General features: G+C 68.1%; 42 protein-coding genes (2 of these 42 running past the window's edge). 22 read left to right on the plus strand and 20 right to left on the minus strand.

Annotated elements, in window-relative coordinates; translation table 11 throughout:
* The 9 genes from ACG10_RS21000 to ACG10_RS21040 form a co-directional block, all read left to right on the plus strand.
* Positions 1 to 1,255, plus strand: the 3' portion of a protein-coding gene (locus tag ACG10_RS21000; protein ID WP_089169704.1) for a glycoside hydrolase family 13 protein. It extends 395 nt beyond the left edge of the window; the window shows 1,255 of its 1,650 coding nt (coding positions 396–1,650); its start codon lies beyond the left edge, outside the window; the stop codon is at positions 1,253 to 1,255.
* Between the two features lie 196 nt (positions 1,256 to 1,451).
* Complete coding sequence (locus tag ACG10_RS21005; RefSeq protein ID WP_089169705.1) at positions 1,452 to 2,450, plus strand: LacI family DNA-binding transcriptional regulator; 999 nt, start codon at positions 1,452 to 1,454, stop codon at positions 2,448 to 2,450.
* Between the two features lie 233 nt (positions 2,451 to 2,683).
* Entirely contained in the window at positions 2,684 to 3,655 is a 972-nt protein-coding gene (locus tag ACG10_RS21010; protein WP_157731498.1) for a tripartite tricarboxylate transporter substrate binding protein, read from the plus strand.
* A 214-nt stretch (positions 3,656 to 3,869) separates the two neighbouring features.
* Positions 3,870 to 4,841 (plus strand): tripartite tricarboxylate transporter substrate binding protein, encoded by a 972-nt coding sequence (locus ACG10_RS21015; protein WP_157731499.1) that lies wholly within the window; start codon positions 3,870 to 3,872, stop codon positions 4,839 to 4,841.
* A 168-nt stretch (positions 4,842 to 5,009) separates the two neighbouring features.
* A complete protein-coding gene (locus ACG10_RS21020; protein WP_198318985.1) occupies positions 5,010 to 7,265 on the plus strand; it encodes a sigma-54-dependent transcriptional regulator in 2,256 nt (751 codons plus the stop codon).
* Between the two features lie 36 nt (positions 7,266 to 7,301).
* A complete protein-coding gene (locus ACG10_RS21025; RefSeq protein WP_089169709.1) occupies positions 7,302 to 8,522 on the plus strand; it encodes a DUF917 domain-containing protein in 1,221 nt (406 codons plus the stop codon).
* Positions 8,519 to 9,241, plus strand: coding sequence for an aspartate/glutamate racemase family protein (locus ACG10_RS21030; RefSeq protein WP_089169710.1), 723 nt, complete (start codon positions 8,519 to 8,521; stop codon positions 9,239 to 9,241). Before ACG10_RS21025 ends, ACG10_RS21030 begins: the two co-directional genes overlap by 4 nt.
* A 314-nt stretch (positions 9,242 to 9,555) precedes the next feature.
* Positions 9,556 to 10,944 carry a C69 family dipeptidase gene (locus tag ACG10_RS21035; protein WP_089169711.1) on the plus strand — a complete coding sequence of 463 codons (1,389 nt, stop codon included), beginning with the start codon at positions 9,556 to 9,558 and terminating at the stop codon, positions 10,942 to 10,944.
* 164 nt (positions 10,945 to 11,108) lie between these two features.
* The gene (locus ACG10_RS21040) at positions 11,109 to 11,801 is read left to right on the plus strand and encodes a DUF3313 domain-containing protein (protein WP_089169712.1); all 693 of its coding nucleotides are present in this window, start codon (positions 11,109 to 11,111) and stop codon (positions 11,799 to 11,801) included.
* A gap of 68 nt (positions 11,802 to 11,869) precedes the next feature.
* Here ACG10_RS21040 and ACG10_RS21045 read toward each other — a convergent pair whose 3' ends face one another.
* The gene (locus ACG10_RS21045; RefSeq protein WP_089169713.1) at positions 11,870 to 12,232 is read right to left on the minus strand and encodes a DUF5064 family protein; all 363 of its coding nucleotides are present in this window, start codon (positions 12,230 to 12,232) and stop codon (positions 11,870 to 11,872) included.
* Positions 12,233 to 12,492: 260 nt separating this feature from the next.
* Between ACG10_RS21045 and ACG10_RS21050 the strand changes: the two genes are divergently transcribed.
* From ACG10_RS21050 to ACG10_RS21095, 10 genes are all read left to right on the plus strand, one after another.
* Complete coding sequence (locus tag ACG10_RS21050; protein WP_232487154.1) at positions 12,493 to 14,820, plus strand: DUF3141 domain-containing protein; 2,328 nt, start codon at positions 12,493 to 12,495, stop codon at positions 14,818 to 14,820.
* A 23-nt stretch (positions 14,821 to 14,843) separates the two neighbouring features.
* Positions 14,844 to 15,800 (plus strand): phosphate acetyltransferase, encoded by a 957-nt coding sequence (locus tag ACG10_RS21055; protein ID WP_039807160.1) that lies wholly within the window; start codon positions 14,844 to 14,846, stop codon positions 15,798 to 15,800.
* Between the two features lie 3 nt (positions 15,801 to 15,803).
* A complete protein-coding gene (locus ACG10_RS21060) occupies positions 15,804 to 16,988 on the plus strand; it encodes an acetate/propionate family kinase (RefSeq protein WP_089169714.1) in 1,185 nt (394 codons plus the stop codon).
* Positions 16,989 to 17,007: 19 nt separating this feature from the next.
* Positions 17,008 to 17,790 (plus strand): enoyl-ACP reductase FabI, encoded by a 783-nt coding sequence (gene fabI / locus ACG10_RS21065; RefSeq protein ID WP_089169715.1) that lies wholly within the window; start codon positions 17,008 to 17,010, stop codon positions 17,788 to 17,790.
* 246 nt (positions 17,791 to 18,036) lie between these two features.
* Complete coding sequence (locus ACG10_RS21070; RefSeq protein WP_198319094.1) at positions 18,037 to 19,158, plus strand: efflux RND transporter periplasmic adaptor subunit; 1,122 nt, start codon at positions 18,037 to 18,039, stop codon at positions 19,156 to 19,158.
* 13 nt (positions 19,159 to 19,171) lie between these two features.
* Complete coding sequence (locus ACG10_RS21075; protein WP_089169717.1) at positions 19,172 to 22,381, plus strand: efflux RND transporter permease subunit; 3,210 nt, start codon at positions 19,172 to 19,174, stop codon at positions 22,379 to 22,381.
* A gap of 1 nt (position 22,382) precedes the next feature.
* Positions 22,383 to 22,997, plus strand: a complete 615-nt coding sequence (locus tag ACG10_RS21080) for a paraquat-inducible protein A (protein ID WP_089169718.1) — start codon at positions 22,383 to 22,385, stop codon at positions 22,995 to 22,997.
* Complete coding sequence (locus tag ACG10_RS21085) at positions 22,994 to 23,620, plus strand: paraquat-inducible protein A (protein WP_039807172.1); 627 nt, start codon at positions 22,994 to 22,996, stop codon at positions 23,618 to 23,620. The genes ACG10_RS21080 and ACG10_RS21085 overlap by 4 nt, the downstream gene beginning before the upstream one ends.
* A complete protein-coding gene (locus tag ACG10_RS21090; RefSeq protein ID WP_089169719.1) occupies positions 23,613 to 25,235 on the plus strand; it encodes a PqiB family protein in 1,623 nt (540 codons plus the stop codon). The genes ACG10_RS21085 and ACG10_RS21090 overlap by 8 nt, the downstream gene beginning before the upstream one ends.
* Positions 25,232 to 25,831 carry a PqiC family protein gene (locus tag ACG10_RS21095; RefSeq protein ID WP_089169720.1) on the plus strand — a complete coding sequence of 200 codons (600 nt, stop codon included), beginning with the start codon at positions 25,232 to 25,234 and terminating at the stop codon, positions 25,829 to 25,831. The genes ACG10_RS21090 and ACG10_RS21095 overlap by 4 nt, the downstream gene beginning before the upstream one ends.
* 24 nt (positions 25,832 to 25,855) lie before the next feature.
* On the opposite strand, the gene ACG10_RS21100 is transcribed toward ACG10_RS21095, so the two are convergent.
* Together ACG10_RS21100 and ACG10_RS24785 are read right to left on the minus strand one after the other, a co-directional pair.
* Positions 25,856 to 26,959 carry an AI-2E family transporter gene (locus tag ACG10_RS21100; protein ID WP_089169721.1) on the minus strand — a complete coding sequence of 368 codons (1,104 nt, stop codon included), beginning with the start codon at positions 26,957 to 26,959 and terminating at the stop codon, positions 25,856 to 25,858.
* A 795-nt stretch (positions 26,960 to 27,754) separates the two neighbouring features.
* Positions 27,755 to 27,877, minus strand: a complete 123-nt coding sequence (locus ACG10_RS24785) for a hypothetical protein (RefSeq protein WP_269768802.1) — start codon at positions 27,875 to 27,877, stop codon at positions 27,755 to 27,757.
* Between the two features lie 103 nt (positions 27,878 to 27,980).
* Here ACG10_RS24785 and ACG10_RS21105 point away from each other — a divergent pair, with 103 nt between their 5' ends.
* Together ACG10_RS21105 and ACG10_RS21110 are read left to right on the plus strand one after the other, a co-directional pair.
* A complete protein-coding gene (locus ACG10_RS21105; protein WP_089169722.1) occupies positions 27,981 to 29,726 on the plus strand; it encodes a fatty acyl-AMP ligase in 1,746 nt (581 codons plus the stop codon).
* 349 nt (positions 29,727 to 30,075) lie between these two features.
* Positions 30,076 to 31,347 carry a PDDEXK-like family protein gene (locus ACG10_RS21110; RefSeq protein ID WP_089169723.1) on the plus strand — a complete coding sequence of 424 codons (1,272 nt, stop codon included), beginning with the start codon at positions 30,076 to 30,078 and terminating at the stop codon, positions 31,345 to 31,347.
* Positions 31,348 to 31,624: 277 nt separating this feature from the next.
* On the opposite strand, the gene glmS is transcribed toward ACG10_RS21110, so the two are convergent.
* From glmS to ACG10_RS21185, 14 genes are all read right to left on the minus strand, one after another.
* Positions 31,625 to 33,460 (minus strand): glutamine--fructose-6-phosphate transaminase (isomerizing), encoded by a 1,836-nt coding sequence (gene glmS, locus ACG10_RS21115; protein WP_089169724.1) that lies wholly within the window; start codon positions 33,458 to 33,460, stop codon positions 31,625 to 31,627.
* 11 nt (positions 33,461 to 33,471) lie between these two features.
* A complete protein-coding gene (locus ACG10_RS21120) occupies positions 33,472 to 34,239 on the minus strand; it encodes a DeoR/GlpR family DNA-binding transcription regulator (protein WP_089169725.1) in 768 nt (255 codons plus the stop codon).
* Positions 34,240 to 34,411: 172 nt separating this feature from the next.
* Positions 34,412 to 35,776 (minus strand): bifunctional UDP-N-acetylglucosamine diphosphorylase/glucosamine-1-phosphate N-acetyltransferase GlmU, encoded by a 1,365-nt coding sequence (glmU, locus tag ACG10_RS21125; protein WP_089169726.1) that lies wholly within the window; start codon positions 35,774 to 35,776, stop codon positions 34,412 to 34,414.
* A gap of 169 nt (positions 35,777 to 35,945) precedes the next feature.
* Positions 35,946 to 37,730, minus strand: coding sequence for a VWA domain-containing protein (locus ACG10_RS21130; RefSeq protein WP_089169727.1), 1,785 nt, complete (start codon positions 37,728 to 37,730; stop codon positions 35,946 to 35,948).
* A 24-nt stretch (positions 37,731 to 37,754) separates the two neighbouring features.
* Positions 37,755 to 38,249, minus strand: a complete 495-nt coding sequence (locus ACG10_RS21135) for an ATP-binding protein (RefSeq protein WP_089169728.1) — start codon at positions 38,247 to 38,249, stop codon at positions 37,755 to 37,757.
* Positions 38,250 to 38,252: 3 nt separating this feature from the next.
* On the minus strand, positions 38,253 to 38,972 hold the full coding sequence (locus ACG10_RS21140) for a hypothetical protein (RefSeq protein ID WP_227028772.1): 720 nt from the start codon (positions 38,970 to 38,972) through the stop codon (positions 38,253 to 38,255).
* A gap of 21 nt (positions 38,973 to 38,993) precedes the next feature.
* Positions 38,994 to 40,532, minus strand: coding sequence for a formylglycine-generating enzyme family protein (locus ACG10_RS21145; RefSeq protein ID WP_198319096.1), 1,539 nt, complete (start codon positions 40,530 to 40,532; stop codon positions 38,994 to 38,996).
* Between the two features lie 28 nt (positions 40,533 to 40,560).
* Positions 40,561 to 41,784 carry an ABC transporter permease gene (locus ACG10_RS21150; protein ID WP_089169729.1) on the minus strand — a complete coding sequence of 408 codons (1,224 nt, stop codon included), beginning with the start codon at positions 41,782 to 41,784 and terminating at the stop codon, positions 40,561 to 40,563.
* A complete protein-coding gene (locus tag ACG10_RS21155; protein WP_198318986.1) occupies positions 41,774 to 42,487 on the minus strand; it encodes an ABC transporter ATP-binding protein in 714 nt (237 codons plus the stop codon). Before ACG10_RS21155 ends, ACG10_RS21150 begins: the two co-directional genes overlap by 11 nt.
* A gap of 736 nt (positions 42,488 to 43,223) precedes the next feature.
* Positions 43,224 to 45,203: a vWA domain-containing protein gene (locus tag ACG10_RS21165; RefSeq protein ID WP_039807217.1), complete on the minus strand. Its 1,980-nt coding sequence runs from the start codon at positions 45,201 to 45,203 to the stop codon at positions 43,224 to 43,226.
* A 23-nt stretch (positions 45,204 to 45,226) separates the two neighbouring features.
* Entirely contained in the window at positions 45,227 to 46,273 is a 1,047-nt protein-coding gene (locus ACG10_RS21170; protein ID WP_089169731.1) for a hypothetical protein, read from the minus strand.
* A gap of 3 nt (positions 46,274 to 46,276) precedes the next feature.
* Positions 46,277 to 48,994 carry a putative virulence factor gene (locus tag ACG10_RS21175; protein ID WP_089169732.1) on the minus strand — a complete coding sequence of 906 codons (2,718 nt, stop codon included), beginning with the start codon at positions 48,992 to 48,994 and terminating at the stop codon, positions 46,277 to 46,279.
* The gene (locus tag ACG10_RS21180) at positions 48,991 to 51,969 is read right to left on the minus strand and encodes a virulence factor SrfB (protein ID WP_089169733.1); all 2,979 of its coding nucleotides are present in this window, start codon (positions 51,967 to 51,969) and stop codon (positions 48,991 to 48,993) included. The genes ACG10_RS21175 and ACG10_RS21180 overlap by 4 nt, the downstream gene beginning before the upstream one ends.
* A 16-nt stretch (positions 51,970 to 51,985) precedes the next feature.
* On the minus strand, positions 51,986 to 53,461 hold the full coding sequence (locus ACG10_RS21185; protein WP_089169734.1) for an SrfA family protein: 1,476 nt from the start codon (positions 53,459 to 53,461) through the stop codon (positions 51,986 to 51,988).
* 341 nt (positions 53,462 to 53,802) lie between these two features.
* Here ACG10_RS21185 and ACG10_RS21190 point away from each other — a divergent pair, with 341 nt between their 5' ends.
* The gene (locus tag ACG10_RS21190; protein ID WP_089169969.1) at positions 53,803 to 55,116 is read left to right on the plus strand and encodes an IS4 family transposase; all 1,314 of its coding nucleotides are present in this window, start codon (positions 53,803 to 53,805) and stop codon (positions 55,114 to 55,116) included.
* 166 nt (positions 55,117 to 55,282) lie between these two features.
* On the opposite strand, the gene ACG10_RS21195 is transcribed toward ACG10_RS21190, so the two are convergent.
* The 3 genes from ACG10_RS21195 to atpG all read right to left on the minus strand — a co-directional run.
* Positions 55,283 to 55,711, minus strand: coding sequence for a F0F1 ATP synthase subunit epsilon (locus ACG10_RS21195; protein ID WP_039807232.1), 429 nt, complete (start codon positions 55,709 to 55,711; stop codon positions 55,283 to 55,285).
* Positions 55,712 to 55,789: 78 nt separating this feature from the next.
* Positions 55,790 to 57,166, minus strand: coding sequence for a F0F1 ATP synthase subunit beta (gene atpD / locus ACG10_RS21200; RefSeq protein ID WP_039807235.1), 1,377 nt, complete (start codon positions 57,164 to 57,166; stop codon positions 55,790 to 55,792).
* 31 nt (positions 57,167 to 57,197) lie between these two features.
* On the minus strand, positions 57,198 to 57,671 hold the 3' portion of the coding sequence (gene atpG / locus ACG10_RS21205; protein ID WP_039807237.1) for a F0F1 ATP synthase subunit gamma. It continues 390 nt past the right edge of the window; 474 of the gene's 864 nt are visible here — the last part of the coding sequence; its start codon lies beyond the right edge, outside the window; the stop codon is at positions 57,198 to 57,200.

Consider the following 57,671-nt stretch of genomic DNA (forward strand, 5'->3'; position numbering starts at 1 on the left):
CACTGATGGCTCCGCGCCGGATGAACAGCGCTCGAACTTCGGTGGCAGCGCTTGGGAATTCGACACGACGACCGGCGAGTACTACTTCCATCTGTTCTCGAAGCGCCAGCCGGACCTGAACTGGGCCAATCCGCAGGTGCAGCAGGAAGTGCACCGGATGATGAACTGGTGGCTGGACAAGGGCATCGGCGGATTCCGCATGGACGTCATCGACCTGATCGGCAAGGACGTCGATCGCGGCATCACGAGCAACGGCCCGCGCCTGCACCAGTTGCTGCAGGAGATGAACGCCACGACCTTCGGCGCACGCGACGTGCTGACGGTCGGCGAGACCTGGGGCGTGACGCCGGAGATCGCCAAGCTGTATTCGGAGCCTGCCCGCCGCGAATTGTCGATGGTGTTCCAGTTCGAGCACATCACCCTGACCTGGGACCGGCAGGACGGCAAATGGACGCCGCGCGCCTTCGACCTGCGCGAATTCAAGGGGGTCATCGGCAAGTGGCAGAAAGCCCTCGCCGACACCGGCTGGAACTCGCTGTTCTGGAACAACCATGACCTGCCGCGCGCGGTGTCGAGCTACGGCGATCCCGGCCGCTACCGGGTCGAGTCGGCGAAGATGCTTGCAACCGCGCTGCATTTCTTGAAGGGCACGCCCTACATCTATCAGGGCGAGGAAATCGGCATGACCAACGTGCGCTTTGAGTCGGTCGAGGATTACCAGGATGCCGAATCGCTGGGCCTATACCGCGAGCGCATTGCGACGGGCGTGTCACATGAGGCGATGATGGAAGGCATCTACGCCAACAGCCGTGGCAACGCACGTACGCCAATGCACTGGGATGCGAGCGAGCATGCCGGCTTTTCGCACGGCAAGCCGTGGATGAAGATCAATCCCAATTATCGCGAGATCAATGTCGCCGCCGCGCTCGATGATCCGGGCTCGATCTTCCATCACTACCGCACGCTGATCCGGCTGCGCAAGGAGTACCCGGTGATCGTCTACGGCGACTACCGGCCGCTTCTGGACGCGCATCCGCAGGTCTTCGCCTACGAGCGCCAGCTTAGCGACCAGCGCATCGTGGTCATCAACAACTTTTCCGGGCAGCTGGTCGAGCTTGAGCTGCCGGCCGATCTGCGCGACCTCGCGGGCGAAAGCCTGGTGAGTAACTACGGGCCCCGCAACGTGCTTGGGCAGCACCTGACACTGCAGCCCTACGAGTCCTTTGCCATCGCGCTGGACACACAGACGACTTGACGCCCGTCTTGGCAGCATCCATGACGCGGACCGCTGCGGGGTGTCCAGCGGAACCCGTTCGGTGCCGAAGCCGGCCAGCGCCGGTTCCTCAGCTCTGAGCGATCTCATTGCGCCATCTGTGCCGCCTGCCATCGTGTTGTCATGCTTTCACCGGGCATGACATCATGCCCGGCCATACAGGCAATGGCACCCGCGCATGGCTTCGGTCAAAGATGTCGCACGGTTGGCGGGGGTCTCCCCGATGACCGTGTCCCGAGCGATCAACACCCCGGAAAAGCTCAACCCGGAAACCCTGGCGAAAGTCCGCCAGGCCATCGAAGCCCTGAACTACGTGCCCAGTCTTTCCGCCCGCAAGATCCGCGGCGGCCATTCCAGCGGCAAGACCATCGGCGTCTTCGCGCTCGACACGGCGACCACCCCCTTCGCCGTGGAAATGCTGCTCTCGGTGGAACGCACCGCCCGGGAACACGGCTGGAACGTGTTCATCCTCAACGTGTTCGAAATCCCGCTGAACCCGCAAACCATCGACCTGATGCTGTCGCACCGGCCGGACGGCATCGTGTTCAGCGCCATGCAGCTGCGCGAACTGGAGATTCCCCCGGCGCTGCGCAGCAAGCCGCTGGTGCTGAGCGGCTGCATGAGCACCGAGCCCGGCGTGGCCTGCTACGTGCCCGACGACGAGGACGGCCAGTACCAGGCCGTGCGTCAGGCGCTGCAACGCGGCTATCGCCGCCCGCTGTGCATCAACCTGCCGCGCCACAGCCTGGCCTGGAAGCTGCGCCAGCAGGGCCTGTCGCGCGCCCTCGCGGAGGCCGGCATCGCCCCGCAGAGCGTCCGCCAGTACGACCTGTCGACCGACGACGCCTACGGGGAAACCATCGCCGAGCTGGAGCGCCAGCTGAGCGAGTCGCACGGCAAACCGGCTTTCGACCTGCTGGTCTGTGGCAACGACCGCATCGCCCTGGTCGCCTACCAGTACCTGCTCAGCCGCGGCCTGCGCATCCCGGCCGACGTGGCGGTGCTCGGCTACGACAACATGGTGGGCGTCGCCGAACTGTTCTATCCGCCGCTGAGCACCGTGCAGCTCCCCTACTACGAGCTGGGCCGCCGCGCCGCGCTGCACCTGATCGAGGAGCGCGACGAGCCCTTCATCCACTGGGTTCCCTGCCCCGTCGTGGATCGCCAGTCCTGGTGAGCCGTGCCGCCGTAGCGGCACGCTGGCTGCGGATCGGTACGCCCAAGGCTCGCGCCAGGCCGGCAGCGCCTGGTTTCGCAATATGGACACAAGCCTGTCCGCCGCCCTTGCCGCTCTCCGAGAGTGTGATATTTTTTTGACATCATTGTTTTGACACGCCTTGCATGCCCGGCATTCCTTCCCCTGCCGCCCTGCCCCCCATGCCCTCACGGAACGAAAAGAAGGCAACTCCCATGAAAAGAAGAACATTCCTGCTCGCCACCCTGGCCGCCCCTGCCAGCCTCGCTCTCCAGGACACAGCCCAGGCCGCTAGCTATCCCAGCAAACCGATCGAGCTGGTGGTGCCGAACATCGCCACCGGCAGCACCGACATGGTCGCCCGGACGTTCGCCAGGCACGCCGAGAAGCGGCTCGGCAAGCCGCTGGTGATCGTGCGGATCACCGGAGCGGGCGGCTACAACGGCTCGCGCGCGGTGCACGAGGATCAGTCCAAGGGCTACAAGGTGCTGCTGACCCACCAGGGCCTCGTCGCCAACTACCTGACCAAGGTGGCGCCCTACTCCTACGACGGCTTCAAGGTCGGCCCGGTGGTCGCCGAAGACGCCACCGTGGGCCTCTACGTGTCCGGCAGGTCGAAGATCAAGTCGATCAACGACCTGCTCGCCAAGGCCAGGGCCGAGCCGGGCAAGGTCAAGGCCGCCACCGAATACGGCACCTACAACCACTTCATGTTCCTCAAGCTGCAGAAGGAACAGGGCGTGAAGTTCCAGATGGTGGAAATCCCCGGCGACGCCGGCAGGATTCCCGCGCTGCTCGGCGGCAGCGTCGACGTCATCGCCAAGATCTATTCGGGCACCGAGGACTACCTCAAGTCGGGCGACTTCGTGCTGCTCGGCGAGCCGAACGGCACGCGCGCGCCGAACGCCCCGCACGTGCCGACCTACAAGGAGCAGGGCGTCGACTTCACCTTCCCGCCTTACCTGTTCACCCTATTCTTCAACCGGGACACCCCCGACGACGTCGTGGAGCAGTGGGCGGAGGTCGCCCGGGAAGTGACCTCGGACCCGGCCTACCGGAAAGAGATCGCGGCGCTGGGCATGGCCGTCGCCTACAGGTCGCCGCAGGAAAACACCGCCGCCTATGCCGCCATCCAGAAGACCATGGCGGAACTGGCGAGCGGAGCGGAGTCCTTCGCCCGGCAGTGACAGCCGGGTCCCCGAAGCGACCGGAAGCGCCCGAACCGGCCCCCCAACCAATCCGCCACAGGAGGCATCCGAAACGTCCCCTGATCCCGGCCGGGCCTTTCGCGGCTCGAGGCTCGGCCGGTTCATCGTCATCCGCCGGCACCGGCCCGAAGCCGGGACGGCCATGACACCTGCAATCCCGCGCACCGACATCAATAACAAGAAGGTGAATCACGTGAAAAAAACCACACTCCTGCGTGCCACCCTGGCAGCCGTCGTCGGCCTTGCCCTCCAGGGCGCGGCCCAGGCCGCCGACTATCCGAGCAGACCGGTCGAGCTGGTGGTGCCGGCCGCCGCCACCGGTGCCTCCGACCTGAGCGCCCGGGTCTTCGCCAAGTACGCCGAAAAGCTGCTCGGCAAGCCGGTGGTGGTGGTCAGGATCAATGGCGAAGGCGGCTACAAGGGCTCGCGCTCGGTCCACGAGGACCCGTCCAAGGGCTACAGGGTGCTCTATACCCACCAGGGCCTCGTCGCCAACTACCTGACCCGGATGGCCCCCTATTCCTACGACGGCTTCAAGATCGGTCCCTCGGTTGTCGAAGACGCCACCCTGGGGCTCTACGTGTCCGGCAAATCGGGGATCACGTCGATCGGCGACCTGCTCGCCAGGGCCAGGGCCAAGCCGGGCAAGCTCAAGGCCGCCACCGAATACGGCACCATCAGCCATTTCATGTTCCTCAAGCTGCAGAAGGAGCAGGACGTGACGTTCAGGCTGATGGACACCGGCGGGGACGCCGCCCGGCTCGCCGCGCTGATCGGCGGCACCGTCGACGTCATGGCCAAGGTCTATTCGGGCACCCAGGAATACCTCCAGTCGGGCGACTTCGTGCTGCTCGGCGAGCCGACCGGCACGCGCGCGCCGAACGCCCCGCATGTGCCGACCTACCGGGAACAGGGGGTAGACTTCACCTTCCCGCCCTACCTGTGGACCCTGTTCTTCAGCCAGAACACGCCCCAGGCCGTCGTCGACACCTGGACCGGGATCGCCCGCGAAGTGACCGCGAATCCGGCCTACCGGAAGGAGATCGAGGCGCTCGGCATGGCCTGGACCTACAGGTCGCCAGAGGAAAGCACCGCCGCCTATGCCGACACCCAGAAGGCCTGGGCGGCACTGGCGGCCGGGACGGCGGCCGTCGCCCGGCAGTGAGGCCCGGCGGATGTCCGCCGCCGATCGACGGCGGCGGACATCCGCGCCGCGACGCCGGCATTGGGCCACAATCCAGCTACAGGGCGCCTGACGCAATCTGGACGCATGCTCCAGATCGGTGCAAGCTGCCCCACCCCGCCCAGCCTGCCTCGCCAAGGAATGGTGCTGATGCTCGACTCTGCTTCATTCGGCACACCGACGGAAATCGTCGGCGAATCGGCCCGCTTCCGCAGCCTGCTGAGCCTGGTCGAGCGCATCGCCCCCACCACGCACACCCTGCTGATCTGCGGCCCCACCGGCTCGGGCAAGGAAGTGGTGGCGCGACGGGTACACGCGCAGGGCCTGCATCCCGGGCAGCCCTTCGTCGACGTCAACTGCGGAGCGATTCCGGAAAACCTCATCGAGTCGGAACTGTTCGGCCATGCCCGTGGCGCCTTCACCGGGGCGACCAGCCAGCGCCCCGGCTACTTCCAGCAGGTCGGTCGCGGCACGCTGTTTCTCGACGAGATCGGCGAGCTGCCGCTGGCCCTGCAGACCCGCCTGCTGCGGGTGCTGGAGACCCGCAGCTTCCGCCCGATCGGCGCCAGCGAGTCGCTGCGCTTCGAGGGCCGGGTGGTCGCCGCCACCCACCGCGACCTGCAGGCCATGGTCCGCGAAGGCCGCTTCCGCGAGGATCTCTACCACCGCCTGACGGTGTTCGTACTCGAGGTGCCCGGCCTCGACCAGCGCCGCGAGGACATCCCGGCGCTGGTGACGCACTTCGCCGCCCGCCAGCCACGGCCGCTGTCGTTCTCCGAGGTGGCGCTCGAGCGGCTGCGCCAGGCGCCCTGGCCGGGCCATGTGCGCCAGCTGCGCAACCTGATCGACCGGCTGGGCGTGCTGGCCCTCTCCGAGCGGATCGGCCTCGCCGAACTGGAGCCCTTCCTGGCGCCGTCCCAGAACGCTTCCGCCGAACAGGACGAGCTGGCCGACGCCCTGCTGGCGCTGGAAGGCGACAACAAGCTGCAGGCGGCCGAGAACCTGCTGATCGACCGGGCGCTGCAGCGCAGCGGCGGCAACAAGAGCGCGGCCGCCCAGCTGCTGGGCGTCAGCCGCAAGGTCGTCGAGCGGCGCCTGAAGTCCCGCGAGAGCCGCGGCCAGGATGCCGAACTCCTGCTCGAGGAAGGCCGCCGGCGGGTCGAGGCGGCGGAATTCCGCGAGGCGATCCCGCCACTGCGCCGCTGTCTCGACCAGTTGAGCCGGCGCGACGGGGCACACGTCCTGCAGTTCGAGGCCTACCGCCTGCTCGGCGTCAGCCTGCGCAGCGTGAACGGCTGGTTGTGCGCCGAGGCCTGCGCCTGCTACGAAGCGGCCCTGCAGGCGGGAGAGGGCCTGGGCTACGGCAGCGAGCTGGCCTCCATGCAGTTCGGCATCTGGGTCACCCAGCTGATGACCCTGGAGCTGGGCAGGGCCCGCGCCACGGCGCAGGACATGCTGCAGCGCGCCCGCGACCTCGGCAGTCCGGCCGCCCTCGACGAGGCCCACGTGGCCATGGCCAACACCCTGTTCTGGCTGGGCGACTGCGAGGAAGCCCTGGCCTGCCTGGCCCGCGGCGGACTGCTGCAGGGCGGCGAGGACGAGGCGCGCAGCGGCCTGCAGGGCTTCGACCTGGTCGCCCTGGCGCTGACCTTCGAGGGCCTGGCGGCCTTCCAGCTGGGCGCCTTCGCCCGGGCGCGCCAGGCCATGCAGCGCCTGCTGCTGCGCTGCGGGGAGGACAACCCGCATCCCTTCAACCGGGCCCTGGCCCTGCAGGGCGCCGTCTGGCTGGCCTGCCTGTTCGAGGACCGGGAGCGCCTCGGGCCGCTGGCGGCGGACCTGGACTCCCTCTCCGAGCAGCACGGCTTCACCTTCTACCGGGGCATCGGCCAGGTCTTCCGCGGCTGCCACATGGGCTCGCTCGGCGCCTTCGACGAGGCCGAGCGCTTCATGCTCGAGGGCTACCAGAGCCACATGCTCAACCACGGCGGCCGCCTGTTCCATTCCTTCCAGGCCTGGCAGCGCGGCGAGCTGCTGCTGCAGGCCGGACGTCCCGCCGACTGCGAAAGCCTGCTGGCCCATGCGCTGGACCTGGCCCTGGAGCACCAGGAGCGGACCTATCTGGGCGAGCTGCAGACCCTCAAGGCGCGGGCCCGCTGGGCACAGGGCGACCCGGACGGCGCCGAGCAGGAGCTGCGCAGCGCCCTGTCCACCGCCATGGCGCTGGGCTCGGTGTCCGCGCGCATAGCCGCCGCCACCCAGCTCGCCCTGCTGCTGCGCCAGACCCGCCGCGCGCAGCAGGCCGCCGAGCTGCTCGCCCGGGCGCTGCGCGGCGTCGCCCCGGAGGCGCCACCGCCGAGCCTGGCCCGGGCGCTGCAACTGCTCGCGGAGCTGGGCACCGGCCACTGATCACGCACCACAACCATGCAAGACAAGGAGTGACACATGGCGTTTGAACTCGGTCCCCAGGACCTGGAAGCATTGCTGCTGGGCGGGGCCTTCTTCGGCAGCGGCGGCGGCGGCACCATCACCTCCGCCCGCCACCTGGCGGCGAACTTCCACGCGGGCGACTACTACCCCAGCCAGCGCGTGCGGGTGGTGTCGGTGGAAGAGGCCGGCGACGGGGACACCGTGATGGTCGCCTACATGGGCGCCCCCGAAGCGATCAACAGCACCACCTATCCCATCGGTCCCGTGGCCGCAGCCCGGCAGGTGCAGGCGCGCCTGGCGGCCCAGGGCCGCCGGCTGGCCTATGTGGTGTCCCCGGAAAGCGGCGCCCTCGGCTTCGTCGTCGCCTGTCTGGTGGCCGCCAAGCTGGGACTCGCGGTGGTCGACGCCGACGGCGCCGGGCGCGCCGTGCCCTCGCTGCCGATGCTGACCTACGCCGCCGCCGAGATCAGCCCGCGGCCGACCTTCCTGGTCAGCCAGGGCGAACTGTGCGTGGAGCTGGACGTGACGCCGCGCAGCGGCATCAACGGCGATCCGGCCCACCAGCAGGACGTCTCGGTGATCGTCGAGCAGATGACCCGGCCGATCGTCGCCGCCGCGCAGTTCGGCGAGTTCGGCGGCCTGGCCATGTGGATCATGAGCCCGGCCGAGCTGCCCGCCGCGCTGCCGATCCGCGCTACCCTGTCCCGAGCGCTGCAGCTGGGCCGCGCCCTGCAGGCCGGAGAGATCGGCAGTGCGGCGGCCATGATCGACTACCTCGACAAGGCGTTCGGCATCCTCGCCCGGGCGATCTCCCAGCCCGGCGAGCTGGTCGCCGCCGAAGTGGATACCACCGGCGGCTTCGACCTCGGCAAGGTCCACCTGCAGGCCGGAGCGCGCCGCTACACCGTGGTCTACCAGAACGAATCGCTGCTGGCCTGGGACAGCGCGCGTCCCGCCCCCATCCTGCTGGCCCCCGACAGCCTGGCGTACTTCGTCGAGGGCCCGGGCCAGGCGGTGTATTCCAACGGCGACCTGGTGCTGGCCGATGGCAGCCTCAACCCCGAGGTCAGGCAGCGCACCGTCACCCTGCTCGCCTGGCAGGCCGACCCCGCGCTGCGCACGCCGGGCGGACTGATCCTCGACTCCTTCCGGCAGCTGCTGGCCAGCATGGGCTATCTGGGCCCCTACGTGCCGGTCGGCGAACTACAGCGGGACCGCGCGGAGGTCGGCGCATGAACGCTCCCATCCGTATCGCCGTGCTGGTCCCGGCGGCGACCGACGCCTACAACGCGCGCATCCTGCAGGCCATCGATCCGGTGGTGCCGGCCGACGTGCAGGTGGAAATCCGCGCCATCGCCGCAGGCCATGCCTGCATCGAGAACCGCACCAACTGGCTGCAGAACGGCATGCCGGTGGTGGAACTGGCGCGCCAGCTGGAACAGGAAGGCTTCGACGGCATCTGGCTGACCGACTTCGACATGTGCGGCGTCGAGGCCGCCCGCGAAGTCATCGACATCCCGATCGTCGGCGGCTTCCCGACCTCGGCCTTCAGTGCCCTGGCCCTGAGCCAGCGCTTTTCCATCATCACCGTGCTGCAGAGCACCCTGGCCATGCAGCGCGGCCACGTCCTGAGCTATGGCCTCAGCGAGTCGTTCGCCTCGATCCACGCCGTGGACTGCAACGTGGCCGACCTCGGCAACCTCGACGTGGTGGTCGCCCGGACCTTCGAACAGGCCCTCAAGGCGGTCCGCGAGGACGGCGCGCAGTCGCTGCTGCTGGGCTGCACCGGCTTCGTCGACGTGGCCGGCCGGGTCGCCACCCTGCTGGAGGAAACCCTGGGCAGCTACGTCCCGGTCATCGACCCGAACCAGGCCGGCTTCGGCTTCCTGGTCTCCCTGGTGCGCATGAAGCTGCGCCCCAGCCGGCTGACCTACAGCAAGATCACGACCCTCTAACCTGCCTGCATCGCCTTGGCGCCCCCGTCCGGGGGCGTTCCCTGCCTCCATGTCCGGGCCGGACCGCCCTGTCCGGACATGGATGACTTCGTCCATCCGGCCCGCGCCGCCCTGGCTGGATTCGTCCATTCTTTTCCGCCAAACTCCCAAAGCGAACAAATAAATCAATAAAAATCAATAAGTTGACCACATGGAACAGGCCTTGCTTCAGGGATTGCCGACAAAGACGCCAACGCCACCGGCGTATTGGCCCTGTCCGCCGGGCATGTCCCTTTCATGCCCCGTCCATTTCCGGTGCAGCAGAGAGTTCTTCCATGTGCATCAACATCGCAATCGGCAGGGAAGCGAGCACGGACAACCAGATCATGGTTTGCCGCAACGAGGATGGCCGCGGTCATCGCTGGAACCGCTACCTCGCCTATCGGAGCGAGCCGGAATACGCCAGTCCCCTGGTCGTGCACGAGGGGATCTGGACCCTGGGCAACGGCCTCGGCGTGCCCCTGCCGGCCAACGGCTTCGCCTACAGCGCCATGCCCGATGCGCAACCCCATCGCGCAGCCAGGTGCCATCTCCACGAGGGACGCGGGATCAACGAGAACAACGTCGCCGTTTCGACGACCAACGCCCGGCGCCTGAACCCGCAGGCCATGGCCGCCGATCCGCTGCTGGCCGAGGCCGGTATCGAGGAAGCGGTGATTCCCACCCTGCTGCTGCCGCAGGCCCTGAGCGCCCGCCATGGCGTGGAACTGCTGGGCTACTACATCGAGCGCTACGGCGCCAGCGAAGCCTGCGGCGCGATTCTCGCCGACGCCTTCGAGGCTTGGTACCTGGAGACCGGTTCGGCGCATCACTGGATCGCGGTGCGGATTCCCGCCGACAGCTACCTGGTCGCGGCCGGCACCATGCGCGTCCATGACGTCGACCTCGACGGGGCCGGCGTGCTGCATTCCCGCGGGCTGTTCGAGTTCGTCACGGAGCACCGCCTGCTGGCCGATCCCGACCGCCGGCGCTTCGATTTCGCCGGAGCCTTCGGCGTCCCCGGCAGCCCCCACGACGCCGAACGGATCTGGCTCACCCAGAAGCACCTGAGCTCCTCGCAACGCCAGGGCCCACGACAGCCGCGCTATCCGCTGTTCCTGAAGCCCGATGGCCGGCTCTGCGTCACCGATGTGATGACGGTGTTGCGCGGCACCAGCATGTGGAGGGTGTTCGAAGGCGGTACGGGCCGGCCGAGCGCGCACGACAGGACCGAGGCGAGCCACATCGTCTGCCTGAGCGCGGACATGCCCACCGAACTGCGCGGGCTGATCTGGCAGACCCTCGGCTCGCCCCTCGGCACCCCCTACCTGCCGCTCTACCACGCGATGCAGGACATCCCCCGCGAACTGGACCGGGGTTCCGACCCGCAGGGCGGCCCCCCCGCCTACCGGGCCTTCCGCAGCCTCCTTGCACTGGCCGGCAGCGAAACGCCCGGGCATCTCTCCGCGCTGCAGGCCATGTGGCATGCCCAGGAGCAGGAGTTCGTCTTCCAGCAGCACCACCTGAAGCAGATGCTGCTCTCCATGTACCTGCAATCGCCGCCGAGCGCCCTCGCCTTCGCCCAGCACTACAGCACCGGCTGCATCCTGCAGATGGTGGAAAAGGCCCACCGCGAACGCCAGCGCCTGATGGCGCGCCCCCCGGAAAAGACCGGCAACGCGTAGGCGGCCTGCGCGGAACGGCGAGCCGGGCTGCACGCCTGCGTCCAGTGGAGACGCAGGCTCGAAGGCCTGTCAGCCGGCCTGCCCCGCAGCCCGTCGGAATCACCGGGCCCCGTCCGGGAACCTTCTAGACTCGACTCTCCAAGGAAACCCAAGGGAGATCGAACATGCGTTCCTGGAAATTCGCGCTCGCCGTCCTGGTGCTCGCCGGCACCGCCTGCAGCAACATCCCCTCCTCGGAAACCCGCCATTCGGGCTTTCTCGACGACTACAGCCGGCTGGTCAAGGACCCCTACTGGGACAACAGCGAGTACTGGGTCAAGCCAGGCCTGAACCTGCGCCAGGACTACGACAAGCGGATCGTCCTCGAACCGGCCCGCTATTACGTGGACCCCGACACCCAGAAGCTGATCGCCGAGCGCGGCGAGGAAACCGCCAAGGTCCTGTCCCATCTCAATCTGGCCATCCGTCGCGAACTGCAGGCCGGCGGCTACCAGCTGGTGACGTCCGGCGATGCGCGCAGTCTGCGCGTGCGCCCGGCGATCACCGGGCTGATCCGCAACGCCCGCGACATGAAGGTTGGCGAATACCTTCCGATCGGTTTTCTGATCGGCGCCGGCATGCAGCTCGCCGGCGTGCGCGACCAGCAGGTACGGATCTTCTTCGAAACCGAGATCCGCAACGCCAGGACCGGGGAAGTCCTCGGCCAATCGGTCAGCGCCGCCAGCGGCAACGAGGTCTCGCCCTCGGTCAAGGCCAGCGCCAGCGACACCTACCAGGCCCTGGACGACTGGGCCAAACAGGTGCGCGAACGTCTGGACCGGGCCTATAGCGAGACCAAGGGCCAGGCCTCGCGCTGAACGGAAGGGAAATGGACGAGCCGCCCTGCGGGCGCCGGACAACGCGATCCGGCGCCCGCAGGGCGGCTTCAGACGCCGGGCAGATGATCGAGGTTGATCGGATCGCCGGGGTGTATCCCCAGCTTTTCGCGAATGTCCCGGAACATGGCGTCGTATTCGCCATGCTCGCGCAGGACCGGCCCGAAGCGCGGCTGGAAGCCGTTGCGCACGGCGATCTGGGTCAGCGCATTCATGAAGTCGAAGGCCATGTCGCGGTGCAGCTCGCATTCATCCGCAAAGGATTTGCCGTCGATCTCGCCCTCCATGCGCAGGTGCAGCATCGGCCCCTCCTGGGGATCTTCGCGCACCTCGTAATAGACATCGCAGGTGAAGGCCTGGCGGTTGAGCTTGTCCACCTTCTGCTCGCGATGCACATGACCGGGTGTGAACATGGGAGTCTCCTTGCAGTGTGAAAACACGATTCGGGAACCCACCCACTGTCGGCCGGCGGGCTCCGCCCGGACTCAGTGTAGGCACTCCGCCGCCGCCCGCACCGCTGAGCGACATTCGGCCACGAGCGCAGCACAAGGCGGTAAGAGCCATGTACCGCCGACCGGAAAAAAGGCAGCCAGAAGAAACCAGACGAGCGGCATGGTCAATTTGATGTCGCTGCCTAGACTGAGCCTCGAATCACGACTTTTGGGGCATGAGCATGGACATCGCAGCCCGGCTGGCACGCAGCCAGGATATTTCCGGCAAGGCCAAGAAACTCTTCGAAAAACGCGCCCGGATCGCCCAGGAAAACCTCAGGGAACGGGTGCGCACGGCCTGGGAGAAGGAAATGGCCGGCCTGACGGCCAAGCCCCTCACGCCCTGGAGCCTCTGGAACGCCTGGTACCGCTATGGCGTGGACGCTACCCAGCGCTCGGTACTGTTCTGGGACACCCTGCGCCAGCGCGGCAACAACTATCTGGAGCACCTGCAGCAGGGCCAGCCGCCCCTGCTGCATTTCGACTACGAGACGGTGCTGGACGGGCGCACCTTCGAGCGCCCGGTCAACTACGCCCTGCTGCGCATCCTGCCGCCCCCCGGGGTGCAGCTGGACCCCAGGCTGCGGCCCTACATGATTCTCGACCCGCGGGCCGGGCACGGCCCGGGGATCGGCGGCTTCAAGGACGACTCCCAGGTGGGGGTGGCCCTGCGCGAGGGGCATCCGGTGTACTTCGTGATCTTCTTCCGCGAGCCGGAGCCAGGCCAGACCCTGCTGGATGTGTGCGCCGCCGAGCAGCGCTTCGTGCGCAAGGTGCGCGAGCTGCACCCGGACAGCCCCAAGCCGGTGCTGGTCGGCAACTGCCAGGGCGGCTGGGCGGCGATGATGCTGGCCACCTCGGACCCGGACGCCACCGGCCCGGTGGTGATCAACGGCTCGCCGATGTCCTACTGGGGCGGCGCCTGGCAGGAGGGCGAGGGCGACAACCCCATGCGCTACGCCGGCGGACTGCTCGGCGGCACCTGGCTGGCCTCCTTCGCCTCCGACCTGGGCAACGGCGTCTTCGACGGCGCCTGGCTGGTGCAGAACTTCGAGAGCCTGAACCCCGCCAACACCTACTGGGACAAGTACTACCACCTGTTCGCCAACATCGACACCGAGCCGCCGCGCTTCCTGGAGTTCGAGCGCTGGTGGGGCGGCTACTTCCTGATGAACCGCGAGGAGATCGAATGGATCACCCGCAACCTCTTCGTCGGCAACAAGCTCTGGTCCGGCGAGACCCGCAGCGGTAGCGGCAAGGCCTTCGACCTGCGCGACATCAAGTCGCCGATCATCCTGTTCGCCTCCCTGGGCGACAACATCACCCCGCCCCAGCAGGCCTTCAACTGGGTGGCGGACGTCTACGGCAGCACCGAGGAGATCAAGGCCCGCGGCCAGGTCATCGTCGGCCTGCTGCACCAGGACATCGGCCACCTGGGGATCTTCGTGTCCGGCAAGGTGGCCCGCAAGGAACACGCGCAGATCGTCGAGGTGCTGAAATCCATCGAGATGCTGCCCCCCGGCCTGTACGGCATGTCCATCAGCGAGCACAGGGGCAGCGGCGGCCAGGTGGAGTACGCGGTGGAGTTCCACGAGCATCGCCTGGAGGAGATTTCTGCCCGGCTCAACCGCCTGCAGCGGGCCGACGAGAAGCCCTTCGAGGCGGTGGCCGCGCTGTCCGAGTTCAACCAGCGAGCCTACCAGATCTTCGCCCAGCCCCTGGTGCAGGCCCTGTCCAGCGAGCGCTCCGCCAAGGCGTTGCGGGAGTTTCACCCCCTGCGGGTACAGCACTGGGCCATTTCCGACCGCAATCCCTGGCTCTGGTGGCTGGGCCCCGCCGCCGCGGCGGTCAAGGCGCAGCGCCAGGCAGCGGATACGGACGATCAGCCCCACCACAGCGAGAAGCTGGCCTCCGAGCTGATCAGCGCCTCCCTGGACTATTACCGGGCGATGCGCGATGCCCTCGGCGAGGCGATGTTCTTCCAGACCTACGGCAACCTGTTCGCCCTGTACCTGGCCGACCGGCCCGGCGCGGAGCAGCCGGTCGCGGCCGGCGTGGCCGAGCCGCGGGAACAGCCCTTCATCCAGGAAACCCTGGCCGCCATCGGCGAAGGCGGCTACAGCGAGGCCTTCGCCCGGGTGGCGGCCCTGCTCACCGGCAAGGGCGACGTGCCCCTGTCGCGACTGGTGACGAAGCAGGAAATCGCCCGGGACTACGTCGATCTGCTGCCCACCCTGCCCGCCGAGGAGTGGCGGCGTATCCGCGGCGAACAGGAAATCATCGTCAGCTACGAGCCCGGGCAGGCCATCGCCACCCTGCCCGCCCTGCTGGCCGAGACAGAGGAGCGCGACCGGCTGCTGGTCCTGCTCGAACGCCTGATGGCGGACGAGCGCGTCCAGCGGAGCAAGCCGACCGCCGAACAGCAGGCCATGCTCGAGCGCATCCGCGACGTGCTGGGCAGCAAGCCCGCCCCCCGGCGGCGCATCGCCGCCGTGAAGAAGAAAGCCTGAGCCCCGAGAAACGGAGACACTCAATGACCGGCAGCCACGAAAAATACCGACGCCTGATCGACTACTGCAGCGCCCTGCCGCCCACCCCCACGGCAGTGGCCTGGCCCTGCGACCAGAGCTCCCTGCAGGGCGTGGTGGATGCGGCGCAAAACGGCCTGATCGCGCCGATCCTGGTCGGCCCGCGCGAGCAGATCGAGGCGCTGGCCGCGCAGCACGGCATCGACATCGGCGGACTGCCGATCGAGGACGCCCCCTACAGCCAGGCCGCCGCCGCCCGCGCGGTGGCGCTGGTGCGCGAAGGCAAGGCCGAGGCGCTGATGAAGGGCAGCCTGCACACCGACGAGCTGATGGGCGCGGTGGTCAAGCGGGAGACCGGGCTGCGCACCGCGCGCCGGGTCAGCCACTGCTTCGTGATGGACGTGCCGGGGCACGCGGACACCCTGATCATCACCGACGCCGCGGTGAACATCGCGCCGACCCTCGCCGAGAAGATGGACATCACCCAGAACGCCATCGACCTGGCCCACGCGCTGTTGCAGGTCAGTCCGGAGAAGAAGGAGGTGCGGGTGGCGATCCTCTCGGCAATGGAGACCGTCAACCCAGCCGTGCCCTCCACCGTCGAGGCGGCCGCCCTGTGCAAGATGGCCGACCGCCGGCAGATCACCGGCGCCATCCTCGACGGACCCCTGGCCCTGGACAACGCCATCAGCCTGGAGGCGGCGCAGATCAAGAAGATCGACTCGCCGGTGGCGGGCCGCGCCAACGTGCTGGTGGTGCCCGACCTGGAGGCCGGCAACATGCTCGCCAAGAGCCTGTCCTTCCTCGCCGGCGCGGATGCCGCCGGCATCGTGCTGGGCGCGCGGGTGCCGATCATCCTGACCAGCCGCGCCGACTCGCTGACCACTCGCCTGGCGTCCTGCGCGGTGGCGTCCCTGGTGGCCAAGGCCCGGCGCGAGAACGCCGGGAAGGCGATGGGCTGAGCCATGCAGAATGCGATCCTGGTCCTCAACGCCGGCTCCTCCAGCCTCAAGTTCTCGCTCTTCGCCGACCCTCCCGGCGGGCCGGAACTCCGCCTGCGCGGGCAGATCGAGGGGCTCAACGGCGCGCCGCACTTCATCGCCCGGGACACCGCGGGCGCCATCCTCGACGAGCGGCGCTGGGCCGACGGCACCCGCCTCGGCCACGACGGCGCAGCCCACCATCTGGTGGAATTCCTGCAGGGCTTCCGGGATGAATACCAGCTGATGGCGGTGGGCCACCGGGTGGTCCACGGCGGTCAGGCGTTCTCCCAGCCCGTGCGGGTGGACGCCGAGGTACTGGCGAAGCTGGAGAAGTTCGTCCCCCTCGCGCCCCTGCACCAGCCCCACAACCTGGCGCCGATCCGCGCCGTGGCCGAACGGGCGCCGCAGCTGCCCCAGGTGGCCTGCTTCGACACCGCCTTCCACCGCCGGCAGCCCGAGCTCGCCCAGCTGTTCGCCCTGCCGTCGGCCATCACCGAGCGCGGCGTGCGGCGTTATGGCTTCCACGGTCTATCCTACGAATATATCGCCAGCGTGCTGCCGCAACTGGCCCCCGAGGCCGCCGCCGGCCGGGTCGTGGTCGCCCACCTGGGCAACGGCGCCAGCCTGTGCGCCATGGCCGCCGGCCGGAGCATGGCCAGCACCATGGGCTTCACCGCGGTGGACGGCCTGCCGATGGGCACCCGCTGCGGCAACATCGATCCGGGAGTGATCCTCTATCTCATGGACGAACTGAAGATGGACGCCCGCGCCATCGAGCGACTGATCTACAAGGAATCCGGACTGCTCGGCGTGTCGGGGATTTCCAGCGACATGCGCGAACTCTTGGCCAGCGACGCACCGCGCGCTGCCTTGGCGGTGGACCTCTTCGTCTACCGCATCGGCCGCGAGCTCGGCTCCCTGGCCGCGGCCCTGGGCGGGCTCGATGCCCTGGTATTCACCGGCGGCATCGGCGAGCACGCTCCGGCGATCCGCGCGCGCGTCTGCCGCGACGCCGCCTGGCTGGGCGTGGAGCTGGACGAAGCCGCCAACGAAGCCGGCGGACCGCGGATCAGCACGGCCTCCAGCACGGTGTCGGCCTGGACGCTCGCCACCAACGAGGAACTGATGATCGCCCGCCATACCCGGCAGACGATTTCGCCCACCTGAGAACCCGAGGAAAAAGGACATGACTCCGGAGACTCCCCGCCCGCTGCTCAAGGGCACCAAGGCGCTGGTGGTCGGCGTGGCCAACGAACACTCGATCGCCTACGGCTGCGCCAAGGCCTTCGCCGAACTCGGTGCCGAGGTGGCCATCACCTACGCCAACGACAAGACCCGCACCTACGTCGAGCCGCTGGCCAGGGAGCTGAAGGCGCCGATCTTCATGCCGCTGGATGTCGCCAAGGCCGGCGAGCTCGAAGCGGTGTTCGAGACGATCACCCGGCAATGGGGACGACTGGACATCCTAGTGCATGCCGTTGCCTGGGCACCCAAGGAAGACCTGCAGGGCGGCCTGCTCGACTCCTCGGCGGAGGGTTTCGGCCTGGCCATGGATATCTCCTGCCATTCCTTCGTGCGCATGGCCCGTCTGGCGGCGCCGCTCATGACCAACGGCGGGACCCTGTTCGCCATGAGCTATTACGGGGCCAACAAGGTGGTGCCCAACTACAACCTGATGGGACCGGTGAAGGCCGCGCTGGAGGCGTCCTGCCGCTATCTCGCCTACGAACTCGGCCCCAAAGGCATCCGCGTGCATGCCATCTCCCCCGGCCCACTCAAGACCCGCGCCGCCTCCGGCCTCAAGGATTTCGACCTGCTGCTCAACGAGGCGGCGCAGCGCGCGCCGCTCGGGGAGCTGGTGGACATCATGGACGTGGGCTTCACCTGCGCCTACCTGGCCAGCCCCTACGCCCGCCGCCTGTCCGGCGAGACGCTGTACGTGGACGGCGGCGTGAACATCATGGCCTGAGCCCGGCGCGCAACCGACAGCCCGGAGAACTCTGCAGCAAGCCCGGCAGGCAAGGCTGGCAGCACAATCATCACGTGGGGTTTGCCCATGATCACTCGCTTTTTCCGGCGCATCCGTCCGGGCTTTGGCAGGCTCCCAAGCCGTCTCGCTTTGCGGATCGCCTGCCTGGCCGGCGGCCTCGTCCTGCTGGCCGGCTGCGACGAAAAGCCGGTCGCCCCGGCGCGGCCGCCCACCGAAGTGACCGCCATGACGGTGGCCGCGCAGGATACCCCGGTGACACTGGAATTCGTCGCCCAGACCGAGAGCTCCCGGGAGGTGGAAATCCGCGCCCGCGTCGCGGGCTTCCTGGACAAGCGGCTGTACAACGAAGGCGAGCTGGTGAAGGCCGGGCAGGTCCTGTTCCAGATGGACCCCAAGCCTTTCGAAGCGGCGCTGCAGTCGGCCCAGGGACAACTCGCCCAGCAACAGGCGCGCCTGGAAATGGCCAGGGCCGACCTGGTCCGGGTCCGCCCCCTGGTGAAGCTGGGCGCGCTCAGCAAGAAGAGTCTCGACGATGCCATCGGCAACGAGCGGCAGGCCCAGGCCGCCGTGCTCAGCGCCGAGGGGGCGGTGCGCACGGCGCAAATCAATCTCGGCTATACCACCATCGCCTCGCCCCTCACCGGCGTGTCGGGCTCTGCCAGGCAGCAGGATGGCAGCTACGTGACGCCGGGCGAAGCGGGCCTGCTGACCCATGTGTCGCAGGTGGACCCCATCTACGTCAACTTCAGCCTCTCGGAAAACGAGATGCTGAAGTATCGCAGCGAGATTGCCGCCGGCCAGCTCAGGTTCCCGCCGAACAACGCCTTCGAAGTCGAAGTGGTGCTGGCCGACGGCTCGCTGGTGCCCGATCGCGGCCGCCTCAGCTTTGCCGATTTCTCCTTCAGCGAGGAAACCGGCACCTTCCTGATCCGGGCAGAGCTGGCCAACTCCAAGGGGCTGCTGCGTCCCGGCCAGTTCGTGCGCGCCCACCTCAAGGGCGCGACCCGGCCCAAGGCCGTGCTGGTGCCCCAGCGGGCGGTCCTGCAGGGTCCCAGAAGCCATTACGTGTGGGTGATCGACAACGACGGCAAGCCCGAGCAGCGCGTCGTGGCAATGGGCGACTGGCACGGCGACGACTGGTTCGTCAGCCAGGGCCTGCGCCTCGGCGAGCGCATCGTGGTCGACGGTGCGATCCGGGTGGCGCCCGGGGTCCCGCTGAAGATCGTCGATGCCCGTCCCGCCACGGAAGGAGCGGGCGAGCGGCAGCGCCCGGTGGCGGCCGAGGCCTGGCCCGGCCAGCAGGAGCGGCTGAAGGTCACGCCATCCGACCAGGGATCGGCGCCATGAGCGGACGGACCCCATGAGCATCTCCCATTACTGCATCGACCGGCCGATCTTCGCCTCGGTGATTTCCATCGTCATCACCCTGGCCGGGGCGGTGGCGATGTTCAATCTGCCCGTGGCCCAGTATCCGGACATCACCCCGCCGCAGATCACGGTGTCGGCCACCTACCCCGGCGCCGACGCCGAAGTGGTGGCCAACAACGTGGCGGCGCCCATCGAACAGCAGGTCAACGGCGCCGACGACATGATCTACATGTACTCGTCGAGTTCGGCGACGGGCAACATGACCCTCAACGTCTTCTTCGAGATCGGCACCGACCCTTCCCTCGCCCAGGTGGACGTGCAGAACCGGGTGAACCTGGCCCTGCCGCAGCTGCCGTCGGCGGTCCAGGCCCAGGGCATCAACGTGCAGAAGAAGTCCTCGGCCTTCATGATGGTCATCGCGGTGTATTCCCCCGAGGACCGCTACGACAGCACCTACATCGCCAACTACACGAACATCTACCTCCTGGATGCCATCAAGCGCATCCCCGGGGCCAACCAGGCCGCCATCTTCGGCACCCCGGACTACGCCATGCGGATCTGGCTGAAGCCGGACCGGATGGCCCAGCTGGGCATCTCGGCCACCGACGTGCAGCAGGCGGTGGCCAACCAGAACCAGCAGTTCGCCGTGGGCCGCATCGGCCAGTCCCCCACCGGCCAGCCGGTGGAGCAGTCCTTCGCCGTCACCACCAAGGGCCGCCTGAGCGAGCCCGCCGAGTTCGAGAACATCATCATCCGTGCCGCCAGCGGCGGGGCGGCCATCGTTCGCCTGCGCGACATCGGCCGTGCCGAACTCGGCCAGAAGGACTACTCGCTGCGCAGCACCTACCAGGGCAGGCCGGCAACCCTGATGGCGGTCTACCAGCAGCCCGGCGCCAACGCCCTGGAGGTGTCCGCCGCGGTCCGGGAGACCCTGGCGGAGATGGAGAAGAGCTTTCCCGCCGGCCTCGAGTACACGATCGTGATGGACACCACGGCCTTCACCCGCGCGTCCATCAACGAGGTGGTGAAAACCTTCTTCGAGGCCCTGGTGCTGGTGGTGGCGGTGGTCTACCTGTTCCTGCAGAGCCTGCGCGCCACCCTGATCCCGGTGCTGGCGGTGCCGGTGTCGATCGTCGGCACCTTCATCGGCATGACCGCCCTGGGTTTCTCCGTCAACATGCTGACCCTGTTCGGCATGGTGCTGGCGATCGGCATCGTGGTGGACGACGCCATCGTGGTGATCGAGAACGTCGAGCGCAACATGCACGTCCACAAGATGAATCCCAAGGACGCCGCCAAGCGGGCCATGGACGAGGTGGCCGGCCCGGTGGTGGCCATCGTGCTGGTGCTTTGCGCGGTGTTCATTCCGGTGGCCTTCATGGGCGGCATCACCGGCCAGCTCTACAAGCAGTTCGCCATTACCATCGCCATCTCGGTAGTGATCTCCGGCCTGGTGGCCCTGACCCTGTCGCCGGCCCTGGCCGCCATCCTGCTCAAGCCCGCCCACGGCGAGAAGCGCGGCTTCTTCCGCTGGTTCGAACGCAGCTTCGAGCGCATGACCGAGGGCTACTCCCGTTCGGTGGCCTTCATGATCAAGCGCTTCGTGCTGGCGCTGCTGCTGTTCGCCGGCATGATCGTCCTGACGGTGCTGATGGCGCAGCGGATTCCCGGCGCCTTCCTGCCGCCCGAGGATCAGGGCTACCTGCTCGGTGCGGTGATCATGCCCGACGCCGCCAGCCTGGATCGCACCAGCGAGGTGGGCAAGGTCGCCAGCGACTACTTCATGAACAACGAGGCCGTCGAAGGGGTGGCCGTCGTCAACGGCTACAGCCTGCTGGACAGCCAGAACAAGAACAACGCCGGCACCTTCTTCGTCGGCTTCAAGGATTTCGAGGAGCGCTACAAGGACGCGGAAACCATCCAGGCGCAGGGTGCCTCCGCCGTCATCAGGGCGGCCGGCCAGACACTCTCCCAGGTGCGCGAGGGGCTCATCCTGCCGGTCAACCCACCGTCCATTCCCGGCCTGGGCACCACCGGCGGCATGGAGGTGTGGATCCAGAGCAAGGGCGACGGCACCGTCAGCCAACTGGCCGAGCTGGTGAACAACTTCGTGGTCCAGGCCAGACAACGCCCGGAACTCGGCACCATCACCTCCACCTTCAACGCCTTCTCCCAGCAGTTGCTCGCCGACGTGGACCGGGAAAAGGCGGAAACCCTGGGCGTGCCGGTGGAGGACGTGTACAGCACCATGCAGACCATGTTCGGCTCGCTGTACGTGTCGCAGTTCAACAAGTTCAGCCGTCTGTGGCAGGTGATCCTGCAGGCCGAGCCCTCCTATCGCCTCAAGGTCGACGACCTGCAGCAGATCTACGTGCGCAGCCGCAGCGGCGAGATGGTCCCGCTCAAGGCCCTGCTGACCACCCGCTACGTCACCGGCCCCGACCTCCTGACCCGCTTCAACAACTTCCCGGCGGTGAAGATCACCGCCAACGCGGCGCCGGGCTTCAGCTCCGGGCAGGCGCTCCAGGCCCTCGAAGCGGTGGCCGCGGAGGTCATGACCAGCGACTATGGCCTGGCCCTGAGCGGCGAGGCCTTCGAGGAGAAGAAGGCCGGCGGCACCACCTCCCAGGTGTTCGTCTTCGGCCTGATCATGGTGTTTTTGATCCTCGCCGCCCAGTACGAGAAGTGGTCGCTGCCGGTCGGCGTGCTGCTGGCGGTGCCCTTCGCGCTGTTCGGCGCCCTGCTGGCGATCCTCTTGCGCGGGCTGGTCAACGACGTGTACTTCCAGATCGGCCTGACCATGCTGGTGGCCCTGGCGGCGAAGAATGCCATCCTGATCTTCGAGTTCGCCGTGCTGAACCGCGAACAGGGCATGTCGGTCTTCGATGCGGCGATGACCGCGGCGAAGGAACGCCTGCGGCCCATCGTGATGACCTCGCTGGCCTTCATCCTCGGCTGCGTGCCCCTGGCGATCGCCGTCGGCGCCTCCGAGAACAGCCGCCACTCGATCGGCACCGGGGTGATCGGCGGGATGCTGGCGGCGACGGTGATCGCGGTGTTCTTCATCCCGCTGTTCTACTATCTGGTGGAGCGGATTTCCGAGAAGACCGGCGGCGCGAAGAAGGCGGCGCCGCCTGCCGAGCCGGCGCTGCCGGGCGCTCTGCCGGGCAGCGCGCCGCAACAGCGCCGCGAGGACGACTGAGATGGGCATGGCCGAGCAGCCGCTGGTCGCCTGCCACGACTGCGACCTCCTGCAGCGCGAGCCGCTCCTGCCCCAGGGCGGCGTGGCGCGCTGCCGGCGCTGCGGGGCGACCCTGCTGCGCAGCCATCCGCAGAGCACCGAGCGCGCCCTGGCCTGCACCCTCGGCGCCCTGTTCCTCTTCGTCCTCGCCAACGTCTTTCCCATCGTCGGCCTCAAGCTCAGCGGCGACTTCGTGCAGACCACCCTGCTCGGCGCGGCGCAGGTCATGTACCGCAACGACATGCGCCTGGTCGCCGGACTGGTGCTGGTGACCACCTTCGTCGCGCCCCTGACGCAGATGCTGGCCATGACCTACCTGCTGCTGCCGGCCTGTCTCGGACGCCGGCCGCCGCAGGCCCGGCGGGTGTTCCGCGGCATGACCCTGATCCAGCCCTGGAGCATGCTGGAGGTGTTCGTGCTCGGCATCCTGGTCGCGCTGGTCAAGCTCGCCCACCTCGCCATCGTGGTGCCGGGGATCGCCCTGTGGTCGTTCGGCGGGGTGATGCTGCTGATGGCGGCGGCGACCGCTGCCTTCGACGCCCGCGACCTGTGGACACGCCTGGAGGCGGCGCGATGAAGAGCCCGGCGAGCGCCGCCCGCTGGCACCTGGCGACCTGCCACGGCTGCGGCCTGCTGAGCCGCGCAGGCCATGAGCACGCCGCCCGCTGCCCGCGCTGCGGCAGCCCCCTGCACACCCGCAAGCCGGACAGCATCGCCCGCACCTGGGCCTTCATCGTCGCCGCGGCGATCCTCTACATCCCCGCCAACCTGCTGCCGATCATGGAGACCAGCTCCCTGTTCGGCGCCCAGGACGACACCATCATGAGCGGTGTGGTGTACCTGTGGATCTCCGGCTCCTGGCACCTGGCCCTGGTGGTGTTCATCGCCAGCATCCTGGTGCCGATGGCCAAGCTCTTCGCCCTGATCGTCCTCGTGCTGTCGGTGCAGCTGCGTGCCCGCTGGCAGCCGGTGCAGCGTACCCGCCTCTACCGCCTGGTGGAACTGGTCGGGCGCTGGTCGATGCTCGACGTTTACGTAGTGACCCTGCTGGTGGCCCTGGTGCAGCTCGAAGCCCTGGCGACCATCCGCCCCGGCACCGGGGCCCTGGCCTTCGGCGCCGTGGTGGTGCTGACCATGTTCGCGGCGATGAGCTTCGATCCGCGCCTGATCTGGGACTCCATGGAGAAAGACGATGCCTGATGCCCCCTCGCCTCCCGACCTGTCCACGCTGCCGGAGGCCGAGACGGCCCCCAAATCGCGCTGGAAGCCGCAGCTGGTCTGGCTGGTGCCGCTGGTGGCCGCCCTCATCGGCGGCTGGCTGGCGGTGAAGTCCATCCTCGAACAGGGTCCGGTCATCAGCATCGTCTTCAAGAACGCCGAGGGCCTGGAGGCGGGCAAGACCAAGCTCAGGTACAAGGACGTGGAGATCGGCCTGGTCACCACCGTGACCCTGTCCAAGGATCTCAAACAGGTGATCGCCACCGCGGAGCTGGTCAAGGACTTCCAGCCCCACCTGGTCGAGGACACCCGCTTCTGGCTGGTCAAGCCGCGCATTTCCGGCGGCAGCGTGACGGGACTCGGCACCGTGCTGTCCGGCTCGTACATCGGCGTGGGCGTCGGCAAGACCGACCGCGCTCAGAAGACCTTCACCGCCCTGGAGGTGCCGCCGCTCATCCAGCTCGACACGCCGGGCCGCGAGTTCGTCCTGCACAGCACCGACCTCGGCTCCCTCGAACTGGGCGCGCCGGTGTTCTTCCGGCGCCTGCAGGTCGGCCAGGTGGTGGCCTACCAGCTCGACGAGAACGGCCGGGGGGTGAGCCTGCGGCTGTTCGTCCACGCGCCCTACGACCGCTTCGTCACCGACAACTCCCGCTTCTGGAACGCCAGCGGGCTGGACGTCAAGCTCGGCGCCGGCGGCATCGAGGTGGATACCCAGTCCATGGTCTCGATCCTGCTGGGCGGGGTGGCCTTCGAGACGCCGCCGGAATCCGCCGCCTCGCCGGCCGCCGCGGCCGACACCCGCTTCGAGCTGTTCGCCGACCGGGCGCGGGCCATGCGCAATCCCGAGCGCGACGTGCTGAAGATGGTCCTGTTCTTCGACGAATCCCTGCGCGGCCTGGAAGTCGGCGCCCCGGTGGACTTCCAGGGCATCACCCTCGGCGAGGTATCGGCCATCCGGGTGGAACTGGACCACGTCAGCCGGCGCATCGTCATGCCGGTCGAGGTGAACCTCTATCCGGAGCGACTGCGGCTGCGCTCCCGGGAAAGCACGCTGCCCAGGTTCGAAGGGGAAGCGCGCAAGCGTTTCCTCGAAGAGCTGGTCGCCACTGGCCTTCGCGCCCAGCTGCGCAGCGGCAACCTGCTCACCGGCCAGCTCTACGTCTCCCTCGACGTCTTCCCCCAGGCGAGCGCGGCCAAGATCGACTGGGAAAGCGATCCACCGCAACTGCCCACCACGGTCGGCAGCCTGGGCGAACTGCAGGCCTCCCTGCAGCGCGTCGCCAGCAGGCTGGAAAAGCTGCCGCTGGAGCAGATCGGCGCCGACCTGCGGCAGACCCTGCAGAGCACCAGTCGCCTGCTGAACCGGCTGGATACCCAGGTGGCCCCCGAGCTGGCGGCCACCCTGGGCGAGGCGCGCAAGGCCGTGGACACCGCCCAGGGCATGATGGCCGCCGACGAACCCCTGCAGCAGGACACCCGCGAGGCCATCCGCGAGCTGGGGCGCACCGCCAAGTCCCTGCGCGCCCTGTCCGACTATCTCGAGCGTCATCCCGAAGCGCTGCTCTGGGGCAAAAAGAAGGAGACTGAACGGTGAAATCCCCTGCCCTGGTCCTTGCCGGCCTGGCCCTGGCCGCCCTCGCCGGCTGCGCCAGCAACGCCCCCGAAGAGCGTTTCTACACCCTCAGCGCCGTTGCCATGGCCGATGCACCGCTGGCCAGGGCGGCCTACAGCGTGAGCGTGGGGCCGGTCAGCGTGCCCGAGGCGGTGGACCGGCCGCAGCTGGTCCTGCGCCGTGCGCCCAACCGGGTGGAGATCCTCGAGCAGGCACGCTGGGCCGCCCCGCTGCCGAGCGGCATCGCCCAGGTCGTCGCCGCCAATCTGACGCACCTGCTGGGCGGCGCCCGGGTGGCGGCCTACCCGCAGAGCGCCGTGGCCGATCCCGACTACCGGGTGGCGGTGGACGTGCAGCGCTTCGAGTCGGCGCCCGGCGCCGCGGCCAGCCTCGATGCCCTGTGGACGATCCGCAGCGCCAAGGGCGCGCTGGTCAGGGCGGGCCGCTCGACGATCGACGAGCCAGCCAGGGGCGGCGACACCGAAGCCCTGGTGGCGGCCCATGACCGGGCCCTGGCGGCACTCAGCCGGGACATCGCCCGCGCCCTGCCGGCGGCCCGCCCGGCCGCCCTCCCCTGATCGGAATGGGCCGGGCCGCCGCCCTCAAGGGACGCCTGGCCCACCGGCTTCGACCTCGGCAGGCTGGTCGTCCACCCACTGCCAGAACAGGCGATAACCCACGGCCAGGACGATCGGCCCGATGAACAGGCCGAGGATGCCGCTGGCCACCATGCCGCCGAGCGCACCGATCAGCACCACCGGCATCGGCACGTCCACGCCGCGGCCGAGCAGCAGCGGCTTGAGCACGTTGTCCACCAGGCCGGCAAGGACGCTGTAGACGGCGAACACGATGGTCGTCACGCTGGCGCCTTCCGTGGAAAAGACGTAGATGATCACCGGCACGGTGATCAGGGTCGCCGGCACCTGGATGATGCCGAGCAGCAGGACCGCCAGGGCCAGCAGGCCGGCGCCCGGGACGCCCATGAGCACGAAGCCGACGCCGACCAGCAGCATCTGGATGAAGGCGATGCCGAGCACCCCCTGGGCCACGGTGCGGATGGTGGCCGTGCACAGCTCGACGAGCGACTCGCCTCTTTCCGGGCCGACGATCCGTACGGCGATGCGATGGGCGCTGCGATGGCCGAGTTCGCCGAAGGCCATCATGATGCCGGCGATGACCAGGGCAGCGATGAAGAGCAGAAAGCCGGCGCCGATACTGGCGATCCTGGCCAGCAGGCCGAGCAGGAACTCGCGGATTTGTGGCCTGTACTTCTCCAACGAGCCGGACAGGTCGGAAGCCGCCTGCTGCCAGAGGTCATGCACGGGCTGGCCGATCACCGGCCAGCTGGCCACCGACTCGGACGGCGGCGGAATGCGCAGGGAGTCGCCCCTGACGGTTTCCATGACCTGCTGCGCCGACTCGACGAGCGAGATGCCGAGCAGGTAGATCGGCACCATCAGGATCAGCAGGCCGGTCACCACGATGAGGCTGGCCGTCCGGCCCTCGTGGTGGCCCAGCCGGGCACCGAGCCGGCGCTGCAGCGGATAGAGCATGACCGCGAGGATCAGCGACCAGAGCATCAGCTCGAGAAAGGGGCGGAAGACCTGGTAGCAGTAGATCGTCAGGACGGCGATCAGGCCGGCGCGGATCAGGACATCGAGCAGGCCTTTGGAGAGTTGCAAGTTTGGAGCGAGTTTCGGCGACATGAAAAATCCCTTTCGTGGCTGAACGGCGCGTCCTGTCCGGGCGGTCTGGTCGACACTTCGAAAGTCGGGCCGAATGCTCTCACTGAGGAAACCAGGCGCCGATAGAGCATAGTCCAGGCAGCAAGCCGGCTGCGCGGCAGCTCGACGCCGGCGCCTCGAACCCCGCGGCATGGCCGGTCGAAATTTCAGTCCGGAAACGGGCGGGACAATTCCGCCCCCGGACGACAAGGTTTCATCGATACGACTCTCGAGTTGTCGCCGACAAGTAACCGGGCAGAACAGCCGGTTCTGCAAATCGGCTGCTGGTTTGCGCGTAAAAACCAGCCTCAGCCCGATCCGGAAATCGCCTTGACGATTCTTTGACGGAATATCTGTTAGAGCATTTTCATGAAATACCGGATCACTGCTGCAACTGTAGGTCGGGTTAGCCCGTAGGGCGTAACCCGACGCGACAGGCATGCCGGGCAGGCTGTCGGGTTACGCTACGCTAACCCGACCTACGGAGCTGCTGGTTTGTGTGTGAAAACCAGCCTCGGCCCGATACGGAAATCGCCTTAACGATTCTTTGACGAAACATTTGTTAATAAACTTCAGCGGTGCCTTGCCACGAGGGGCATGCAGGCAGCGCTTGCCGAGGATATATGGCCGGCCGGGCTGCGTACCGGCGACGAACGATTTCAGGGGGAAACGGCAATGGATGTGCGCAGCATCGTATTGGGCCAGATCGAACCCGGAGACTGGCCGCGATCGGCCAGCACGACACCCGCCGGGCACGACTGATCTTCACCAGGCGTTTCATTTGCACTTCACAGCGACGCCCAGTTCCTGGACGAACAGGCCGGAACCCTTCCTTCGCGAAATGACCGCCCACTTTCGCGAGGTCGGCTTCAGTTCGATCCGCGAGCCGTCCAGCGTCATCACGACTTTCCGGCCCCGCGCGCAATACGACGGTCCTGGAAGCCATGACTGCACGGACCGCGAAAAAGCTATTTCCGAGACAGCACACTTAGGAACTGAACGAATGGCCGATCTTTATATGTCCGCGACGCTTTCCCGGCACGCCCTGCCCCAGCGTCTGGCCGATTTTCCGACACTGGCGGAAGCCCTCGATTACGCCGCGCTCGGGCATACCGGCCTGAACTTCTATGACGGCCGCTGCCGGCTGACGGCCGTCGTCCAATACGCGACCCTGAGAGGGGCGGCACAGGCTACCGCCAGGCGCCTGCACGGGCTGGGTCTGCAGCGGGGCGACCGGGTCGCCTTGATCGCCGATACCGATCCGGATTTCGTGGAGGCGTTCTACGCCTGCCAATATGCCGGTTTCATCGCGGTGCCCCTGCCCATTCCGTCCGGTCTGGGCAGCCATGCCTCCTATGTGGAAAAGCTCAGGGGCCTGCTGGGCAGTTGCGCGCCGAGCGCCGTCCTGGCGCCTGCCGGCTGGCTGCCGTTCGCCCGCGAGGCCGCCGACTCCTGCGCCCCGCGCTTCGTCGGCACGCTCCAGGAGATCAGGAGCCGCGCGGTTCCGTCCGTGGCGCTGGAGCCTTCGCGGCCGGACGAGACCGCCTATCTGCAGTACACCTCGGGCAGCACCCGCTTTCCCCGCGGCGTGGTCGTCACCCAGCGGGCGGCCATGGCCAACCTGCAGGTCATCGCCCGGTACGGCATCGGCCTGCGCCCGGCCGACCGCTGCGTCTCCTGGCTGCCGTTCTATCACGACCTCGGGCTGGTGGGCTTCGTCCTCAGCCCGATGGCCTCGCAGTTGTCGGTGGACTACCTGCGCACCCAGGATTTCGCCATGCGGCCGCGGCAGTGGCTCCAGCTGATCAGCCAGAACCGCGGCACCGTCACCTCCGCCCCGCCCTTCGGCTACGACCTCTGCTCGCGCCGCACCCGGGAAGGCGAAGCCGCCCGCTTCGATCTGTCCAGCTGGCGTGTCGCCGGCACCGGCGCCGAACCGATCCGCGCCGAGGTGTTGCAGCGCTTCGCCGAACAGTTCGCACCGGCGGGCTTCGATCCCAAGGCCTTCGTGCCCGGTTACGGCCTGGCGGAATGCACCCTGAGCGTCAGCTTCGCCCGCCGTGGCGTCGGTCTGCAGGTCGACCGGGTCGAGCGCCGGGCCCTGGAGCACCAGTCGCAGGCCGTGCCCTTCGACGGCGAGGACGACAAGGCCAGCACCTTCGTCAATTGCGGCGCCGCCCTGCCCGGCCACCGGCTGGAAATCCGCGACGCGGCCGGACGGCCGCTGGCCGAGCGCCAGATCGGCCGGGTGATGGTGCAGGGGCCCAGCCTGATGTCGGGCTATTTCCGCGACGAGGAGTCGACCCGGGCCGTGCTGGAGGGCGGCTGGCTGGATACCGGCGACCTCGGCTACCTGCATGACGGCGAGCTGTTCATCACCGGGCGGCAGAAGGATCTGCTCATCGTGCGCGGGCGCAACATCTGGCCCCAGGACATCGAGGCCCTGGTCGAGTCGCAGCCCGACGTGCGGCCCGGCGACGTGATCGCCTTCCTGGTGCCGGCGGACCCCGAGCCCCGCGTCGTGGTGCAGGTACAGTGCCGGATCACCGATGCGCAGAAGCGCGAACAGCTGGTCCGCACCCTGAGCGGGCTGATCAACAGCGAGTTCGGCCTCGCCGCCCAGGTGGAACTGGTCCCGCCGCATTCCCTGCCGCGCACCTCTTCGGGCAAGCCCTCGCGCGCCGAGGCACGCAAGCGTTTCCTCGCCCTGGCGCAGTCCGCAGCCGAGCCTTCGATGGCGCTCGACTAACGGCCTGTCCCTGGCCGGCCGCCAGTGTGGATAAGGTTTCAACCTGATCCATTCCCGAAAGCCGCCATTTCTGGCGGCTTTTTGCTTTCCGATGAAAGCAGCCTCGCAGTGAGAATAAAGAATCAGCCTAAAAGATTGGCTTGCTGCATTCCATTTCCCTGCTTGGGACCGGAAGCGACCCATAATAGATATCAAACACTAGTCATAAAATTGACTAAAACGGGCCTCTGAATTTTTCTACAAAATCAGTGGCAATTTAGTATGCTTTATCTGTTAGCGCTGGAACAGGTAGCGCTGCTTACCTCATAAAATATTGGTCCAACTCTCCCCCTCTAACGAGCATGTAGACGTGGAAGTAAAAGAAGCTGTAGAACTATTCTTTGGTGATAATAAGCTGTCAGAGCTGTGTGAGATTCTGAAAATAGGGGATGACATTCTTGATGTCATTTCTCTGAGCGAAAATCAGCACTCAGACCTTCTTGCCTGGATGTTTGATCCTCGTGAGGGACATGGTCAGGGCGATCAAATCCTCCGAGACCTGCTCCTAAGCGCCGCGCAAGCTGCCCGACAAGGCTGTGGACTGGATGGCAGAGGCACTACAGCACGTTTCTTTGCTGAGTGGCCGTCTTCCCGAATCCGCACATCAAGCTTTGGCTCGGTCTTCACCGCCCGTGAGTTGGGAATGAAGGCATCAGAGCGAGTTGATCTATTTGTGATTGATCCAATCAACAAGTTTGTTCTGCTGATTGAGAATAAGGCAGGCGCTACTCATAGTAGTGAGCAACTTGATGGTTACCGTGAAAGCTGGATGGAGACCATTGCCAGTAACCCTCATCTTCGAGAATACGATAGTGTATTCATCGCCTTGGACCGGGAGTTTGCCGGTGATGATTGGTCTGATCGTCCTTCGAACGGCTATTGGCTGCATCTCGGTTATGATTGGTTGAAGGCCTCTGCTGACAGAGCGTTGCTCCATGTTGAGCGAGGCAATGCTGCGGCTCGGCTTGTAGTCAGCTACTGCAGCCGGCAGACGGACTGGGAGAGTCCAGTAAGCCATCGAGCCATAACGCTTGCTGCTGAGCTCCATGAGGCTCATGGCTTTGCTATCAAGCAGTTGCTCGAGGCCTCTACAGGTCGTATTGAGAAGACTTGGATTCAAAGCCGCAGCGATATATATATGATGTTTATGCTGCAGAACAAAGCAGCCACTTCTCTCTTGCGTGAGACACAAGGCATGGCATCAATCAAGGAGACACTTGCGGCAAAAGTGCCTGGTCTGAAGCGTGAGAATATCGCTCATGCTCGTGCTTGGTTGGATATTTGTCCACCGGGTTTGGAAAAATATAAAGGGGAGAGTTGGTGGCCAGTTTACTTCAGTGTCAGTTATTCCGATAGCTCTAGGTCGAAGTGCGATGTCGCACTAATTTTAGACAAGGGCTACGCAAACTCTGAGGATGAGGGTGAGAAACTACGAGACTATCTAAAAATATTCGATGCACGCTTTGCCAAGCATCAGAGCACTGACCGGCGCCGGGTTATTCTAAATAATAATCTCAGCCTTTCAGATCTTGTGCGAATTCTTGATAATCACTCTACTCGCTTGCTCAAGATTATTACGTAGTGTCGTTCAGAGGAGGCCACTCCAAGTATGAGTCCTTGGACTGGCTCGCTCTATCGACTCACAAATTTTCGAGCCTCAGCTCACCTTACAGCCCAAGGTGGCGATGTCCGCCTCTGGCTGCTTGTTACCTATAGCGACCGGCCGGTTTGGGTCGGTTTCTGCCTGTCGCAGCAGGTCGGCTGGGGACGTGGCACCTCGTCAGTGCACACGCCCTCTCGCTCGACTCAGGATGAGACTTTATTGTCTTCCCACAGGCAGCACGAAACCCGACCGCCCCTCACTCCACCGTCACGCTCTTCGCCAGGTTGCGCGGCTGGTCGACGTCGGTGCCTCTGAGCACCGCGACGTGGTAGGACAAGAGCTGCAGCGGCAGGGTATAGAGGATCGGCGCGAGCTGTGGGTGGATGTGCGGCATCTCCACCAGGCGGGTGCCCTCGCCGTTGTGGATGCCGGCCTCGCCGTCGGCGAAGACGATCAGCTCGCCGCCGCGGGCGCGGACTTCCTGCAGGTTGGACTTGAGCTTTTCCAGCAGCTCGTTGTTCGGCGCCACGGTGACCACCGGCATGCTCGCGTCGACCAGCGCCAGCGGGCCGTGCTTGAGTTCGCCGGCCGGGTAGGCCTCGGCGTGGATGTAGGAGATCTCCTTGAGCTTGAGCGCACCCTCCATCGCCACCGGGTACTGGGCGCCGCGGCCGAGGAACAGGCAGTTGTTCTTGTCGGCGAAGAACTCGGCGATCTGCTGGATGGTGGCGTCCATCGCCAGCGCCTCGTCGAGACGCGCCGGCAGACGGCGCAGCTCCTCGACCAGCCCGGTCTCGACCCCGGCGGCGAGGCTGCTGCGCGCCTGGCCGAGGGCTAGGGTCAGGAGCAGCAGGGCGACCAGCTGGGTGGTGAAGGCCTTGGTCGAGGCGACGCCGATTTCCGGGCCGGCCTGGGTCAGCAGGCAGAGGTCGGCCTCGCGCACCAGCGAGCTGGTGCCGACGTTGCAGATCGCCAGGCTGGCCAGGTAGCCAAGCTCTTTCGCCGTGCGCAGGGCGGCCAGGGTGTCGGCGGTCTCGCCGGACTGGGAGATGACCACGAACAGGCTGTCCGGCTGCACCACCACCTTGCGGTAGCGGAACTCGCTGGCTACCTCGACCTGGCAGGGAATCCCGGCCAGTCCCTCCAGCCAGTAGCGGGCGACCATGCCGGCGTGGAAGCTGGTGCCGCAGGCGACGATCTGCACGTTCCTCACCCGGCCGAACAGCTCGGCCGCCTGCGGGCCGAAGGCCTCGACCAGCACGTGGTTGGCGGCCAGGCGGCCTTCCAGGGTGCGGCGCACCACGGTCGGCTGCTCATGGATCTCCTTGAGCATGAAGTGGCGGAACTCGCCCTTGTCGGCGGCCTCGGCGCCGTCGCGGTACTGCACCGCCTCGCGCTGCACGGGATTGCCGTGCACGTCCCAGACCTGCAGGCCGTCGCGGCGGATCTCGGCGATGTCGCCCTCCTCCAGGTAGACGAAGCGGTCGGTCACCTGGCGCAGGGCGAGCTGGTCGGAGGCGAGGAAGTTCTCGCCGTGGCCGAGGCCGATCACCAGCGGGCTGCCGCTGCGCGCGGCGAGCAGGCGGTCCGGCTGGCCGGCGCCGATCACCGCCAGGCCGTAGGCGCCGTGCAGCTCGGGAATGGTGGCCTTGAGCGCGGCGGTGAGGTCGCCGCTCTCCTGCAGCTTGTGGTGCAGCAGGTGGACGATGACCTCGGTGTCGGTATCCGACTCGAAGCGGTAGCCGAGGCCCTGCAGGCGCTCGCGCAGCTGCAGGTAGTTCTCGATGATGCCGTTGTGCACCACCGCCAGCTCATCGGCGGAACAGTGCGGGTGGGCGTTGCGCTCCAGCGGCGCGCCGTGGGTGGCCCAGCGGGTATGGGCGATGCCCAGGCGCCCGGCCAGCGGCTCGCTCTGCAGCGCCTGTTCCAGCCCGGCGATCTTGCCCGAACGACGGCAGCGGGCGAGCTTGCCGGCGCCGTCGATCACCGCCACGCCGGCGCTGTCGTAGCCCCGGTATTCCAGGCGCTTGAGGCCCTCCAGCAGGATCGGGGTGATGTTGCGTTCGGCGATGGCGCCAACGATTCCGCACATGGTGGTTCTCCTTAGGTGGGCACGGCGACGCAGACCAGCTCCACGCCGCGCGCCGCAATCTGTTCGCGCGCCTCGGGCGGGAGGCGCTCGTCGGTGATTAGGGTGTGCACGCTGCTCCAGGGCAGCTCCAGGTTGGGAATCCGCCGGCCGACCTTGTCGGACTCGACCATGACCACGACTTCCCGGGCGACCTCGGCCATGACCCTGGACAGGCCGAGCAGTTCATTGAAGGAGGTGGTGCCGCGCGCCAGGTCGATGCCGTCGGCGCCGATGAACAGCTGGTCGAAGTCGTAGGAGCGCAGCACCTGCTCGGCGACCTGGCCCTGGAAGGATTCCGAATGCGGGTCCCAAGTGCCGCCGGTCATCAGCAGCACCGGCTCGTTCTCCAGCTCGCGCAGGGCGTTGGCGACGTCGAGGGAGTTGGTCATCACCACCAGCCCGCGCTTGTGGCCCAGCTCGGGGATCAGCGCCGCGGTGGTGCTGCCGCTGTCGACGACGATCCGCGCGTGCTCGCGAATCCGCGCCGCGGCGGCCCTGGCGATCGCCTGCTGGCAGGCGGACGGCGGACGCAGGCCGTCCTCGGCATCCTGCGGCCGCGGCACCGCCCCGCCGTAGCGGCGCAGCAGCAGGCCGTTCTTCTCCAGAACGGCGAGGTCCTTGCGGATGGTGACCTCCGAGGTCTCGAAGCGCCGGGACAGTTCGTCGACACTGACTTCGCCCCGTTCGGCCAGCAGGGCGAGGATGGCGTGGCGGCGTTGCGGTGTGTTTCGCTTCGACATCTCTAGGTTTCGATTCGAAATAACAGGTGATCGAATGAAAGCCCGCCAGCGTCTGCCGGTCAAGCTGAAACCGCCAAGCGGAACGGCGTGCGCGAGGGGAAATGAGACCGGCGGGACCGTCGCGGGTTCTCGCGCCAGTGCGCGAGACCCCGCACGGCGGGGGGACGGAGCGTTACTTCTTGATCTTTTCCGGGCGCTGCCAGCCTTCGATGTTGCGCTGGCGGCCGCGGCCCAACGCCAGGTTGTCGGCCGGCACGTCCTCGGTGATCACCGAGCCGGCGCCGGTGGTGGCGCGGTCGCCGAGGGTGACCGGGGCGACCAGCGCGCTGTTCGAGCCGATGAACACGTCCTCGCCCATCAGCGTCCTGAACTTGTTGGCGCCGTCGTAGTTGCAGGTGATGGTGCCGGCGCCGATGTTGCTGCGCGCGCCGATCTCGGCATCGCCCAGGTAGGACAGGTGCCCGGCCTTGGCGCCCTCGCCCAGCACCGCGTTCTTCAGCTCGACGAAGTTGCCGACATGGGCCTTCGCCTTCAGCACCGCGCCTGGGCGCAGGCGGGCGAAGGGTCCGCAGTCGGCGCCCTCGCCCAGCTCGGCGCCCTCCAGGTGGCTGTTGGCCTTGACCTGGGCGCCGCGGCGCAGGGTGCTGTCCCTGATCACGCAGTTCGGGCCGATCTCCACGCCGTCCTCGATCACCACGCGGCCTTCGAGGATCACATTGACGTCGATCAGCACGTCGCGGCCGACGCTGAGCTCGCCGCGCAGATCGAAACGCGCCGGGTCGCGCAGGGTCACGCCCTGGGCCATCAGCCGGCGCGCGGCGCGCAGCTGGTAGTGGCGCTCCAGCTGGGCGAGCTGGATACGGTCGTTGGCGCCCTGCACTTCCATGGCGTCCAGCGGCTGCTCAGTGGCGACCGTCAGGCCGTCGGCCACCGCCATGGCGATCACGTCGGTGAGGTAGAACTCGCCCTGGGCGTTGTCGTTGGACAGCCGCCCCAGCCAGTCGGCCAGGCGCGCGCCGGGCACCGCGAGGATGCCGGTGTTGCCCTCGCAGATGGCGCGCTGCTCGGGGGTCGCGTCCTTATGCTCGACGATGGCGACGACCTTGCCTGCCGCATCGCGGACGATCCGCCCGTAGCCGCTGGGATCGACCAGGTCCACGGTGAGCAGGGCCAGGCGGTCGGGGCCGACCTGCGCCAGCAGGCGCTGCAGGGTGTCCGCCTCGATCAGCGGCACGTCGCCGTAGAGGATCAGCACCCGCTCGGCCGACAGCGCCGGCAGCGCCTGGGCCACGGCATGCCCGGTGCCGAGCTGCTCGGCCTGCAGGACGAAGTTCAGGTCGTCCGCCGCCAGTCGCTCGCGCACCAGTTCGGCACCGTGCCCGATCACCACGTGGATGCCCTGCGGCACCAGCTGGCGGGCCGTGGCGACGACGTGGCCGAGCATGGAATTGCCGGCGACCGGGTGCAGGACTTTCGGCAGGGCGGAACGCATGCGCGTGCCCTGGCCGGCGGCGAGGATGACGATATCGAGGGACATGGAAAGGATCCTGACATGGACGGAGTGAATGAAGCCTCGGCGAAACCCGGCGCACGGGCAAGTGCGGCCGGGCTCCGACTGTGCCCAGTGCCGCCGGCGCTTTCAAGGCAGCCGGGCACAAAGCCGCGAGCGCCGCCCAAAGCGCGGCGCTGTGCGGCTCAGACAGCGCTCACTGCCGGCAGTGCGCCGGCGGCAGCACGTCCTGGGCGGCCTGACGGGTCATCGCGGCCAGTTCGCCGGCGTTCCTGGCGTTGAACACCCGGCCGCCGGTGGCCTGGGCCAGACAGTTGCCGGCGCCGGTACCGGCGATGTCGACCACGTTGATCTTCAGGTGCGGCTTGCGCCGCGCCAGGTCGCGGGCCACCGCGCAGGGGTCCTGGTGGCAGCTCTCCTCGCCGTCGGAAACCACCACCATCACCGACTCGCGGTTGACGCCGTCGAGCATCTGTCCGGCCTTGGCGACGCCGTCGGCCAACGGCGTGCCCTCCACCGGCTCGATGGAGTTCAGGCGCGACAGCAGGCCGCCGCGCTGGGCCGGGGTGAAGAAGCCCATGCTGCGCGAGCTGGGGCAGCGCTCGATCAGCACCAGGCCGGCGCTGACGTCGCTGGGCAGGCGCTGCACCACGGCGGTGGTCGCCTGCTTGGCCGCGGTGATGCGCTTGGGCTCGCGGTAGAGATGGCCGGTGGTGTCGATCCCCGGGTTGCCGCCCAAGAGCACACGCGCGGCGATGTCGGTCATGCCCTGCATCATCACTGCCCGGTCGATCTCCTGCTTGGTCGCCAGCAGGCTGATGTCCATCGAGCCGGAGGCGTCGAAGACGATGGCCAGCTCCGGCGCCAGCTCCTTGGGCCGCTCCTCGGGGCAGAGGTTCTTGGCGTTGGCGATCAGCTGCTGGCGGCACTGCTGCTTGAGCTTCGCCTCGACCTCGCCATGCAGCGTCGGGTTCTGCTTGATCTCCGGGTCCTTGAGCAGCTGCTGCAGGGTATTGCAGTTGCTGCCCGCCGAAACGATGCGCTTGTGCGCCAGCTCGACCGGGTCCGGCTTGGGCTCGGGTTTAGGCTCAGGCTTGGGCTCCGGTTTCGGTTCCGGCTTGGGCGCGGGCTTGGGTTCCGGCTTCGGCTCGGGCTTGGGCTCCACCTTGGGTTCGGGCTTGGGCGGCGCCACCGCCTCGACCTTGGGCTCCGGCTTCACCACGGGCACCGGCGGCACCTCGGGCTCGGGCTTGGGTTCCTCGGCCGGCGGCGGGACTTCCGGCGCGGGCGGCGGTTCCTCGGGCTTTTTCGGCTCCTCGACCGGCGGCTTGGGCTCCTCTTGGACGGCCGGCGGCTCGGTCGCAGCGAGCGGCTCGAGCGGCGGCTCCTGGCGGCCGAGCAGCCACCACCAGAGGCCGGCGAGCAGGGCCAGCAGCAGCGCAAACAGCAGCAGCCAGGGCCACCAGCGGCGCTGTGGCGCGGCGGCGGCCAGCAGGGGCGCTGCGGCGCCGGCCGCCGCTATGGGCGCCGCCCCCGGGATGCCGGCAGCGGCCGGCGGGGGTGGCGGTGCGGGCGGTTCGCCGCCGCCCCAGAAGGTCACCAGCGGCTGGCCGTTCAGCGCGTAGAGGGTGGACAGGTCCGGATAGCGGGCGGCCTGGCGCAGCAGCTCGGCCTGGCGGCGGCCCTCCTCGCCCTGCCCTTCGAGACGCTCGGCCAGCTGTGCGATGGAGGCCAGGCGCTCGTCGAGCAGCTGGCGAACCTGCCGCGCCTCCTGCGGCGCCAGCTCGCTGAAGGGCACCGGCTGGCCGCCGAGGTCCGAGTACCACTCGATGACGTCGCCTTCGGCCTGCCTGGGCTTGGCGAACAGGGTCGCCGTGCTCGGCGGCAGGTGGCGGCGCAGGATGGCCACCAGTTCCGCGTGGCCGGCCAGGGCATCGGCCGCGCTGTGCGTGGCGCTGGATAAACGGGTGATTCGCTTCATGGTCGCCTTGCTTGCGGGAGCGGTTCAGCGCAGGCCCAAGTCGCCTTCCAGGCTGGCGAGCCGGGTGCGCAGTTTCTGCAGTTCGTACTGTTTCTGCGCCACGGCCACGTTGTCCTGGCGGTTGATGCCGGCCATGTCCTTTTCCAGCGCGGCGATCTCGCCCTGCAGGCGCTGGTTGCCGCGGGTCTTCTGCTTGAGTTCGCTCAGCAAGGCGTCCATCGCCTTGTTGAGCGCGGCGTATTCACTGCGCTGGCGATCCAGTTCGCGGCCAACCTCGCTGCGCTCCTTGTCGAGGGCGGCGTAGGTGTCGCGGAACAGCTGGTTGGTCTTGCGCTCGTCGAGCAGGATCTTCTCCTTCTGCTCGATGCGCTGGGCGTAGCCGCCGTGCACGTTGCAGCCGAACTTGGTGGCGAAGCCGGCATCGGCGTGGCGCGGGTCGCACTCCTGCGGGCTCACCGCGCAGGCGCCGAGCGACAGGCTGGTGGCGAGAAGGGAAAAGACTCGGAAAAATCGGTGCATGCTTCAACCCAGGCGGATGGCGGAGCGTTGTCTGTAGAGCTGGTCGATCTCGGCTTCCAGCGAGCTGATCTGCCGCTGCATGCTGTTGATCTCGGCGTTCAGGGTGTCGATGCGCGCGGCGCTGGCGCTGCCGCGCTCGGCGGCAGCGACCTTGCGCCACTCCTGCTGCCGGGTGCGGGCGTTGGCCAGCTTGTCGCGCAGGAACACCAGGTTGGCGTCGACCTTGGCCAGGCGCTGCTGGGCATGGGCCCTCTGCACCCGCTTGGCGGCGATGTCGCGCTGGATCATGGCGATGCTCTGGCGGTCGTCGGCGATCACCGTGCGCGCGGTGCGGCTCAGGTCCTGCAGCTCGCGGTTGTCCTTGCGCACGTCGGCGATGGCCACGTCGAGGCGCTGCTCGGCATTGGCGTACTGGCTGCGGCGCTGATCGAGGTAGTAGTTGGCGCCCATGCCGGCGCCGCAGCCGACCACCGCCGCGGCGGCCATGCACTCGCCCTTCTTGTCCGGGTTGGCCAGTTGGCAGGCCAGCACGCCGACCACGGCGCCGCCGGCGCAGGCCTGCCAGCCGGACTTGCTGAAGAACTGGGCCGAATTGCTGTTGGCCAGTCGCGGGTCGGTCTGTCCCATGCCCATGCCGGGACCGTCCAGGGTCTCGCAGCCCGCCAGCAGCAGGGCGAGGGCCGCCCAAGCGATTCGTTTAGCCGTGAACGAGGCCACCATCATGTCGAGTCTCGCCTTCTCCGATCAGAGGGTTTTGCAGGATTGCAGCCAGTGGGCACGCGCCACCTTGCCATTCTTGAGGTAGGTGCGCAGGTTGCTCCAGTGGGTGTCGAGGTAGCTGCGCAGGTTGCTCTTGCCGCGCGCGGCCAGTTGTTGCGCGACCAGGTCGACCTGGGGTTCGACGCTCGCCTGGCTGTAGTTCAGGGCGGTGCCGACCACGCTGTCGGCGTAGTAGTTGAGCATGAAATCGAGCACCTTGCGATGACCGTCCAGCTGCTCCCGGCGCGCCTCGCAGCGCGCCTTGGGCTCGCTGCCGCCGGCCCCGCAGCTGCGACTGTAATTGCCCTCGAGGGTGTCGAGGAAGAGCCCGTCGTCCTTCAGCTTGGTGCAGAGGAAAGCGCCCAGCTGCAGCTCGGAACGGATCGCCTGGTCGCGCTGTTCATCGCGCGCCTGGGTGTTGGCGCGCAGCTCGCTGCGCAGTTTCTCCAGCTGCTGCCTGAGCGCATCGTCCTGCACGCCTTCGGCGAGGCTGGCGATCCGGGTCGCCGGGTCCTCGGCCGCCGGCCGCGCGCCGGACTCCGCCGGGGCCTCGGGGCGGGACACGCCGAGCTTCTTCCAGTCGCTCTCGACCTGCTTGATCCGCTCGCGGGAGGTCAGCGCCGGCGCCACCAGGGCAGGCCGGAAGCCGCCGGTCTTCAGGCGGTTCTGCGCGCTGCCGTCGGCGGCATAGTAGGGCTGCTCCTGGCGCAGCGCGGTGCGCAGCTCGGCCTGCGGGGTCAGGTAGTTGCCGCCGCGCAGGATGTAGCCGCCGGCCTGGCCGTGCTGGCGGTCCAGCTTGTTCAGGTGGAAGGGCTCGAAGAGCATCTCGTCGACGTTGCCGAGCATGTCGTGCAACCCGAGCGGGTTGGGCTTGAGCAGGCCGGCCAGCTGCAGCTGGCCGTTGGCCGACTGCGCGCCGGCGAACCAGGCATAGGCGTTGAGCCCCTCCGGCATGGGGAAGCGGACGTCGCGGAACTCCGCCTGGGACACCGCCAGGCCGCCGCGCGCGGCGAACTCCCACTCGACCTCGGTGGGCAGGCGCAGGAAGCCGGCCACGCCATCTTCCTTCGGCAGCTTGTCGGTGGCATTCTGGCGCAGCCAGAGGTTGTAGCGGTCGGTGAAGGCGATCGCGTCGAACCAGCTCACCCCGGTCTGCGGCAGGCGCAGCTGGGCCGAGGGCTCTGGGCACTGGCCATCCATCACCGCGCGGTACTGCAGCTCGCTGACCTCGTACTTGGCCAGCAGGTAGTAGCGCCCCGGCTCCGGCTTGCCGACGCTGAAGCTGCCGGCGATGTGGGTCGGCCGCGCCTGCTCGAGGTAGCCCCACTCCTCGCTGTCCTGGCCCAAGGTGACGGCGTAGTCGTCCAGCGGGCTGGCCATCGGCACGCGCACCTGGCGCCAGGCCATGGCGCCGCCGCAGGGCATCGGCAGGATCACGTCGCCCTTCTGCGGCTGCGGGTTGTAGTACTTCGCGTCCCAGGCCGCGGCGGCCGGCAGGCTGGCCAGCGCCGCCGCCAGTCCCAGCGCCGCGGCCGGAACGGACCGTCGCCGTTCAGAGATCCCGCAGGCTTTCCGCCGGTTGAATGTGAATCGCACGATACCCTCCTAGCGCCGCCACCAGGCTGGCGATCAGCAACGCACTGGCGAAGGCCAGCAGAATATGCAGGTTTTCCAGCCGGCAGACGAAGGCGTCGGCGGCCAGGTTGGCGCCCAGGACCCGGTTGAACACCATGCTGCCGGCCAGATAGGCCGCATAGCCCAGACCGAAGGCCAGGCAGGTGAGCAGCGCCGCCTGGACCATCACGTAGACGCCGACCGCGGCGCGGCGAAAGCCGAACAGGCGCAGCAGAGCCAGGTCCTTGCGCTTGCGGTCGATGTTGGCGAGGAAGGCCCCGGCCAGCGAGGCGATGCAGCCGATCGCCGCGGTCCAGGCGATCACCGCGAAGATCAGCCCGAGCACCCGGTCGACGGCCTTCACCGACTCGATCTCGCGCAGCCGGGTACTGGTCTCGATGCGCTCCCCCTCCAGCCAGCCGGCGAGCGGCGCCACCGCATCCAGGCTGCCCGCATAGACCCGGGCGCGGGCATAGCGTTCGCGCGGCGGCGCCGGCCGGCCGCTGGCGAAACCGAGCGCGGGCACCGCGAAGCCGTCGCGAAAATCCTCCATGGCCACCAGCAGGTCCAGCGAGACCAGCAGCGCCGGGCGCGGGAAGGCCGTCTCGGGCAGCACCCCGGCGACCGTCACCTCGCGCTGGCCGCGCTCGCTGTTGCCGTCCAGCTTGCGCAGCACCAGCAGGCGGATGCGCTCGCCGCCGCTCACCTCCAGCTTGCGCGCCGCGCTGGCGCTGAGCAGCACGCTGTCGCCCTGCGGCGGCGCGAGGCGAGCGCCGAGCAGGGGATCGCCGGGGCCGCTGGGGATAACTTCGGCACCGGCGACGAAGCGCTGGCTGTCCAGCGCCAGATCGGCCTGGGCGTTCAGCGAGCGGGTCAGCGGCATGACGAAGCCGACTCCCGGCTGCGCGGCCAGAAGCGCGAACCAGGCGCGGTCCAGGTCATGGTTGCCGAGCAGGCGGATCTCCAGGTTGCGCGGGTCGTCGAGCAGTTCGCCGCGCAGCTGCGAGACCACCCCGTGCTTGAGGCCGAACAGCAGCAGGAGCGGCGCGATCACCGCCACCAGCGAGGCGACGATGCACAGCGACACCTTGCGGTCGTGCCACAGGTCGCGGGTTGCCAGTCCGGCCAGCAGGCCCCAGCCGGGGCGTGCTTCAGGACGCATCGCGAAACACCGTGCCGCCGTTGTTATCGGCGTCCGGCACGCCCAGCAGCCGGCGGATCGCACAGGCGCGCAGCAGGCCCCAGTCGTGGCTGACCAGCAGGGTGGCGATGCGCAGGCGCTGGGTGGTCTCGACGATCAGCTCGAACAGCCGGCGCGCCTGCAGCGGGTCCAGCGCGGCGGTCGGCTCGTCAGCCAGCAGCAGGTCCGGCTCGTGGGCGATGGCACGGACGAAGGAGGCGCGCTGGCGCTCGCCGATCGACAGCTGGGCGGGCTTCTTGTGCAGCAGCGGCTGCAGCCCTAATTGCTCGATGGCCTCCTCCACCCGCTCGCCGCTGGCCGGCAGGCCGAGCATGCGCCGCGGCAGTTCGATGTTGCGGCGCACGTCGAGAAACGGCAGCAGGCCGCCGCTCTGCGGAACGAAGCCGAGGCGCTGGGCGCGCAGGTCGGCCAGCCGCGCCTGACGGTCCTCGCGCAGCAGGGCGGCGATGTCCAGCGGTGCGGCGCCGTCGTCCTCATCGCTAGTCAGCTCGTAACGGTCGAGGCGCTCGGGGCGCAGGATCAGGCCGATCATTTCCAGGAGGGTGCTCTTGCCGCAGCCGCTGGCGCCGGTGATCGCCGCCACCTCGCCGCGCGCCAGCGACAGGCGCGGCAGGAGGATGCGGTAGGTGCCGCGGTGGATGGCGAGGTTTTCGATGTGGAGCATGGGGGGAGTCATGGTCTGTGCATGCTCCGCGCGAGCCCCTGGCCCTGGTGCCGGGCCGGGGCACCTTCCTTGCGTGAAACGGGGTTGTTTTTGGGTGCTGTTTTGGTGCCGAGCCGGGCGCTTTCCTTGGCTGAGGCCACAGATTTCGCCTTGCACGGCGAGTCACTTTCTCTTTGCGCGCGCAAAGAGAAAGTAACCAAAGAGAAAGCGCGCCCGGTCATCCGGCCCCGGCTGCGCCGGGGTTCCCTCGCTCCGGCGCCGCTCCGGGGGCCGCCGTACAAGGGGCATCCATGCCCCTTTACGGCTCTCGCCGCATCCATGCGGCTCGCCCCCTCTGCGGCGCCTGCGCTCGGCCTTCTGAACGGGACCGGGGAGTTGCCTGCAAGTCTGGCACCACGCTTGAAAAAGCTTTTTGCCCTTCGCGGAGGTGGGGCTTGCACCCATTCCCCCTTCGTCAGGCCGAACGGAATCGCCGCGCAAGGGGTTGAGCCGCATGGATGCGGCGAAAGGCCCGTGGGCCATGGATGGCCCTTCGGGCCGTGCCCCTGGAGCGGCGATGGAGCGAGGGGACCCGGAGCGAAGCGCAGGGCCTGATGACGGGGGTGGCCTTCTTTTTGGTTACTTTTTCTTGGCCAAACAAGAAAAAGTGACTCGCCGTACAAGGCGAAACCTGTAGGCCGGGCCGAGGAAAGCGCCTCGTCCTCACTCCACCGACAAGGCCACCAAAAACCACTCCTCAAGGCAACGCCTCCAAGGGCACCGGATACACATGATCCCGCGGATCGCTGCCCTCGGCCAGGGACACCCAGCGGTCGGCGTCGGCGTTGTACTTCTGGTAGTACTTCAGCTTGGTGTTCAGCCGGCGGATGAATTTCTCCTGCTCCAGCCCCTCCATGCCCTTCCAGGTCTCCTCGTCGAGGCTGAGCACCTCGCTGAGGTACGGCAGGCCCTCCAGGTACTCGGCCATCAGGCCCATCTCCGCCAGGGTGGCGGACTTGCCGCCCTTCTGCAGCTGGCTGGGGTCCTTGCCCATGGTCGCGGCCACCGAGCGCAGGCGCTCGAACATCTCGTTGGGCGAGATCAGGCCCTCGTTGGCGGCGTCGGCGATCTTCTTCACCACCTCGGCGAGGTCGCTGAGCTGGGCCTTGGTCAGCAGCACGCGGACCTCGGTGGTCGGCACGTTCTGTTTGACGAAGTCGCGGTCGCTGATCCAGGCGTTGAACACCGGCGGCGCGCTGGCCCCGGTGACTTCGCCGAGGTAGGCCAGGCGCATGGCGTGGCCGAGCTTGGCGGTGTCTTCCAGCAGGGCGTCGTCGGCCGGCTTGCCCTTCTTGCCATAGTCGGCGTCGGCGCCGAGGGCGCTGCCGGCGGCCATTTCGCCGCGGTAGGCGGCCTTGACCTGGCCGGTGATGGCGGCGGCCAGACCGTCGATCTTGCGGCCGAAGTTATCCACATCGCCGGCGTCCACCGGGTAGTACAGCGGCTTGTTGAGGACGGGGTTGTTCGACAGGTCGCGGTACTGCGCCTCGGCGGAGGCATGGTTGCTCGCCCCGCTCGGGGTCTTCAGGTGCAGGCTGTAGATCGCCACGCCGCGGTGCTTGGCCTCCAGGCGCACCTGGGCGGCGTCGAGGCCGGTGGCGGACAGCGGGTCACTGCCGTCCAGCGCGCCGGCATCGCTGACCAGCACGATGTAGCGGGCGCCGAACTGGGTCCAGTCGATGCCGTCCAGGGCCTTCATGACCCCGGCGTAGGCGTCCTCGTCGAAGCGGCTGCTGGATACCGTGGCCGGCTTCAGCGCGGCCATCCGGGCGAGGAAGTCCTCGCCGCCCTGCACCTGGGCCGGATCGACGTACAGCTTGCTGACGTACTCCAGCGCCGGCACGGCCTTGACGTTGGAGCGGTAGGCGACCAGGCCGAACTTGACCTGCTTGAGCAGCTTTTCCTGCTCGATGTGCTGGTAGATCTTCCTGATCGCCTCGCGGGTGCGGTCGATGTACGGCCCCATGGAGATGGTCGAGTCGATGACGAACACCACGGCGGCGCTGAAGCCCTTCAGGGTGTTCACCTCGCCGGCCTTGTCCTGGGCGGTCTGCTCGGCGCTCTTCGGCGCGGCGGCGGTCACCGAGGCGACTTCCAGCTCGCGCACCCGGAAGCCCTTCTCGGTCATGATTTCCCGGGCGTTCAGCACCGGCAGCAGGTAGAAGCGCTTGGCCAGGTCGACGGCGTAGTCCGGCTCGCGGGCGACTACGGAGGGATCGCGGCCCTGGCTGGCCAGGTTGGCGCGAATCGGCTTGAGCAGCTTGCCGGGGTCGCCCGCGGCGAACAGCTTGTCGAGACTCTCGCGCTGGCGGAAAAACAGCAGCGGATCGCGGCCGGCCGGGTTGGTCAGCGCCAGGGTCATCTGCATCTTCCACTCCACCGCGCAGCCGCCGTCGATCCAGCCGAGGGTCTTGCCGTAGCTGTCCGCGCCGACCTTCAGCCATTCGCCGTCGCCGACCTGCTGCCGCTGGTACACGTAGAAGCGGGTGAAGGCCGGCTGCGGCTTGCCGCCGGCCGCGCCGGGCTGGTCGCCGAGGCGACAGCTGGGGGTGGTCAGCACGCGCTGGTAGAGGGTCTTCTTGCCGGCCTGCAGCAGGGGCCTGTCGTCGGCCGCCAGCGCCGGAGCGGCGCTGGCGGCCAGCAGCAGGCCGCCGAGCACCGCCATCTCGTGCCACATCGTGGTTCTCTTGCCGCGCGGGTTCATGGCTTCAGGGCCTCCAGGCGTTGCTTGGCTTCGGCGTTGCCGGCATCGTTGGCCAGCGCGATCTCGTACCAGTAGGCCGCCGTCTCGGCGTCGGCGGATTCCACGCAGCCGCCGGCCTTGAAGGTCTGCGGGTCGTACTCGCGGGCGTAGGCGAAGGCGATGGCGGCGTCGCCGGCCTGGGCCTTGTGCGCGTAGAGGCGCTGCACCACGCCGCAGCGCCTGGCCTGCTTGGCGGCGTCGATCACTTCCAGCACCCGGGCGCTGGACGGGTTCGACTTCAGGCAGGCCTGGATGAAGGTCAGGTCGTCGCCGCTCTCCGCCAGCGCCGTCCCGGCGCAGGCGCCCGCCTCGCCGCCGGCCGCCGCGGCCGGCGCAGCAGCCGGGGCCGCCGCCACCGGCGTTTGCGTGTGCGGACGCAGGACGAAGTACCAGTAGGCGGCCAGCCCGATGCCGAGCAGCAGCACCAGTCCGAGGGCCAGCGGCAGCCAGCGCACCGGTTTGCGCGGCTGCGGCTTCAGCGCCGGCGCGGCGCGGAACTCCTCGTCGCGCTCGGCGACCAGCGGCCGGTCAGGCCGCGGCGTTTCGACCGGCGGCGGCTCGACGGCCGGCGGCTCCGGTTCGGGTTGCGGTTCGGGCGGCGCGGCCACCGGCTCGGGCGCGTGCCGGGGCTGCTCGTTCAGCGGCTGCGGGTGGCCGACCGCCGGCGAGGACAGGATATTGCCGACGATGCGCAGCACGCCGCCGTCGCTCTGCCCGGCGTCGCGCAGCTGCAGCCGGTAGACCATCTTCGGGTCGCGGACCAGCGGATCGACCAGCCAGGGGCCGACGCTGCCGACCAGCAGCTCGCCGCGGCGCTCCAGGCCGTCGATGGCATGCCAGACCGGCAGGCTGTCCCAGCCGCCGCCGGCCTCCAGGTAGAGGCTGTCCTGGTTGCGCAGCACGCTCAGCTCCAGGCCGTCGGTGCCGCCCGGCCAGCCGTGCACGGTCAGTTCGCCATGGCCGGGTTGGCCGCTGGCGGCGGCCGTCAGTTCGATTCTCAGCATGCGTCAGTCTGCCCGTGCCGATTGGAAGGTGGCGAGGATCCGCCCCAGCGCTTCGTTCTGTTCCAGGGTAATTTCCCGGCCGGCGCTGTGCCCGGCATTTTCCTCGGCGATCCGCGCCAGCGCCACCAGCCAGTCGCCGACATAGCGCCGGGTGTAGTCCTGGGGCTGTTCCGCCAGGCGCGGCAGCTGGCCGTAGGCGATCGGTGCCGGCGGCTGGAACAGCCTGGCGTCGCGCTCGATGCGGCTGTCCGGGCGCTGCTCGAGGGGCTGCTCGATGAAGCCCAGCCAGCCGATGAAGTCGCCGAGCACCGTCTTGGCGGTGAGCACCTGGCGGCCGGCGAGCTGCTCGCGCTTGGTGCCGACCTGCTCGGTGCTGACGATGGCCTGCAGCAGGCGCTGCTCCAGGCCGAGCCGGCTGGCGCCGGTGACCAGTTCGTCGACCAGCGCCTCGACCGCCGGCTTGGCGAAGCCCAGGTAGGTCATCAGCCGCACGTCCTCGGGCAGGTGGCGCAGGTGGCCGATCCACTCGCGCAGCACCGCCTGGGCGAAGCGCGCGTCGCTGCCGCGCGGCTGCCGCGCCGGCGCCGCGGGGCCGGCGGCGGGCGGCGCGTTGTCGCCGAAGGGGTCGAAGGTGTCGTGGCGATCCAGGTCTAGGCCCAGGTTGAGCGCCCCCGCCGCCGGCGTGCCGCCCGGCAGCAGAGGGCTGCCGGGCGGCGCCGGCGTGTCGTCCTCGTCGCCGGCGCGCAGGTAGAGCGCGCGCAGCAGGTCGTCGGGCAGCTGCATGCGCTGCAGCAGTTCGCCGAGCAGGATGCGCCGCGGCCACAGGGCATCGGAGATCTGCCGGGCGATCCGCCGCTTGCGCTCCAGCTCGCCGGCGCCCTCGGCCTGGAACCAGTGGCCGAGGCGGCTTTCCAGCAGGTGCAGGACGCCGTCCAGCTGCTCGCGGATGCGCCCCAGCTTGACCTCGCGCAGGGCGACCTGGCGCAGGTAGCGGCCGATCCGCCCCATGCCGCCGTCGTTGAGTTCCAGCATGGCGTCCCAGGCGTCCTCCGGGTCGCGGATGTGACGCTGGACCGTCTCGTCCTCGCAGAAGGTCCGGCGCATCAGCGCCAGCGGCTCACGCGCAGGTGCATGGATGGCCACTTCCTGGCCGTCCTCGAGGTCGAGGAAGGTCACCTTGAGGCGCGGCTTGCGCACCAGGAAGCTGTTGTCGAACGGCCGGCCGCCGGCCCAGTCCTGCAGCCAGGCGTACTGGCCGAAGCGCTCGAGCATGGTCATCTTCATCATGCCGCCGCTGCCCCAGCCCAGGCGCAGCAGGTCCTCGCCCTTGTCCAGGTCGCTGCCGATGCGCATGTCGAACATGGTGATCGCCCACAGCAGGCCCGGCTTGCGCCGCGCCCGCTCGGCCGGCGTCTCGCCCTGGGTGCGGTCGATCCAGCGGCTCAGCACCGGGCCGACGCTGGTGACGTCCGACTGCTTGTTGGACGGCGTGCAGACGATCAGCACGTTCATTTCCTGGCTGTCGGTGTAGCGCTCGAAGAGGTAGGCGACCTTGCCGCGCAGGATGAGCTGCGCCACCGGGTTGCTGTCCTCGCTGTTCACCGCGCGGCGCACCTCGTCCAGCGACTCGACGCCGAGACGGCCGCGGTAGCCGGGGAAGTCGAGCAGGTCGACCTCTTCGAACAGGGGCTCGCTGGTCGGCTCGACCAGCGGGAAGACCAGCTCGGCGGTGAGCGCCGCCAGTTGCGCCAGGCTCAGCTCGACCTCGCCGCGCAGCGCGCCGTCGCGCCAGGGCCGCACGGCGATGCGCTGGTCGCTGTCCTTGCCCAGGCGCTCGAGCATGTCCACGTTCATGATGCTGTCGGCCTGCGACAGCCCGCCCTGCACCGTGGGCCGCACCAGCGCGCTCAGCGGCGCGAAGACCCGCTCGGCGTGGCCCAGGCTGGCCAGCGCGCGGGCAAAGCTCAGGTAGGTGTCGCTCAGCTCGGGGATCTCGCCCCAGAAGATCGAGAACAGCCGGGCGCGGTCCTCCGGCGCCAGGTTCGGCGCCAGCTCGACCGCAGCCGGCCAGTAGTAGGCGCCCAGCGCGCCCAGCGAGCCCGGAAAGCTGCCCTGCAGGTAATCCCACAGTTCCACCACGGCGTCGGCGTCGACGCCCGGCACCGGGTACGGCTGGCGGCGCTTTTCCAGGTCGCGGAGCAGCTGGCGGATCGCCGCTTCGTCGAGGCGGTAGCGGACCTTCTCGGTGTTGAAGTCGTTGAAGAAGGAGTTGGCCAGGACCTTGGCCAGCTCGATCTCGGCGAACAGCTTGAGCTCCAGCGGGCACTCGGCAGGCCCCGGCCGGGCGGTGCGGCTGAAGCGCGTCACCAGGCCGGTGGCCTCCTTGCCGCCGCCTGGCGGGTTGACGTGGGTGAGGAAGTCCAGGCGGTCGCCGCCCAGGTCGGTTTCCAGCTTGCCGTTGGCGCCGGCCGCCAGGCTGGAGATCAGGTAGGACTTGCCGGCCTGGGACAGGCCGAAGAAGCCCACGGTCATCGGCAGCGCGGACACCGCGCCGAGGCGCCGCGCGGTATTGCGCACGCGGCGCAGGCTGAGGATCAGGTCGTCCGCCTCGTTGTCCAGGCGCGGCGCGAAGTGGCGCACCTCGTCGATCCAGCGGATCGACTCGCCCGCTCCGCTGTGGACGGCGGACCAGCGCTGCGACAGTTTTTCGGAGTTAGTCATTTGCGAAACACGCTTCCACTGTCGAGCCAGTATTGGGATTCGCCCAGCCCGGCGTCGGGCAGGGTGTTGAGCTTCAGGCGCACATGGGTGCGGCTGACCGCGCCGCTGTCCGATTCCACGCCGAGCAGTTCGAAACGCTCGCTGCCCTCGGCCGGGTTGCGCGAGGACTTGATGCCCAGGCGCACCTTGAGCACCAGTCCCTTGGACGCCATTTCCTCGCGCAGTTTCGGACTCTCGATGCCGAGGATGTACAGGGGTGCGGCCGACCAGCGCTCGCAGGCCAGCTGGCGGAAGCCCAGGCGCATGGTGCCGCGCATGTCGAAGGGGATGTCCGGCAGGCGGTAGTCGGGGTCGTCCAGGTCGATGTCTCGATAGTAGACGTTGCTGTCCTTGAGGACGTTGTTGTTGTCGATCAGGCCCAGCTGCCTGAGCGTCGAGTAGGACTTGAAGGCCGCCACGCGGAAGTAGAAGTTCGGCAGGCGCAGGCCGCGGCTCAGCAGGCAGAGCATGGCGCCGACCGCCGCGGTGGTCTTCGGGTCCTCGATGCGGTCCAGCTTGTTGAACGGGTACCAGCCGCCGGTGCGGTACTGGTTGAGCGACAGGATGCGCCCCGGCGGCAGCGGCAGCAGCTCGCGGAACAGCGCCTGCACGCCGGGCAGGCACGACGGCCGGCCGGTGAGCAGGAGCACGTCGCAGGGATAGGCGTGCACCACCTCGCAGAGCGCCTGGATGGTCTTGCCGATGCTCATGCGGTCGCCGATGAAGGCTTCGTGGATGCGCCGCAGGCTGACGTCCAGCGGGGTGGCGAGGATGTCGAAGGGCGCGGTCTCGTTGCCCAGCTGGCGGCGCACGGCGCCGGCGACGTAGTCGAGCACGTCCTCGGTGGGGCGCTCGCCGAGCAGTTCGCCGAAGGTGGCGCTGACCCGGCTGCCCGGCTCCAGCGGGTCGTACTGCTCGTAGGCCTTGAGCAGGCGCAGGCCGATGGGGCCGAACACCTGCAGGGTCAACTGCTGGCGCAGCACGGCTTCCTGCACCGCCAGCGTTTCGCTGCCGATCAGCCGCGACAGCAGCGCTTCGGGCACGGCGATGCCGGCGCGGGATAGCGCCTCGCGCAGCGCCGGCAGGACGAACTGGCGGATCACGTCGAGCAGGATGTCGTCGCCGGCGACCTTGAAGCCGTCGCGAAAGCGCTGTTCGGGGCTGATGTAGACGTTGCCGCCGACCCCGTCGTCGAGGCGGTATTCGGTGATCACCAGATCCGTGGTGCCGCCGCCGATGTCGATCGAGGCGATGGTCAGGCGGTCCCGGTGCGGCTGGTCCGGACGCGCCATGGCGGCGAAGAATTCCTCCGAGCGTCCGGCGAAGTTGTTCTGCGTCTCGTTGAACAGGTAGACCACCTGGCCGCAGGTGGCCTCGTCCCACTGCACATGGACCTCGGGGAACCAGGGCCAGGCGCTCTCGCGACTCTTCGGGTCCTTGAGGTCGACGGGGTCGTCCTCGGGATGCCAGCCGAGGCTCTTCCAGACCAGGCCGATGGCCTGCTCCATGCACTTGGCGAAGATCTCGCGCTCGGGCTTGGGCATCGACGGCGGCACGGTGAGGATGATCGAGCGCAGGTGGCGCGGCACCCGCGAGTGGCTCATGCGCAGGCGCTGCGAGGGGCTGTTGATCTGCATCAGCGCCTGGCCGAGGACCTCGGAGAGCATGAAGGTCATCAGCGAGCTGCGCGAATAGTGCGGGTGGAACACCGGCATGCGCTCGTCGAACGGCAGGCTGTAGAGCGCCTGGCCCTTCTCGTTGATCAGCCCGGCCACCGGCGCGGCGGTGGCGTGCGGTTCGCTCTCGGTGCGCAGCGCGGCGCAGTTGAAGCGCCAGCCCGGCTCGTAGCCGTCCTCGTCCCACAGGTAGCGCTTGGGGCTCGACAGCCCGGTCGAGCCTTCGGTGCCGCGCCGGCGCCCGGCCAGGCGCCCGGCCTCGCGGCCGACGCGGGCGATGGTCGGCCACAGGAAGGCCTCGCGGCGGCCGCTCTGCACCGAGAAATGGTCCTTGCCGAACATCGCCTGGGCGAACTCCACGCGGCTCTCGAAGGGCTCCGGATAGACCTGCTCGGGGCGGGTCAGGTCGCGCAGCTCCAGTTCGTAGCGCTTGCTCAGGCCGTCGTTCTCCTGCGGATGGTCCTCGATCAGGATGCCGCAGGTACGCGAGTTGCCGACGTCCAGCACCATGTCCACCGGGATCGCCTTGTGCACGTCGCTGTCGCGGTTGGACACCACCTTGAGTTCCGGCACCGGCAGGTGGGTGCCCAGCAGGTGCAGCAGGTTGAGGTAGTGCGCCTGATGCTGAAGCTGCTCGCACTCGGCCTGGATGTCGTCGGGCTGCATGCGCAGCGGCGGCAGCCGCGCCTGCTCGCTGAACACCTCGCGCAGCCAGCCGTCGATCCAGCCGAGGTCGAGAAACCAGCCCATCTCGTCGGCCCGGTGGGCCAGCGCGAAGCTGGCGCCGGCGCGGACGTCCTCGCGGGTCGGCGCCAGGTAGGTGGTGGCCTCGCGGCTGTCGAAGACCTTGGTGTCGAAGGCGAAGGTGATGCGGTGGGTGTTGCCGTCCGGGTCCTCGCCCTCGGCGAGTTCGACGATGCGCACTCGCGACCAGTTGCTCGGGCCATCGTCGAAACGCCGCGGCGGGCTGCAGCGGAAGAACGGCAGGGGCAGCCAGAGCCCCTTGAGCAGGCGCAGCGAATCCTCGGGCGCCACGCTGAAGGCGGGTGTCACCGTCCTGCCGGGTTCGGCCGGATGGTGGAAGGCGTTGCTGCGCGGATCGAACAGCAGGCGGACCAGGGGACCGTCGCTGCGCGGCCGGACGAACTCGCCGGCCGGCTCGCGGCGCAGCTCCAGTTTGACGGCGAAATCCAGGAACTGGATGCCGCTGCCCATGATCAGGGTGATCCTGTCTTCGTAGTCGGTCTTTTCCGGAAACATGCTGCTCGTGCTCGCCTCAGTTGCCGCCCTGGCGTATGGACATCGGGAATTCCTGGTCGCCGTAGTGGCCGGTGCAGTCGGCCGCGCTCCGCGCATCCGGCTTGCAGGTCACTTCCGGCAGACGATAGCGGCTGCCATCGCTGCAGTTGGCCTGTCCCTGACTGGCGATCGCCAGGTTGCCGCCCTGCATCGAGGCGTTCACCGCGCCCGAGCATTGCACGCCGTCGTCGCGGCGGATACTGACCCGGCCCTGGCCGTCCTTGAAGTCGTAGCCCAGCTGCAGGGGCTTGCCGGTCTTGGCGTCCTGGATGCCGGCACCGGCCTGCCAGTTGCCGTCGAGGAAGCGGGTCGAACCGCTCTTTTGCGCCTCGGGCGGGATGCTCATGGGCTTGGCAGCATCCTGCGCCTTGGCCGGGTCTTGCTGGGCTGCCTGCGGGTCTTCGGCAGCTTTTTCATCCTCGAGTTGCGGTGGCACCGGCGGCTCCTGCGCCTCCTCGGGTTTCGCCTCGGGTTCCGCTTCCGCGGCCGGCTCGGGCAGCTCCTCGGCCGTGGCTTCATCCGCGGCGGCTTCCTCCGCAGCGGACTCGTCGAGCGCAGGATCATCCGTCGCGAGTTCGCTCGCTCCGGGTTCGCTCGACAAGGCCTCCTCGATCGGCACGTCCTCGACGGCCGTTTCCTTGCCCGGCACCTGCATGTCTTCCAATGCCTCGGTTTCCACCCCGGCGACTCCGGCACGGCCAGAGATCCCCTCCACTCCCACGACGCCCTCGTGCCGCCGGGCATCCAGCGGCGCCTTTTCCTCGGCCGGCAGACCGGGCAGGTCGACATGGGACAGCTCGAACGGCAGTTCGACGTTCGGTGCGCAGGCGCGCATGACGAACAACAGCAACAGCAGGAGCAGCGGCAGAAGCAGCAGCCACAGCCAGCGCCGCCAGCCGGATCTTGCGGCGACCGCGGGCGCCACGGGCGGCGGCGAGGCGATGTCCGCCGCGACCGCTGCGGCCGGCCTGGCCGTCTGCAGGCAGGCCAGCGGATCGTCCGGCTGGGCCGCCTGCTGGCCGGTGAAGCCCCAGAAGGTGATCACCGGTTTGCCGTCGACCAGATAGACGTGGTTGGCATCGGGAAAGTGCAGGGCCTTTTCCAGCAGGCGGCCGAAGACCTGTTTCTCCCGGTTCTGCGCATCGTTGCGCATGCTTTCGCCGGTGGCGCGCAGCTGGGCCTGCATCGCCTCGAGCCGGGCATGGGCCTGTTCGCGCTCCTCCGCAGTCGCCGCCGACCAGGGCACCACATCGCCTTCGATCGGTGCGTACCAGTCGATGCGGTCGCCCGCCTCGTTGGTCTGCGGGATGGCCAGGCAGTCGGCCGCCTCGCGGTGCATCTTCAGGCGGATGGCCTCGCGCAGCTGCAGCGCCACGCCATGGACTGGCTGACCGTCGACGCCAAGCGCCCTGAACTCCCGCAGCGTACCCGTACGAAGCAATGCACCCGGCATCCTGATTATCCTTTATTCCCGGCCGATCACGGCCTTGCTGAACGATGGAGACGCTCCCGACTCGGGCAAATCTCCCGAGCCGCCAGGGGGCTCCGATGTACGGGACGGCACAAGGGACGCCTCGGCAACCCCGTCGGCGGGAAAGCGTGCGGCGCTGCGCATTTTCGCCCGGCCGCCGCTTCGGAAGCAAACTTGCCCGGCCTGCGCCGGAGCACGGGGAGGGCTGAAGGGCCAGCCCTTTCAAGGTCTTTGCGTAAACTCTCCCGATGATCAAGCGGGAGGGCAAGACGATGTGGGATGCGATTCTGGCGCGCTTCGAGAAGCAGGCACCGGCCAGCGTCATGGCACGGCTGGCGCTGGAGCGGGCGATGCCGGCCGCCTGGATCGACGAAGTGTTCGAGACCCACCGGCAGCGCCAGTATCCACGCGAGCTGCTGTTTTCCACGGTGGTCGAGCTGATGTCGCTGGTTTCCCTGGGGTTGCGCCCTTCGCTGCACGCCGCCGCGCGCCAGATGGACCACCTGCCCGTATCGCTGGCGGCGCTGTACGACAAGGTCAGGCGTACCGAGCCGCCCTTGCTGCGGGCCCTGGTACAGGGCAGCGCCCAGCGCCTGGCGCCGATCGTCTCGGCCCTGGGCACAGCGCCCTGCCTGCCCGGCTGGCAGGTGCGCATCGTCGACGGCAATCATCTGCCGGCCTCGGAGAAGCGCCTGGCGCCGCTGCGCAACCAGCGCGCCGCCGCTCTGCCGGGGCATTCGCTGGTGGTCTACGACCCCGACCTGGACCTGGTGACCGATCTGGCGGTCTGCGAGGACGCCTATGAAAGCGAGCGTACCGGCGTCCTGCCGCTACTGGACAGTGCCCGGCCGGGGCAGCTGTGGATGGCCGACCGGCATTTCTGCACGCGCGCGATTCTCCAGTCGCTCCAGCAGGCCCGGGCCGATTTCATCGTGCGCCAGGATGCCAAGCATCCGCGCATCGTTCGCGAGGGGCCCTGGCACGACCGGGGCCGGGTGGAAACCGGCTGGGTACTCGAACAGGACATCCACATAGACGAGGGCCAGACGCCCTGGCGCCGCATCGAGCTGCGTCTGGATCGGCCGACGGAGTCGGGCGAGTCCGTGCTCTGGCTGTGGAGCAACCTGCCCGCGACGATCGACGCCCGGCAGGTTGCCGAGCTGTACCGTCGGCGCTGGCGTATCGAGGGGATGTTCCAGCGCCTGGAGTCGGTCCTGCAGAGCGAGATCCGCAGCCTGGGCCATCCCCGGGCGGCGCTGCTGGGATTTGCCGTGGCGGTGCTGGCCTGCAACCTCCTGGCGGTGCTCAAGCGCAGCGTCGAGCAGGCCCATCGCGAACAGCTTCCCGAGGGCTGGGAGGCGTCCCCCTACCACCTGGCGGTCCAGGTCAGAAGCCGTTACGAGGGGATGCTCGTCGCACTGCCGGTGGAGCACTGGCCCGCCTGGGCCGACGACTCGGCCAGCACACTGGCACAGCGCCTGTTGGCATTGGCGCGGCACATCAAGCCCAGCCAGGTGGCCACCAGCAAGCGCGGCCCCAAGGTGAAAAAGACCCGGGAGTGGGTCGATAGCGCCGCAGCCCGCGCTCATGTGTCTACGGCCCGTGTAATCGAGGCCTCGAAAGGTAAGAGACCTTGAAAGGGCTGGGCTGAAGGGCAGCACAACGGAAACCGGCAGAAACGCCGGATCAGGCGCCTTTCGGCAGACGGGGGGCCACTCCGTGCCCGCTCCGGGCGGGTTGGCCAGGAAAGAAAAAAGGGTAGCCTGGGCTACCCTTTCGTCGTCGTGCGAGGAAGCGTCGAACTCAGTGGCGACCGTACTTCTTGCGCAGCTCGCTGATGGTGCGCAGCTGGGCGGCAGCCTCGGCCAAACGGGCGGAAGCGGAACCGTAGTCGAATTCCGCGCCCTTCTCGTTGAGCGCCTTCTGGGCGGCCTTGACGGCTTCCTGAGCGGCGACCTCGTCCAGATCCTTGGCGCGGGTCGCGGTATCGGCGAGGACCTTCACCATGCTCGGCTGCACTTCGAGGAAGCCGCCGGAGATGTAGAAGATTTCCTCGTCGCCACCCTGCTTGATCACCCGCACCGGACCGGGCTTGAGATCAGTCAACAGCGGCATGTGACCCGGGAGGATACCGACATCACCCATGTTGGCATGGGCGATGACCATTTCCACCAGGCCCGAGAACAGCTCTTCTTCCGCGCTGACGATGTCGCAATGGACTGACATAGCCATATTCATGCCTCGGTTAGCAGGCGGCGCCACCGGGGTGGCGACCGCCTGGTCGAGCGCCCGGCTAGCGGGCGCGCCAGGTTACAGTTTCTTGGCCTTCTCGATGGCTTCGTCGATACCGCCAACCATGTAGAACGCCTGTTCCGGCAGATGGTCGTAGTCGCCCTTGAGGATGCCGGAGAAGCCGCGGATGGTTTCCTTCAGCGACACGTACTTGCCCGGGGAGCCAGTGAAGACTTCGGCCACGAAGAACGGCTGGGACAGGAAGCGCTGGATCTTACGGGCGCGGGACACCAGCTGCTTGTCGGCTTCGGACAGTTCGTCCATGCCGAGGATGGCGATGATGTCCTTCAGCTCCTTGTAGCGTTGCAGCACGTACTGCACACCGCGGGCGGTGTCGTAGTGCTCCTGGCCGATCACCAGCGGGTCGAGCTGACGGGAGGTGGAGTCCAGCGGATCGACGGCCGGGTAGATACCCAGGGAGGCGATGTCGCGGGACAGTACCACGGTGGCGTCCAGGTGGGCGAAGGTGGTCGCCGGGGACGGGTCGGTCAGGTCGTCCGCGGGAACGTACACGGCCTGCACGGAGGTGATGGAGCCGGTTTTGGTGGAGGTGATGCGCTCCTGCAGAACGCCCATTTCCTCAGCCAGGGTCGGCTGGTAGCCCACCGCGGACGGCATACGACCCAGCAGCGCGGACACTTCGGTACCGGCCAGGGTGTAACGGTAGATGTTGTCGACGAACAGCAGCACGTCGCGGCCTTCGTCACGGAACTTCTCGGCCATGGTCAGGCCGGTCAGGGCCACGCGCAGACGGTTGCCCGGCGGCTCGTTCATCTGGCCGTAGACCAGGGCTACCTTGTCGAGAACGTTGGAGTCCTTCATCTCGTGATAGAAGTCGTTACCTTCACGAGTACGCTCACCCACGCCGGCGAACACGGAGTAACCGCTGTGCTCCATGGCGATGTTGCGGATCAGCTCCATCATGTTCACGGTCTTGCCCACGCCGGCGCCGCCGAACAGGCCGACCTTGCCGCCCTTGGCGAACGGGCAGACCAGGTCGATCACCTTGATGCCGGTTTCCAGCAGATCGTTGCCGCCGGCCTGCTCGGCGTAGCTCGGAGCAGCGCGGTGGATGGTCCAGCGCTCTTCCTCGCCGATGGGACCCGCTTCGTCGATCGGGTTGCCCAGCACATCCATGATCCGGCCCAGGGTGGCTGTGCCGACCGGCACGGAGATACCGGCACCGGTGTTGTTCACGTTCAGGCCGCGCTTGAGGCCTTCGGTGGAGCCCATGGCGATGGAACGAACCACGCCGTCGCCCAGCTGCTGCTGGACTTCCAGGGTGGTGGCCGCGCCTTCGACTTTCAGCGCGTCATAGATGTTCGGCACCTGATCGCGCGGGAATTCCACGTCGATAACGGCGCCGATGATTTGAACGATACGTCCGCTACTCATTACTTGGTTCCTCTAACCTTATGAACCGTTCTCAAACCGCGGCAGCGCCGCCGACGATTTCCGAAATTTCCTGGGTGATCGCCGCCTGACGGGCCTTGTTGTAGACCAGCTGCAGATCGCTGATCAGCTCGCCGGCGTTGTCGGTCGCGTTCTTCATCGCGATCATCCGCGCCGCCTGCTCGGCTGCGCCGTTCTCCACCACGGCCTGGTAGACCTGCGACTCGATGTAGCGAACCAGCAGGGCATCCAGCAGCTGCTGGGCATTGGGTTCGTACAGGTAGTCCCAAGTCCCCTTCTGGACACCTTCGTCATCGCTTGCGGCCAGCGGCAGCAGCTGCTCGACGACGGGTTTCTGGGTCATGGTGTTGATGAACTTGTTCGACGCCAGGTACAGACGGTCCACACGGCCTTCGTGGAAGGCATCCAGCATCACCTTGATGCTGCCGATCAGACTGCCGATCGCGGGCTCTTCGCCCAGGTTGCCGATCGCCGCGACCACGTTGCC

Origin of the sequence: Azotobacter chroococcum (genome assembly GCF_002220155.1) — a bacterium.
GTDB classification, from domain to species: domain Bacteria; phylum Pseudomonadota; class Gammaproteobacteria; order Pseudomonadales; family Pseudomonadaceae; genus Azotobacter; species Azotobacter chroococcum.

Coding starts and splice junctions, on each gene's coding strand:
- ACG10_RS21005 (WP_089169705.1), top strand. CDS start 1,452: ATGGCTTCGGTCAAAGATGTCGCACGGTTGGCGGGGGTCTCCCCGATG.
- ACG10_RS21010 (WP_157731498.1), top strand. CDS start 2,684: ATGAAAAGAAGAACATTCCTGCTCGCCACCCTGGCCGCCCCTGCCAGC.
- ACG10_RS21020 (WP_198318985.1), top strand. CDS start 5,010: ATGCTCGACTCTGCTTCATTCGGCACACCGACGGAAATCGTCGGCGAA.
- ACG10_RS21025 (WP_089169709.1), top strand. CDS start 7,302: ATGGCGTTTGAACTCGGTCCCCAGGACCTGGAAGCATTGCTGCTGGGC.
- ACG10_RS21030 (WP_089169710.1), top strand. CDS start 8,519: ATGAACGCTCCCATCCGTATCGCCGTGCTGGTCCCGGCGGCGACCGAC.
- ACG10_RS21035 (WP_089169711.1), top strand. CDS start 9,556: ATGTGCATCAACATCGCAATCGGCAGGGAAGCGAGCACGGACAACCAG.
- ACG10_RS21040 (WP_089169712.1), top strand. CDS start 11,109: ATGCGTTCCTGGAAATTCGCGCTCGCCGTCCTGGTGCTCGCCGGCACC.
- ACG10_RS21045 (WP_089169713.1), bottom strand. CDS start 12,232: ATGTTCACACCCGGTCATGTGCATCGCGAGCAGAAGGTGGACAAGCTC.
- ACG10_RS21050 (WP_232487154.1), top strand. CDS start 12,493: ATGGACATCGCAGCCCGGCTGGCACGCAGCCAGGATATTTCCGGCAAG.
- ACG10_RS21055 (WP_039807160.1), top strand. CDS start 14,844: ATGACCGGCAGCCACGAAAAATACCGACGCCTGATCGACTACTGCAGC.
- ACG10_RS21060 (WP_089169714.1), top strand. CDS start 15,804: ATGCAGAATGCGATCCTGGTCCTCAACGCCGGCTCCTCCAGCCTCAAG.
- fabI (WP_089169715.1), top strand. CDS start 17,008: ATGACTCCGGAGACTCCCCGCCCGCTGCTCAAGGGCACCAAGGCGCTG.
- ACG10_RS21070 (WP_198319094.1), top strand. CDS start 18,037: ATGACGGTGGCCGCGCAGGATACCCCGGTGACACTGGAATTCGTCGCC.
- ACG10_RS21075 (WP_089169717.1), top strand. CDS start 19,172: ATGAGCATCTCCCATTACTGCATCGACCGGCCGATCTTCGCCTCGGTG.
- ACG10_RS21080 (WP_089169718.1), top strand. CDS start 22,383: ATGGGCATGGCCGAGCAGCCGCTGGTCGCCTGCCACGACTGCGACCTC.
- ACG10_RS21085 (WP_039807172.1), top strand. CDS start 22,994: ATGAAGAGCCCGGCGAGCGCCGCCCGCTGGCACCTGGCGACCTGCCAC.
- ACG10_RS21090 (WP_089169719.1), top strand. CDS start 23,613: ATGCCTGATGCCCCCTCGCCTCCCGACCTGTCCACGCTGCCGGAGGCC.
- ACG10_RS21100 (WP_089169721.1), bottom strand. CDS start 26,959: ATGTCGCCGAAACTCGCTCCAAACTTGCAACTCTCCAAAGGCCTGCTC.
- ACG10_RS24785 (WP_269768802.1), bottom strand. CDS start 27,877: ATGACGCTGGACGGCTCGCGGATCGAACTGAAGCCGACCTCGCGAAAG.
- ACG10_RS21105 (WP_089169722.1), top strand. CDS start 27,981: ATGGCCGATCTTTATATGTCCGCGACGCTTTCCCGGCACGCCCTGCCC.
- glmS (WP_089169724.1), bottom strand. CDS start 33,460: ATGTGCGGAATCGTTGGCGCCATCGCCGAACGCAACATCACCCCGATC.
- ACG10_RS21120 (WP_089169725.1), bottom strand. CDS start 34,239: ATGTCGAAGCGAAACACACCGCAACGCCGCCACGCCATCCTCGCCCTG.
- glmU (WP_089169726.1), bottom strand. CDS start 35,776: ATGTCCCTCGATATCGTCATCCTCGCCGCCGGCCAGGGCACGCGCATG.
- ACG10_RS21130 (WP_089169727.1), bottom strand. CDS start 37,730: ATGAAGCGAATCACCCGTTTATCCAGCGCCACGCACAGCGCGGCCGAT.
- ACG10_RS21135 (WP_089169728.1), bottom strand. CDS start 38,249: ATGCACCGATTTTTCCGAGTCTTTTCCCTTCTCGCCACCAGCCTGTCG.
- ACG10_RS21140 (WP_227028772.1), bottom strand. CDS start 38,972: ATGATGGTGGCCTCGTTCACGGCTAAACGAATCGCTTGGGCGGCCCTC.
- ACG10_RS21150 (WP_089169729.1), bottom strand. CDS start 41,784: ATGCGTCCTGAAGCACGCCCCGGCTGGGGCCTGCTGGCCGGACTGGCA.
- ACG10_RS21155 (WP_198318986.1), bottom strand. CDS start 42,487: ATGCTCCACATCGAAAACCTCGCCATCCACCGCGGCACCTACCGCATC.
- ACG10_RS21165 (WP_039807217.1), bottom strand. CDS start 45,203: ATGTGGCACGAGATGGCGGTGCTCGGCGGCCTGCTGCTGGCCGCCAGC.
- ACG10_RS21170 (WP_089169731.1), bottom strand. CDS start 46,273: ATGCTGAGAATCGAACTGACGGCCGCCGCCAGCGGCCAACCCGGCCAT.
- ACG10_RS21175 (WP_089169732.1), bottom strand. CDS start 48,994: ATGACTAACTCCGAAAAACTGTCGCAGCGCTGGTCCGCCGTCCACAGC.
- ACG10_RS21180 (WP_089169733.1), bottom strand. CDS start 51,969: ATGTTTCCGGAAAAGACCGACTACGAAGACAGGATCACCCTGATCATG.
- ACG10_RS21185 (WP_089169734.1), bottom strand. CDS start 53,461: ATGCCGGGTGCATTGCTTCGTACGGGTACGCTGCGGGAGTTCAGGGCG.
- ACG10_RS21190 (WP_089169969.1), top strand. CDS start 53,803: ATGGCACGGCTGGCGCTGGAGCGGGCGATGCCGGCCGCCTGGATCGAC.
- ACG10_RS21195 (WP_039807232.1), bottom strand. CDS start 55,711: ATGGCTATGTCAGTCCATTGCGACATCGTCAGCGCGGAAGAAGAGCTG.
- atpD (WP_039807235.1), bottom strand. CDS start 57,166: ATGAGTAGCGGACGTATCGTTCAAATCATCGGCGCCGTTATCGACGTG.